Genomic DNA, 57,671 nt, shown 5'->3' with positions numbered 1-57,671 from the left:
GGCAACATATATTTCACAGGTATGAACCCAAATTCTACTATTACAAAGTTTGACGGAAAATCTTTTACCAATATTAGAGCAACGCCAAGTAATGAATGGAAACTTGAAGCGAATGATTTGTGGCTTATAAATCCTCATCAAAACAAACAAAAAGTTTACCGATTTGATGGAAATACCGTTTATGATTTGACACTTCCAAACCCACCCAAGCTTAACAATCCATTTGACGTTTATAGCATTTATAAAGACAGAAAAGGTAATATTTGGTTTGGTACAAATCCCGTTGGAGTATGTCGTTACGATGGAAAATCATTCGAATGGATAACAGAAGAAGATGTTACCGAATTTCGCAACGAAGGAGCAAATGGAGTGCGTTCAATTACAGAAGACAAAAATGGAGACTTTTGGTTTAATACCGAAAATCGTTACAGTATTTATGACAGCATAACATTAAAAAGCAATAAGTTTTATACAAGACACGAAAGCATAGGTAGTTTAGATGGCAAAAATACAAGGGGGCTGAATGAATATCTTTCAACGGTAAGAGACAACGATAATAATTTGTGGTTTGTAACTTATCGTGAAGGCGTTTGGAAATATGATGGAACAAAAATTACACACTATCAAATTCAAGCAGAATCAAAAGACATTACCGTATTCAGCATTTACAAAGATACTAATGGAGACCTTTGGCTTGGCACACACGAAAACGGTGCATATAAATTTAATGGAAAGACATTTGAACAGTTTAAACCATAAGAGCAAAAGAAAAGAACATCCGATAACATCGGTAGCTGTTGCACCACACTTCCAGACCTCTGTTAAAGCGATTTAATGGAGGTTTGTTTTTTTAATTGAGGCACTTGCAATCGAGTTATTAACGACTAGTTGTTTTAGGAGCGATGATACAAAAAATGAAATTCATGACTTATTTGCTATGACAAAACTAAAGGTTCTACACAGGATGGAAGTTTATATTTATTTATCGATATTTGAGTTGTGCCTGAGAAACACAGCCTCTCCTTTAGTGGGTCGACAACAGTGAGAGTTGAAACATTTAGGCAATTAATAAACATTGGTTCTGTTTGAAAGTTTTCGGTCTCAAATACACTCCAACTCAAAGCCCTAAATTGTCCCTAATAATTGTATGAAGACACTGCTCACATTAACAATTTTGACTTTGATGACTTGGGGTTGTGGTAGCAAACAGACAACCAAAGACAAAAAACGTCCTGTTACAAAAGCTCAAGAAAAGGAAGCCACTTTCTTTAGTCAGGTTGCGGACTTTCCAACAATACGAGATACGACCCAATTCATTGCTTACCTACGACAAAGTTTTGACCTTGAAGTTGATGAAAACACAATTCAAAAAACGAAGGAGAAAATTACGACCTTCAAAAAGGTGAAAATTTACGGTTCTGACAAAGACTACTTTTTTATTGAGTATGATTACGGTACCGGATCTATGGTTTCTTATCCCTGGAAATATCAACTGTTACTCACAACTGATGGCCAGTTAGTAAAGTTGCTGTCTAGACAACGATTTGACTTCATTAGAATTTTCCCAAATCAATCACCATTTCTTTTGACCGTTACAGCAACAGCAAAAGGAAATGGTGGACACGAAATTTTTAAAATTTCAGCAGATACAATGGAAAATGTTTATGACGGTTATTTTGACTATGCCATTAAGACTTATGATGCACACGAAGACAACAGCGTTTATGAGCCTAAAGAATTGACATTGAAAATTAATGACTACAACAATGATGGCTTTAATGACATTGCATTCATAGGTAAAATAGTTTTTATCCAAGGAAAAACAAAAAATAACGACTGGTACGACCGCGAAACTGTAAATGGAAAGCACGTAACCTACTCATTGAACAATCCATTCAAGAAAATTCCAGTAGAATTTGTGTTTCTCTACGACAAACAAACTCTACATTTTAAAGCAAGAGAAAATTATATGGTTAAATATGGGCTTGCCAATTAATGAACGAATAACAACTACTTGAAACAGGCGTTTGACTCAATGGCAGGTGAAATTGTTAAATGCACATTTTACTTCGCATAAACTTTTGTAGAATATTAATATTATATCTACTTCCTCACAATGCCACAAAACGTTCGTAATAGTCTACTTTAAAACGATATGAAAAGAACAAATTATAAATTGACTATTGACAATCCTTGTACAGAAAGCTGGACATCGATGACTATTTCCGACAAAGGACGATTTTGCTCAAATTGTTCAAAAAATGTAATTGACTTTTCGGAATTGTCAGATAATCAAATTATTCATTTGATTGAAAACTCAAACGGTAAACTTTGTGGTCGTTTAAACATAAATCAAGTTGATAGAGTTATTGAAATTCAAAATCTACAAAAATTTGACAAAACAGTTTTTCACCTTTTTGCTGGACTTTTATTGCTCTCTCCTATTGACAAATTAGTAGCTCAGACAACTATTAAAAACAATCAAACTATTTTAAAAACTGATAATTTTAACAAAGGAGTCATCGCTGATATTACGACAACAGAAGATCAGACAATAAAAGATAGTCTCAAAAATTTTATCAAAGGGAAAGTTTTTAACTCCGAAACCAAAGAACCTTTGCCTGGGGCATCAATTAGTATCAAAGGCAAAAATATTGGGACAACTACCAACATAAATGGAGTTTTTGCTTTTAATATCCCAGAAAATTTAATTGAAGATCAAATTGTATTTAATGTACTTTATGCTGGTTTTGATCCACTCGAGTTCATAATTTATAAAAAAGACTTGCCTGTGGACAAAGAACTTTATTTGTTACCGAGTACTTCAATGTTAATGGGGGAAGTTTGTGTTGTTAAAACAAAGAGAAAATGGTGGCAACGAAAAAAGAAAAGCAGCTGATAACACCTCTGGTTCAAGTCATAGACTTGAACCTTTTTTTTATTAAATTTTCAAACTTAAAGACCAACAAATATCAAAATCTTTGTTTACAGGCAGAGTTTAAAACTTTGGCAAAATGAGTCTAAGTCTGGAGACTCGAACTTGTTATGGACTTGAACTACGGTATTATTCCTTTTAACAAGGCAATTGTCTTCATCTTTGATGAAGAGGTTGACTTTGGTTAATAAAACTACGGCTTTCGTTTATATTCTATACTGGTTGTATTGATGGAATAATTATTAACTATATTTTAGCGATATAGTAGTTATAGGCAATCATAAAGAAATACACCATAAACAAACAGACTATAGAAAATGGAAAGTATTAAATTAAATGACATTTTGCGACTTGACAATTTGAGCAATGTAAAGATTCGCTTCAATTTGATGTTCGCTCAGAATTGGAATCCTATAGAGCTTTTTAAAGGCGGTGACATTTCAACAATGCTAGCTGGACAATATTGGAACTACAGCAAAAACAAATCGTTCAAGGCAGATCAAATCACGATAGGGCTCGTTAAGATAAAGCCAAATGAAGATTTTTGGTTATTATTTCATATTGGACAAGTAACCAAAGACTTGAATATATTTAATGGTGTTGGTTATGAGTATCAAGACTTGCCCGAATATGAAAAATATGTAGGACGATTAATTATAAAGTACAAGAACAAAGCTCAGACAATGATTCGGAACGCAGAATCTGTATTTGACGAGTGTTATGTTTCCCAAATTTTACCTGATACTTTTGATAACGACTTATTCCCTGGCTATGAAAAAGTGAATATCTCTTGGGAGGAAATGCAAAGAGTCTTAGAGAAAGATAATTGGAAAACGGCGCTCCAAAATCAAAAAGGCGTTTACTTGATTACTGATATATCGAATGGTAAAATGTATATTGGTTCAGCTTATGGAGAAAATATGATTTTAGGTCGTTGGAGGGCCTATATAAAGACTGGACATGGTGGCAACGTTGGACTAAAACGACTTACATTTGATTATATAAAAGCGAATTTCAGATACTCAATTCTTGATATTTATAAATCTACAACTGACGATCAAATCATTATAAATAGAGAAAGCTGGTGGAAAGACATCTTACAAAGTAGGCAATTTGGATATAATGAAAACTAATTGCCGAACAGACAACACGAGCTGTAACATAGTATCAACTTCAAGAGAATAATGAATGTAAATTGGTCGATTGTAATTATATTGCCAACCACGGAACTATTAAACTGGCGATTTTCAGATGCCAATATCAAATTAAAAGTATCTCATCTAAACATCAATATCTATGAAACAAATCACCTTATTAATCGCCATTCTACTTAGTGCTCAAATTAATGCTCAGCAAAATAAATTATTATTTAAAAGCTCTGATTTATTTGCCCAAATAAAAGACACAACAAAGATTACTTCCATCAGTACTAATCCCATTGGCAGATATATTTTGGTAAAATATGCTGATGGGTCTAAAGAAAAAATATCCAAAGACACACTTTGGGGCATTATTTCAAAAGGGAATGTCTATCGGATTTATGGAAGCGGGTTGTTTGAAGTTAGCAACTACCAATCTGCGGACGTAATTGAATATAAAGATTTGACAAATATCTACTACAAAAATAATTCGATTCCTCAATATAGATACTATTACAGTAAAACACTCAATAGCAGAATTGTAAACTCAAGAAACAAAGCATTGAAGGAAGAGTAAGAAATGTCACTTCTGGTTCAAGTCTAAGACTCGAACTAGCGATATATAACAAAAAAATGGCACAAGCTTACGCTTGCGCCATCTAGAAATTTGGGATGCAGAGAGCAAAAGTTGAATTATTGCCCACGAAGTATTCGCTCTCTTAATACTTTAGGTTTTGCTATAATTCAGAATTAATGTTTATTAAGATTTGATAATTTCGAGTGTAAAATAACGCTTATTAAAAATTACATTCAAAATTCACAACTCACAATTCAGCATTAATACTTAATAGCCGGGGTTTTGTTGTAATACAGCATCTTTGTTTAACTGAATCTCGGTAAGCGGGATAGGTAATAACAAATGTTTGTCGGCGATACCTTGAACTGGGTTTACTGCACTACTAGCATTCAAACGTTTTACACGGTCAACTAGTTTTTTGGTACGCATCAACGTCATACGACGATTTTCTTCTCCGATTAATTCACGTACTCTTTCGTCCAAGATAAAATCTAAAGTCATATCACTTGCCGAAACTTGTCCCTGTGCTGGATAGTTCGGGAATGCTCTTGCACGCAATACGTTGATGGTATTGGCTGCATCTTGCAACTTACCTTGTTGTACCTGAGCTTCAGCCAATAATAAGTATGTCTCGCCCAAACGCATCAACACATAGTCTTTAATCATCGCAAAACCAAAGGTATCGTTCGGATCAAACTGGTACCATTTTGTAGTATGTGGAGCCAAGTTGAACAAGGTATCTGTCCCTGCATAAGGTACTTGTTTACCATAAGTAGCAGTCTGTGCTGGATCATTATACACGTAGCGACGACGAATATTGTTTGATGAGTTACGAATATCGCCATCTTTGTACAAGTTGTAAATTACCCAGTTACTCAATCTCAAACGACCCAAAGCACGACCACCTGTAGAGTCTGACAAAGCCATACCTCTTACGTTGTGATACGCTGCTCCCCAAACACGTCTTTGTTGTGCACTACCTGTGTTACCACCCACTACACTACTTGGATTTTCTTGCTCCAATACCCAAAGTGCTTCTGTATTTCCTTGGCTACGACGTTGGTTACCGTACACAAACATATCTGAATAGTAATCTCCTTTTTGACTAGTTTTAATACCAAATCTGTTTTTAACCAATTTGAATTTACCGCTGTCAATAATTGCTTTCAACTGTGTTTCAGCCAATTCTGGCTTACCCATTCTCAAATATACTTCACCTAACAATTGCATGGCCATAAATTTATTGGCACGACCATACAACTTACCTTTTGTATTGCTTTTTACATCTTCAATATCGGGTAAATTTGTTGCTGCAAAAGTTAAATCCGCTACGATTTGGTTGTTCACCTCATCGATAGAAGCACGCGTAAAATCTGTTTTAGGAGCAGTTAAAGCTTGTGTCAACAAAGGCACACCTCCAAAACAAGTCGCTAAGTTATTGTAAGCATACGCTCTGAAAAACTTCGCTTCAGCACTCATTTTATTTTTACCAACCGAAGTAATATTCTTTAAATTTGGTGAATCCAATGAGTTGATAATGATATTTGATAGGTTAATCAAGATATAGTTTCTATCCCAAGTACGAGCTGCTGCACCGTCGGTAGGTGTCAACAAGTTGTAGTTATAATATGGGATTTCGATACCTTCTTGGTTAGCTGTAGCATTGGCTACGTCGGTTCCAACTTGCCAAACGCTTACCCATCCCTGACGGTCAGACCAAGTAAAAATGGTACTTGTGTGGTTATACAAACCTACCAAAGAAGCCTCTACACCGAGCGAGTCATTGAGTGTTGCTGGAGTATATGATGAAAAAGGCTTTTCTGCTAAAAAGGAATCTTTACAAGCTGCCGTACCAATTGCTAGCGCCAATAAAGCTATATTTTTTAGTTTTTTCATGGAAATCAAATTTTAATTAGGATTTAGACAAAGAGCATAAATGTTCCATTTTGTCTTCAAAAAGCTACAGGCAAACTTTACGTTTATTTCAAACTAACATTCAAGCCCAATACTAATTGACGAGTTAATGGGTAGTTGTTTGTCCAGTCGCCCGAACCTCTTTGCGATTGCGAAGATTCTGGGTCCCAACCAATCCAGTTGGTAAATGTGTAAAGGTTACGTCCACTTGCATATACCGTCAAGCCACCCAAACCTAGTTTATCCAAAATTGCTGGCGTAAACACATAACTCAAGGTTACGTCTTTGATTCTGGTGAAGCTCGCGTCAGATGCATATCCATATCCTCTTGGGTTTTTGTATGCCAATGAAGGACGTGTTTGACTCATGTTTTCAGCAGTCCAATAACCTACGTCGATTGGGGTATTTCTCTTACCTGTTTCATCGGCATACGTCAAGTCGTTGTTGTTACGAGTAATGCCTTGAACTGTTTGGATAAATACATTCAAGTGGAAGTTTTTGTAGTGGAATGTATTTGTCAAACCTCCTGTCCATTTTGGAGCAGTTTGTCCTAAAATGATACGGTCTTCAGCAGTGATTTTTCCATCGCCATTAACATCCGTAAATTTCAAATCACCCGCTACAGCACCTGGGTCTTGCTTAGAAGCATCTTCGCCTTTTTGCCAAACACCAGCCAATTTGTAGTCATAGATTACACTGATAGGCTGACCAATAAACCAACGGTTTCCTAAGTCATCTTTTTTGTCACCATACAAGTCAACAATTTTGTTTTGGTTAGACGCAAATACTACCGTTGTTTCCCATTTGAAGTCTCCTTTTGTTACATTACGAGTATTCAATGTCAATTCGATACCTGTGTTTGACGTTTCGCCAAGGTTGTCAAATACGTTGTAATACCCTGTTACAATTGGTAAACTTCTTTGCAATAAAATACCTGTAGTATTGTTTTTGTACAATTCCAAACTACCGTTGATTCTGTTGTTTAAGAAACCAAAGTCAACACCGATGTTACGGCTCAAGGTTGTTTCCCACTGAAGGTTACCATTACCAAGGTTACCAGCTACAGCACCAATTGTACTCAAACCATTAAATGGCTCACGAACAATATTGTTAGTAGTAATTGTACGATATACCGAAATAGCTTCGTTTCCTGATTTACCTACCGACAAACGCAATTTTAGGTTATTAATAGTACGGTTGTTTTTCATGAAATTTTCATTCATTACATTCCAACCTAAAGCTACTGATGGGAACAAACCGTATTTTGAAGTATTAGCACCAAATACAGATGAACCATCACGACGAGCAGTAACCGTAAACAAATAACGACTGTCGTAAGAGTAGTTTACACGCAACATTTGAGAATTCAAACCATAACGGTCAGCATACGAGGCACTTGATTGAGTAGCGCCTGCACCGATTGAGTTAAAGCCTAATTCATCATTCACAAAACCTGTCGCTCTAGCTGATGCTTCGTTATATTCTCTTTGTTGAGCAGAATAAAGCGCTGTCAAGTCCAAATGGTGTTTATCCCAGTCTTTTGTGTAAGAAAGGATATTTTCCAAAGTAAAACTGTTGGTCTGCGAATAGAAAGAGTTCGCTGTTCCTAACAAATCATTTGCTTGGCGACCCGTATATGAACCTGTATGTTTAGGAATAAAAGAATAACCTAAGTTCATACGATATTTCAACCCTTTCAATTTTCCGCCAAACTTAATTTCACCATACGCATTACCGTTCAAGTTGGTATTTCCATCTACACGGCTAGTCGTCAAACCCAACATTGGGTTAGTGTACAACTGCTCTGGGAACATTGGATAAATCGTGTAGGTACCATCAGTGTTGTAAATCTGACCGTAAGGACTCATCGCAGATGCGTTCAATAAGTTGGTGCGTCCGCCATCATAATTGTTATTATTGATAAACAATGATGTACCTACTGTCAAGAAATCCGTTACGTTAATATCTAAGTTAGAACGGAAGCTAATTCTTTGATATTGGTATCCTTTGATTACCCCTTTTTGATTCAAGTAGTCACCACCAATAAAGTATTTGATATTGGGTGTACCACCCGAAATACTCAAGTTGTGGTTTTGCATGATACCTGTTTGGCTTGCCAATCCCAACCAATCTGTTTCGATACCTTTGTTATAGTTCGTCAACTCATTGTAGTTTGGCACAGGGCTCGTTTGAGTTTGACCAGTTTGGATCAAGTAATCCTTGTATTTCTGCAAATACTCAGCACCATTACGAGGACGAAGCACGTGAGAGAAATCTTCGATACCTGTGTAGTTACTATAGCGGATAGATGGCTTACCAGTTTTACCACGTTTAGTAGTAATCAAAATAACACCATTCGCACCGTTTGTACCATAAATTGCTACAGCTGAAGCATCCTTCAAAATCTCCATCGACTCGATGTCATTCGGGTTGATGTCGTTTAATGAACCACCCGTTTTACTCAATGGAATACCATCAACCACTACAAAAGGACCTGAACTTGCATTAATGGAGTTTTGACCACGAACAATCGTTGAAGGTTCAGAACCTGGGATTGAAGAAGATTGAGAAACGTTTACCCCAGCTACCGAGCCTTGAACTGCCTGCATTACGTTGGTAACAGGTAATTGAGATAATCTGTTTTTAGGAACTGACGCAACCGAACCTGTAATGTCCGAACGCTTTTGAGTACCGTATCCTACCACTACAACCTCATCTAATGATTTGGTATCAGCTTTTAACTGGATATTCACTACCGAACGACCACCAACTGTAGTTTCTTGTGTAGTAAATCCTACATACGTCACCACAATAACAGCCTCTTTCGAGTCATCAATTTTGAGGGTAAAATTACCTTTCGAATCTGTATTAGTACCAATACTCGTACCTTTTACAGCCACACTTGCCCCTGGTAAGCCTTCGCCTTTTTCATCGGTAATCTGACCAGTAATTGTTTTTTCTTTTAGCGTATAAGCGCCGAGAGTAGACTTGGCATTAGTAGAATTTGCTACAAGGTTATTAGCCTGTAGATTTTCCATACTAAGCACTAGACTACATAATAGTAACCATTTGATTTTCATAGGCTCCTAGCGTTTGATTGGGATTTTATTGAATTAGAAGAATTTGAGGAATTACTTGCTATCTATCTAAGAATGGGTAAATCCTACATTTGAATAATACAAAACTAAGGGGTAGCAGTGGGTCAGACGGGGGCTTTTTTCGTCAAAAACGGGGGATAAAATCACAGAAACTTAATTTGTGTTATTTTTACACAATTTTGTCAGAAAATCAGTTTTTTTAATTAAAACTACAGTAGTCCTTCTGCCTCTTTTCCTTATAAAGTAGATGAAGTGTTAAGACTATTTGAAGGATTATCCAACCATTCGTTTCAGATATTGGATGTTAGATTGCAGAAGAATTACCAATTTTTTGAATCTTATATGATAAAAAATAGAAGGATCATTCCGTATTTCTGAAGTCAAAAATCTGAAATAGGTTGAAAACCTTTGTTCAGTTTTAATACTGTGTAGACGATTGAATGTTAATAGTATGAAAGTAGTAAAATTATTCCTTGTGCTTTGGCTGATGGCTTTAGCACACAAAGAGTCGTACGCTCAAACAAACTCAAACAAATTTCAGTTTGAGCACCTCACTGTAAATGAGGGCTTGCCACATAGCGATGCCATGTGTGTGGTAGAAGACAATCTGGGGTTTATTTGGATTGGCACCAACGACGGAATTGCCCGTTATGATGGCTTCGAGTTGAAGAAATATAAGCTTCCAGTAAATCCTTTAAATGGACTTACTTCGAATAGAATTCATGTTTTTCATAAACAAAACAATGGTACCTTGTGGTATGGCTCCGAACGTGCTGGACTCGGTTACTATGATGTCAACAAAGATAAGTTTGTCAACATTGCTGAAAACATTAGCTCCTCCGCCGATAAATCAACGATACAGTTGCTTCGGAAAGCGAGTATTTTGTCTATTGCTACCGACCAATCTAATCATCTTTACGCCTGCTCGCGCGACGGCGTATTTGTGCTAACGCTAAATGAAGCTCATGTTTTAGAAAAAATAAGTCGTATCGCCATTCTAGGAAATCAATTACAATATATGGCTAATGAGGTGGTCGTCGATACCAAACAACAAGTTTGGATTGGAACGGTCAACCAAGGGCTTTTTTTCCTATCATCTGCTCAACAAACATCAGCGCAAAAAGCACCCTTCCCCACCGAAACAGTTCGTGCCTTACAGTTTGACACGAAAGGTAATTTATGGCTTGGCACCGACTTCCATCTGTATTTTATCAGTCCAGCTGAACAAAGAGAGTTTAAAAATTTTACTCTTCATAAAGCCCCTACTTCCATTGAAGATATGGAATGTATTCGCATAGATTCGTTTCGTCGCTTGTGGGTGGGCACCAACTTTGGTCTTTATTGTTGGGAAGACATTAGTGAGCCTGCTCGTGTACTCGAAAGTAAGCCTCAAGTATTTTTACCCAAAGATGACAACCCTAATAGTATCAATTCTGGGCGAGTTCATCAAGTGTATGAAGACTCAAATCACATTTTATGGTTGGCAGCCTCAGCAGGTGGCTTAAATAAGGTAGATTTGAAAAGAAAGCCTTTTGAGAACCTTCAGCGCCATTTTTTTCAAAGTCCTACCCTACCGAACAATTATGTCAATGCAGTATTAAAAGACCCAAAACATAACTGGCTTTGGATAGGTACCCGAAATGGTTTTTCTAAATATGATTTTGACACCAAATCTTACACCAATTTTGCTAATCGAGAGCTAAAAGGCGACGCCACAGGTACGGACGTATCTACACTTTTTATGGATACCAACGGTACACTTTGGGTGGGTACCCGCTACAATGGCTTATATCTTTTGCAAAATGGTGTTTTGAGAAAAATTGCTTTATCTATTCCTCCAACTAGTATTGAAAGTATCGTCGAAACTTCTGGAGGTTTTATTTGGGTAGCAACATTCGAAAATGGAATCCTAAAAATGGATAAATCGGGAAAAATCCTTGATATCTATTCGACCACCAATAAAAACCTTGAAGCTCGGCAATTCACACATTTGTTGTATGACAAAACCAAGGAACAAATCTGGGCAAGTACTCGCGATATGGGTGTTTTGTTATTACAAATTCAAACCTCTGGACTGAAGCTATTACAAAAATTTAGTTTTGAAGCCACTAACCCAAATTCATTAAGTGTGAATTTTGCTTGGCAGAAAGTTCAAGACCCTTCGGGGGCTATCTGGGTAGGTACGATTGGCGGTGGGTTGAACAAAATCGAAAGCCTTAAAAATGGTAAATACCTGGTCAGACGCATCAATATTCCTGAATCGAATGTAGAAGGCATTTTGCAAGATAAACAAGGAAATATCTGGATTGGAGGCTCTGGGTTGGGAAGATATAGTCCAAAATCAGGACAATGGATACATTATGACGTAGCTGATGGTATTCAGAGTAATTCATTCAAAGTCGGTGCCGCCTATCAAGATGCAGCAGGGATACTCTATTTGGGAGGAATTAAGGGTGTTACTTTTTTCAATCCTGAAAAAATCCAACCTAGTTTACAAGCACCAACGGTTCGTTTTACCAACCTCAAAATCTTTAACCAAACGGTACAAATTGGGGAAGAAATCAACAATCGGGTGGTACTTCCTGCGCCATTTAATCAACTCGATGAGCTTGAAATTCATGCCAATGAAAATGACTTTTCAATAGAGTTTGTCGGTCTAAACTTTGCCAATCCTGCCAAAACTAGTTATGCTTACAAGCTTCAAGGCTATAATCCTCATTGGGTATATGTAGGCTCTAATGCTCGTGTAGCCAATTTTGCCAATTTACCTTCGGGCTATTATAAACTCTATGTAAAAGCGCATAACGGCGAAGGGCAATGGTCTAAAATTGAAACGGTTACCATTCATATTTTACCTCCTTGGTATCAGACTTGGTGGGCGTATATCCTATATCTAGGATTGATTATCGCAGGGTTGTATTTGTATCGTAAAATTACCTTGCGCCATCAAAAACTACAAAATGAGCTTTCTTTAGAAACCTACAAAACTGAAAAAGAAAAGGAATTAACTGACTTAAAACTTCGATTTTTCACCAATGTTTCGCATGAATTAAGAACTCCCCTAACCTTGATTTTGGGTCCGTTGGAGGAAATGATTACTACCCCAAGTCCATTTAGAAGTAAACTGCTACTAGTGCATCAGCAAAGCAAAAAATTGTATGATTTAGTAAATCAACTACTAGAATTCAGGAAAGTAGAGTCAGGGCATATCTCTGTTGCGGCAAGTAAAGACAACATTATTCCAATGTTGAGCGAAATCCTTTTGATTTTTCAGTTAAAATCCGAAGAGCAACAAATTGATTATACCATTGATTTGCCACAAGAGGAAGTTGAGCTGTTTTTTGATTCTTCAAAAATTGAAATCATTCTTACGAATTTACTTTCTAACGCATTTAAATATACTGCATCAGGTAGAAAAATTCAGGTGACAGTAAAAACAGTCGGGAATTCGGGCGAAGAAGCCCTTTTCGAAAATAAACTATTGTCAGACAATTATCTAGAAATATCCATTCAGGATAATGGCGTTGGTATGGAAGCCTCGGCGCTTTCTCAGATATTTGACCCTTATTTTCAGGCATCACATACCGAAACCATGAAATTAGTCGGAACTGGTATTGGATTATCCTTAGTAAAACAATTCATAGAAGCGCATCATGGTGAAATTTTAGTACAAAGTGAAATCGGAAACGGGACAACTTTTACCATAAAACTCCCGTGTGGTTCTGCTCATTTGAAGCCTGAAGAAATCACGCAAAATGCGCCTAAAGAGCTTACTTGGTTGCAAAATCCTCCGCAACCTATCCAAAGTATCGATATAAACCATGATGCTAGTCATGCTCAAAAAGTCTTGATTGTAGAAGATCATCCTGAAGTACGTCAATACATTCAAAAGCTTTTTGACTCTCATTATCAAACTTTTACTGCTGTGGATGGTCAGGACGGCTTAGAAAAAGCCAGCCAGTTAATGCCAGACCTTATTATTAGCGATGTCATGATGCCAAATATCGATGGTTTGGAACTTTGTCGGAAACTCAAACAAAATCCTAAAACTTCCCATATCCCTGTGGTGCTACTGACGGCTCGCTCGGCGGCAGCACATCAAATTGAAGGCTTGGAAAATGGTGCGGATGAATATTTGTCAAAACCCTTTCATCCACAATTATTACAGACCAAAGTACAAAATCTGCTACACAATCGCCTGTTGATACGGGATTATTATCAACGACAAATATTGCTACAGCCAAGTGCTGTTTCAATTCCTGATGATACCAAAACCTTCTTGGAAAAAGCCATGAAAATTGTAGAAGAAAACTTGAGTAATCAAGATTTCAATGTCCAAGAGTTGGTGAAAGCGATGGCTATGAGTCAATCAGGTTTTTATCGCCAAATAAAATCCATTACAGGTCAATCTGTGGTAGAGTTTATTCGGGATATTCGTTTAAAGCGTGCCGCTCAACTTCTAGCCAGCACCGATTTGCGGGTACAAGAGGTGGCTACCATCGTGGGGATTGAAGATGCCAAATATTTTAGAAAAATGTTCCAACAAGTATATCAATATGCGCCATCTGAATACGCTAAAATTCACAAGAACGCCAAGTAGAAATTAGATATGAGTGGACATTTTATGCGTGATAGGCTGTGTGAATAATGTCCTAAGCTTAAAGTTTTATAATTTTTCTATGGAAATAATGTAAACATTTAGCTTAATGCCAACCGCTTACTGCCTAAAGTCAATATATTAAATTTTTTAAAAAATAGCACCTTCTCGAAATCCATAATATGTCCTATTTCGTAGGTATATTATTGGATGATTCCAATAACAACCCATAAAACTTTATAAATGAAAGTATTAATTGCTGAAGATGAACCACTTCTTCGAAAACTATTGATCGACAAATTTTCTAGAAACGATTGTACTGTTATTAGTGCCGGAAATGGTTTAGACGCCATCGAAAGTTTCGACAACGTACAACCCGATGTTGTCATTACTGATTTGAATATGCCGTACGCAGGAGGACAAGAATTGATTCTTCATATCCGAGAATTTAAGCTTTCTGATACTCCTATTTTGGTATTATCAGGTACTAGTAATGAGCATACCATCAATGACGTTTTTAGATTAGGCGCCAATGATTTTGTAGAAAAACCATTCAGAATGAATGAGTTACTACTTAGAGCACAAAGACTCATTCATCTTAACTAATGAGTCATAACATTTCAAATTAAAACCGTCCTTACATATTACTGCATTAAAAAAGAACCCAAGCCCAAACCGATAGGCTTGGGTTTCGCTTTTTAGTAAAACTTCATTCTGTTACATATACGTTAAAGTTCACAATTTGAAGATTTCTTTAACAATGGTTCCATTTAAAGGGTGAATTTACTTACCCATAACGAAAATGATTAAACAGCTTCTATATTTGTAGCCATTTAAGTATAAATACAGAGCACGATTAATCCTTTATTGCAAATCAAAAGGCTATCTGCATACATACACAAGTACCCAAATTCATTCCCCTTCAACCAATTTTTTATGAAAAAAATTACGCTATTTATTCTATTCTTGTTGACAATAGGCAGTTATTCTGTTTCTGCAAAAATCACTAAAATTGAAATCCTTAAGGAAGAATCCTATCAAAATGGCCGTGTATTTGGCAATATAGGCGCCTTTGTGAGAATTACAGGATTAGCCTATGGTGAAGTAAATCCTTTTGAGGCTCACAACAAAATCATCCAAGATATTACGCTTGCGCCACGCAACAGCCATGGTATGGTTGAATATGTCACCGAGTTTGTGATGCTGAAACCTGTAGATATGAGAAAATCCAATGGTCTACTATTTTACAATGTTCCGAACCGTGGCAATGCGTATGGACCAGATACCACACTCATGAAACGTGGCTATGTGTTCCTTTGGGGAGGCTGGCAAGGTGATTTGTATGGCGATAGTAAGCTCAAAATTAAAGTGCCAGTCGCAACGCAAAATGGCAAAACTATTATGGGGAAGCTCCATACCGAGTTTATCGTAAACGAGCTTACATCAACTGTTCCTTTGAGTGGTACAACTTTCACTGGACAATTCCATACCCCTTATGAAACCGCTAGTTTGGATACCAAAACAGCACGTCTAACCCGAAAATTTAATCCATTAGATGAGCCTGTTGAAATTCCATCGACAGAGTGGTCTTTTAGTGATTGTAGTAAAGGCGACTGTGTGCCTAGTACAACTAAGCTTTCACTAAAGGGCGGTTTTGACCCGAATTATATTTATGAGTTCCAATACACAGCTCAAAATCCTTTAGTATTAGGTTTAGGGCTTGCCGCAACTAGAGATATAGTAGATTTTTGTCGTTATGATAAAAGTCCACAAAACCAGTTGGCAGGATACATCAAAAAATCTGTTGCGATAGGTGTCTCACAATGTGGTAATTTTTTGAGAACATTCCTTCATCTAGGATTTAATGCCAGCGAAAAAAATCAAATTATTTTTGATGGTCTAAACGTACACGTTGCCACACGCAAAACTTCGGTAAACATCCGTTTTGGGCGTCCAGGAGGTGCAGGATTACAGCATGAAGAAATACTGTTTGCTGGCAACGAAGCACCTTTTACATGGAACATTACTACCGACCCGCTTTCAGGCACAACGGGAGGAATTCTTGAAAACTGTGCTAAGCAAGGATTTTTACCCAAAATTATGCACACCGTAAGTTCAACGGAATATTGGCAAATGCGTATGTCACTCAGGACTACAGATGTTTATGGCAAAACAGACTTAGAAATTCCTAAAAATGTCAGAATTTATCATTTTGCCAGCACACAGCACGGACCTGCACCAAACGAGAACATCAACAAGATTACAGGTCAATCCAACAATACTAACTCTTTTAATGATTCATGGCGTGCATTGCATGTGGCACTAGAACAATGGGTGATGGAAGGCAAAAATCCACCTGCGAGCCAATATCCCAAAGTGGCAGACAAGACGCTCGCCAAAAGTACCGAGATAGGTTGGCAAACACTTCCCAATATCCCATTCAAAGGATTGGTTGATGGCTACACGGTTAGGGACTTTGGCAAGGAGTTTCAAGCGAAATGGATGACGGGCATTGTACACGAACCTGCCAAACTCATCAAAGACAAAGTTTATACGGTTTTGGTACCTACCGTCGATCAAGACAATAACGAAATTGGAGGATTACATACCCTAACAAGACGAGTTCCGCTAGGCACTTATACAGGTTGGTCGCTCAGAATCAAAGGCTATGGCGAAGGAAATTTAGCACCATTAGACGGTTATTTTCTGCCATTTGCCAAAACCAAAGCAGAAAGATTAGTAAAAAATGACCCACGTTTATCACTAGAAGAAAGATATGGCAACTCTGAACACTATGTTTCATTAGTCAAAAAAGCAGCCGAAGATATGGTAAAAGAAGGACTCATGCTTCCAGAGGATGCAGAGCGAGAAATCAAAAAAGCAGAAAAAAATAGTTTGTTTGAGTAAGCAATTACAAACCCACAACTCAGAGGACAAACTTCTGGGTTGTGGGTTTATTTATATTATTTCTATCCAAAATCCCGTCCCCTATTACTCTTTCTTAACTTCTACTTTCTCCTTCACATCTTTCAAATACAAATCCTTTAATTGGTCATAAAATGAATGTGATGAAACGAAATTCGCGATAATATTTGCCAAGAACCCGCCAATTAACAAGAAGAAAATTATTGAATGGCGATCTGTCATTTCAAAAATAATGATTGCGCTTGTAAAAGGCGCACGTGTAACTCCTGTCAAGAATGCAGTCATTCCAATCAGAATTAATAAGTTGGCGTTACCTCCTGTTAGATGTAAAACCTGCGAGACATACGCACCTACGGTGGCTCCCGTGCTTAGGGACGGTGCAAAAACGCCACCAGCGCCTCCAAATCCAAACGAGGTCATAAGCCCTACAATTCTTACGAGGGGCAGATACCATTCTACAGACTTATAGTTGGTAAATAATACTCTCTCCATGATTTCTTTACCAGAGCCCATTGCTTCAAAACCCAAAAAGTATATCGTTGTTGCTACCCATAATCCACATAAAATAATGACGAGTACTTTCCTAGGATTTGATGCTATCTTACCAAAAAACTGCATAAATTTCAAAAGTAAAACGCACATTTTACTTCCTAAATAACCTCCTATCACTCCAACTAACACGATGCCTACGATTACTTTCAATCCTTCGAAACCTGTTTTGGGAGTACCCAAATATAGGTATGAGCCTCCTAGCCCTTGAGCCGTTAAACCAGCGGTAATGACTGCAATAAAAAGAGGTGTTTTATAATATTTGATATGAAATTTTGAGAGTTCTTCTATTGCAAAAATCACGCCGCCTAAGGGAGTATTAAATGCCGAGGCAAGTCCTGAAGCAGCACCTGCAATCAACATATTTTTTTCGGAAATATTAATCCACCATTTTGGTAAAGCTCTTTTTATTTCTAGAAAAATGGAACTCCCAATTTGAATAGTTGGACCTTCCCTACCCACTATGCCTCCTCCAAGTACTTTTATGGCGCTAGAAAATATCTTTACCAAAATCACCTTAAATCCTACAAAAGAACGGATAAAAGACTTTTCTTCTGGCTTTTCTAACTCTAGGGCTGCCATTACTTGAGGAATTCCACTGCCTTTGGTGTACGGTGCAAACCGCTGTGCTATCCACCAAGACAACACAAACGAAAGCGGAGTAATCACAAAAACACTTAGCGGTGAATATTCAAATAATAAAATAGACCCATGCTCAGCCAAACTAAAAATACGGCTATACAAAAAAGCCACTGTACCCGTAATAAGTGCCCCTACAAGATATGGAATGACTTGAAAAGTCTGTTTTCTGAGCGATTGATTAGTTGATAAGGTCCGAAGATAAAGTTCTTCAAAATAATTCCAAAAGATCCTTCCAAAAGGATGATTTTTGAGCTTTACAATATTTCGTTTCCTTGAAAAATTCAATTTCTTAGCAGGTTAAATTTATTCTCTTTTTGATTGATTAGATACAAAAGTAGATTATTGGTTTGTCGCAATTTATTAGAATTTTATTAGTAATCAGATAATACAAAAATAAAGTGCTTTAATTACCCTCATTTCAAATTATGAAATCAAGAGAATTAAAGCACTGTATCGATATAAAAAAATTACAAGTCCTATCTTTTCCAAACACCGTTGGTATCTGGCTGTATTTCTTCCACTTTAATCACTGCACTCATGTTTAATTTACCATAAAGATGTGGAAAAACGCCATGGTCACCAGCAGATTCAAACTTTAATTCAGCTTCTAATAAGTCTTGGTTGATATGTAGTAAAATCAAACGAGGAACTCCTATAAAAAAGCGATTTAATGTACCTTCTACTTGCTCAGGCGTGGAAAAATGAATAAAGGTTTCTTGTGCTAAAGTTTCGGATTCGTAATGGGATAATCCTTCAAATTTAGCCCACCATTCAGGCGAAACAATATGATGAAGTAGCATAACTTGTTGTTTTAAGATTCGGTACAAAGTTAAAGCGAATAGGCGGATTTCTAAGTAACGAATTATGAGTGACGAATTAAAACTGTCTATTTCGGATATCGGATGTTGGATTTCGGAACTGTAATCTACTTTTTAAGTTATATTTCGCAAAAAGTTTAGGTATTTTACTTTATTTCCTAAATCAGAAATCCCAAATTAGGATTGTACGAAGGTTTATATTTTGTTCAAAAGAGTTCCCATTCATAGTTTTTTGAGGTGTAGCGGCAACCCTTGCGGTTGCCATTTGGAGTGTGGTAACTGCAAGAGTTACCACTACACCAATTCTATTTCAATGATAAAACTCAACCTTCGTATAATACTAATCTCAAATCTGCAATTATTGGAAATCCTTCCTACAGTTCTAATGATGAATTTTAATTTAAAGCTTTAATTCTCCATACCTTACACTTTCAACGGATTAGTTATTATTTTGAAAGAATACTTAAGTTAGTGGGCAAAAAATATATTCATGATATTGAAAAATATGTGCTTATGGCATAAAGCTTAATGCCTATTGCAGGTAAAATTTATTTTATTTTGCCCACTAACTTCAATCATTACTTCAACAAAAACTGTTTACTTATTTCATCATAGGTAGCCAAATGATGATTGGCTTTTCCGTCTTTTTCAAAAATAGCTTCCCAAGTATTGAGTGGTTCCCATATACATGTTCCTTTACCTTTTCCTTTTGGTAGATTAAAGGCTACTTGATTGACTTCGTTTTTCATTTGCGAATATTCTACCACAATAACATCTTTGTTGTAACGCTCAATCAGATTACTGAGATTGTCTCGCAAATCCTCGATAGTTCCATGCCATTTTGGATAATAGGATTCTCCAATTACATCAAAATAAACACCTCGCGCCAACATATTGTCAATAAACTGAACCGATTCATGATGTTGTCCGCCCAAAGCTACATGCAACATCATAATCGTTTGCGGAGCCACCGCCTTCACCGCCGAAGTGCCTGCGTTGATGAGTTGAGCCAATTGGTCAGTGTTTGCGAAACTACCTTCTGGCCAAACTAAGCCATGATTGATTTCATTGCCTACTTGTACCATATCAGGTAATGTCCCTTGTGACTTTAGCGCCTCCATCACTTCGTACGTGTAGTCGTACAATGATTTTTTAAGGTCTGAAAAATTCTTTCCTTCCCACGCTAAGGGCTTAAATTGTTTGCCAGGGTCAGCCCAATAATCTGAATAATGGAAATCCAACAAGACTTTCATGCCTAGCGCTTTGGCACGTTTTACCATTTCTTTGGTATGTGCCAAATCACAAAATCCTTTTGTCGGAGAATAGCCTTTTGGCTGTGCAGGATTATGGAAAATCCTCAAACGAACATAATTAAAACCATGGTCTTTCAAGATTTGGATGGCATCTTTTTCAACACCTTTATCTGAAAACTTGATATTTTTTGCTTCTAATTCTGGTAAAAAAGAAATATCTGCTCCCAGTATTTTATCGATTGGTGCTGACTTTTTGGCTTCTGACTTAAGTTGGTATGTTGGGTCGATACTTACTTGAGCTATTTTTTCAGGAGAAACGGTCAAAATATCTGTTCCACCAGAATATAAGCCTGTTGCCGATGCCTCAAACTGAATCATACTTGGATTTTCGCCCATTTGTACAATTACCTGACATTTTCCATTAAACAAATTACGTTGCCACATACTATCGGCACATTGGTCTGGTTCATGGCTACTTGGGTCTCCATTACCAACACCGATGATTTTTGCATCGCCTTTAAGTTTAAACTTAATCAAATTATCAGCGTTAGGCACTTCACGACCTTCTTTGTCTATCACTGAAATATTGATGATACTTACATCTTTTCCATCTGCAACAGCGGTAGTTTTGTACGGCGTCACTACAACTTCGTAAGGTAAACCTGTAGTCTCGACCTTTGCCGTGATTTTTCTACCTTTTTTCCAACCTATGGCTTCCAATTTTCCAGCAGTGTAATTCACAGTCCAATTCAAATGTCCATTACGTGGCATGATTTTTTTACCCAAAGATTTTTCATTCAAGAATAGCTCTACCTCATCGGCATTACTATTGACCCAAACATCGATCGGTTGTCCTTCTTTTCCTTGCCAATTCCAATGTGGCGCTATATGCAAGACATCTTTGTCGGTCCACCAACTTTGATAGTAATAATAGATATTCTTGGGAAAGCCACAAACATCCATTACCCCAAAATGCGAGCTAATATTTGGCCAACGATAAGGAGTTGGCTCCCCACGATAATCAAAACCTGTCCAGATAAAACCACCTAGCCAAAAGTCATTATTAGCTGCCAACTTCCACCATTCTTCGGCTGTACTTGCCCACCAAGGTGCTGTAATATCTTGGTCTGGCACATAACCTCTGATGGTATCTTTTTCATAAATACCTCTCGTAGTAACAGTACTGCCCATTTCTGTTCCTAAAATAGGCTGAGTTGGGTGGTCTTTATGATAGTCTTCAACAGCAAACTGACGATAGTTGAAGCCACGCACAGGTATCACTTCGTTTACGCCTGAAAAATGATTTGCCAAGTCTGCTGCATAGGTAGAAGTTCGAGTCGGGTCAAATTGTTTTTGCTTGGCTAACATAGTCAATGCAATTCTTTTCCCAAACGTATTTTTCTGAATCCATCCCTCCTCGTTGCCTATGCTCCACAAAAATACCGAAGCATGATTTCTGTCTCGCTTTATCAGTCTTTCAAACTGATTCATATATTCTGTACCACTATTCAACAATCGTTGCTCATCCAATAGTAACATTCCCAAACTATCACAGGCCTCAATCAATTCTGGAGTTGGCGCATGGTGACTCGCACGGTAGGCATTAGAACCCATATTTTTCAATAAACTGATACGGTAATATTGCAAATAATCTGGCATAGCACTACCTACTCCTGCATGATCTTGGTGATTATTAGTCCCCAAGATTTTCACATGATTTCCATTGACAAATACACCATTGGGTTTTATATCTATGGTACGAATCCCAAATCTAAATTGCTGTTGGTCAATCACTTTACCTTGCGACTTCAATTCAACTTTTACCTTGTATAAATATGGGGCTTCTAAGGACCAAAGACGAGGATTAGCGATGCTGATGGCTTGGCTTGCCATCTTCTCTTCTTGAGCCTTTAAGGTAAAAGCTTGTTCAGGAGATTTGGCAACTACTTTACCGTTTCTATCCAACAAATAACTTGTAATGGTCAGGTTGTCAGACTTATAATCTTCATTTTTAAAAGTCGTTTCTACTTTTACATTGGCTTTATTGCCTGTTATCTCAGAATAAGCAAAAATGCCATCTTCTTGAATATGAGTATTTTGATAGCGATTTAGCCATACATGGCGATAAATACCTGCACCTTCATAAAACCAGCCCTCGTATTGAGATGCGTCTACACGCACTACGACAACATTGTCTTTATGAAAATTCAAAAAATCGGTGATATCATACGAAGCTCCTAAATAACCACTCTTATTATTCCCTAGATAAAAGCCATTAATCCAAACATTGGCATCACGATAAATGCCATCAAATTGAATAGAATAGCGACTTCCCGAATCGGCAGGGGCTAAACTAAAATGTTTACGATACCAGCCGATTGATGTCTCAGGAAATTGTCCACCTACAGGTTTGAAGCCATGAGATTCAACATGAGTATCTTCGGATTTGACAAAAGGTAATGTCACAACCCAATCATGAGGCAAGTTGAGTTTTGTCCATGTAGAATCTACAAATTTTGGGTCAATCGCCGTATTGACAGCCGAGCCTGATTTGTAAAAAAGATTAGTCAAACCATAATTAAAATCCTTTTCAGGATTTGAGAAATGCCCCAAATGAAAACGCCAATCTTTATCAAAATTAGTCTTTGTTCTTGGGTTTTGGGATAACGTAGATTTCTGAATCAAAGCGACAATCGCCAAGGCAAAGGTCAGTTTGAATAGATAAGTTTTTAGTTTTTGCATAAAATAGTTTTATAAAAAATGAGAAATGCGGATGTCTAATTCATGCGCATTTTCAAATCTCCAAATTTTCAAATCTTCAAATTTGTAACCCCTTAGTCAGCAAATGAATTGAGTGCCACCGTAGGTTTTCCAGAATTATCAAAAGCCCCTAAAGTATAACCCACCCAATTATTATACGCTTGTGGTTCCCAGTACAAAACGCCCAAGCCTTTCGAACCTGAAACAGATTTCGTTTTTGTAATAATATCTTTGATAAAAGCTTGACACTCGGTAGCTTGATCCCAAGGCATACCAATTTCAACAATCATTACTTCCTTACCGTAGCGAGAAACCATATCGTTCATATTATTCAAACAGTTTTGGTTAGCCACCTGCCAAGTCGAATTGGCCCAAGTTGGATATAACGACATACCAATCACATCATACTTCGCTCCATTAGACTTTAAGCCATCAAACATCCAACGAAATAGGCTATTATCATAGCCATTCGCCAAGTGAACAATCACTTTTGCTTGTGGGAAAACTGCTTTAACAGCATCATATCCAGCATTAATCATTTGCGCAAAACCGCTCATATTCGTCGAAGCACGACCCGTTGGCCATAGCATTCCGTCGTTGGTTTCGTTGCCCACTTGCACCCATTCAGGTGTAACATTATTCTTTTTGAGTTCATTTAGCACATCTGTGGTATGATTGGCAATCGCTGTTTTTAGTCCTGCTAAATCCAAATTTGCCCATGCCGCAGGTTTTGCTTGCTTGCCAGGGTCAGCCCAGTTATCGCTATAATGAAAATCAATCATAATACGCATTCCCAAATTTTTGGCACGAATCGCCTTTGCCACCACATCGGTTTTATCATTATAGGCTGGCGATGGATTTACCCAAACTCTCAAACGAATGGTATTCATTCCCAAGGACTTCATCAAAGCCATTCCTTCCATTTGAGTACCTGAAGCGTTATAGAATTTGATTCCTTTGGCTTCCATTTCTGTAATCCAACTAATATCTGCGCCCTTGGCGAAAGTAGATGTCACTGGCGTAACAGGCGTTGGTTCGACAGGTGTTGGTGTATTATTGCTACAAGAAATGAGCAATACCGAAGCCATCAAAAAATGAAAATATCGTTTTAAGTTCATGAGAGGATATTAATTTTTAATTATGTAAAATTCAGGATAGGTAAGTATAAATGCTGAATTGTTAGTGGTGAATTGTGAATGTAATTTTAAGATTATCAGAATTTTACATCCACAACTCAGCACTTGTAATTAAAACAAAACATTGGTTAAATCAGTAGGCAGAAATCTCAATTTTATGCCTTACCAATTTTCTATTCAATCGTATAAGTATAATTCCCAGCTTTCAAATCAAGGGTAATGGTTCTTGTTCCTGTCAGGTTTGCTGGAATTTTAATGTCTGTTCCATCATACTCAAGACTTAGGTCGGCACCTGTATCGCCCAAATTGATGGTCCAACCGCTATTGGCTCTAAATTTCAAACTACCAACATTGAGTTTAGTGGTTGCTTTCCACACATTTTTGGTGGCATCAAACTGCATCGGAATATCGTTTGACCAATTTGAACCCTCGGGCGCGTCTCCAATGATAGACCATGTCGTTTTGGTGGCGCTCCATGTATTCGTGTTGGTATTTGCTTTGATTAAGAAATAACCATCTCCTGGAACAAACAAGTTTCCTCCGCTTGTATTAATCGTACCTGCTACGTCCGTACCAGTGGTTGTGCTACTCGCCCAACCGTAGGCAATACCATTCCAATCTGGTTGACTTGTTAGTTTAAATTGGCGAGTACCTCCCGAAATCCAAACGTAGCCTTCATAAATACCATTCGAATTTCTTGATGAAATTTTTGGAGCGGTCGCTGGATTCCAACCTTGATAATCGCCCGCTACCCAAAGCGACGGGTAATTGATTACGACAATATAAGGCGTAACGGAAACGGTTAATGTGTTTGAATACAAATCTGCTACCGATTCAGAAATACTCGATTTTACACGAATTTCGAGTTGTCCTACGGTACTTGGTTTTAGACCTTGTAGGATTGCCAACTGGTTAAAATCTGCCGTAGTGTATTTGAATGAAGTTGCATTTCCTAAACTAATCTCTTTAGGTGCTGCAAAGTTGGTTCCTGCTTTGGCAATTTGCAAGGTATATTTTGAGGCAGCACTAAAACCATAATCCGAACGAGCCCATGTCAAAGATACAGTACTATCATTAGCTGTATTTGCCGATAATACATAATTGGTTTGAGTTGAGGTCAATTTAGGTGCTTGTGTCTGAGCACTCATATAGGTTTTTACTTCGTCATTTTCGCAAGCCACAAGACTTTGCAAAAACAAGCCCAAAAAGAGATATTGTATGATTTTTTTCATTGAATTTCCATGTTGAAATACCGAAATTGATTTTTTGAACAGGCTATTATATTTCGGATATCGGATGTTGGATTTCGGAAGTGTAACCTACTTTTTAATATGTATCTTTTAATTCATAAAAGTATTTTCCCAAACTTCCGAAATCAATAATCCTAAATCCGCAATAGTTTAATCCTAGTATCCTTTATTCTGAACAAGATTTGGATTTGAAGAAAGGTCATTAGCAGGAATCGGGAAGATGTTGTATTTATCCTCCACCGAGCGACCGTTGACAGTACCACCCTTCCAAGCCCAGAGATATGCTCCTGTTGTAAATTTCTTAAATCGAACTAAATCGGTTCTACGTTGTGCCTCATAGTATAATTCACGACCCCTTTCGTCCAAAACAAAATCCAACGTCAACTGATTAGACACAATATTACCTGCGGTTTTTCCATTGTAGGCACGAGTACGTAATTGGTTTACCAACGACAAAGCCGTACTCAAATCGCCCCCCGTTCCACCACGTAATACAGCTTCGGCGTAAGTCAAATAGATTTCTCCCATACGGAAAAGTGGGAAATCGATATCAACAAAGTTTCCAGCTAAATCTTGATGAGGGGCTTTTGCTCCTGAACGAGTTTTATTTCTGTATTTTGAAGAAGAATAACCGTCCGTTCCTGTGTACAAATCTGTCATGTCTTTGTTTTGACCAGTCGTATAAAACTGAGCACGCACATCTGTATTGCCAGAAGGGTCAACAAATAAACTCACAAAGTTTTGCGAGTGACGCAAGCCTCCCCAGTTACCATTTGTTCCTGACAAATCTCCTGGTAAAGCCGCTTGTCCGTGGGTCAAATAGGTAGTTCCACCCCAGTTTTGGGTATTGGTACCATCGTAAGCAATCATGAAAATATTTTCCTTGGTATTCAAATGATTGTCAGCAATGGTCAATTCACGATAATTGGTATGCAAACCATAATTCGCATCTCTCAACTTATTACAATAGGTAATAGCGTCAGTGTATTTTGGCGTACCTGTGTACACTTCTGCATTAAGATACAAGCGAGAAAGTAATGCCCAAGCCGCTGATTTTTCAGCACGTGGATACTCGTTCTGTCCCGGTGCAATCAAATCATTTTCGATAGCCTTCAACTCAGATTCGATATAGTTGAATAAATCTTTACGCTGAATTTGCTTCGGAATAGTTGTCCCAATCGCATCGTTTTCTGTGGCAAAAGGCGGATTTCCATACATATCCATCAAAACCCAATATTGATAAGCTCTGATAAAACGAGCCTCAGCACGGTATTTTCTGATGTTATCGGCATCGGTTCCAGTAATACCTCTTTTACTCAAATTGGCATCGGATGACTCGCGAATAAAATCATTACAAAGCGTAATTTGAAAAAACGAGCGATAATACAAACCATTAACAATAGGGTTAATTGCCGACCAAGACATTTCTTTTAGCCCTTTAACTCCTGCATCATTTTGCCAAGTCCAAGCAGCTTCATCGGTGGTGATTTCTTGTAAGTTCCAATACAAACGCAAGAAATCGGAGTTCCCTTCATCTGCAATAATTTGAGAAGGAATATCTGGGCTACCCGTCCCACCAGTGTTACCCGTCAAAGCAAAGGCTGCATATACTTTTGCGAGACCTTGCTTGTATCCTTGAGGTGTTTTGTAAACCGTTTCAGAAGTAATATCATTCGTTGGTAGTAAATCCAAATCGCTTGTGCAGGATGTACCGATGCTTAGTAAAAAAGCGGCAAGCGTTATTTTTATATAGGAAATTTTCATGGAATTATCTTTAAAAATCAAAGTTCAAACCTAAAGAGAATGTGCGTGGACGAGGATACAAATTGCTATCGATACCCGAAGCTACTTCTGGGTCAAGTCCTGTGTATTTGGTAATCACAAATACATTTTGAACACTGGCATTGAGACGTAAATTGACATTGCTATTTTTCATAATTTTACCCAAATCATAGCTCAAATTCGCATTATCCATACGTACAAATGAGGCATTTTGGATATAATAATCGCTCAACAATTGTTGGCTATTTCCTTTGAATCCTGTTGTCAAATAGTTCGTTGAAGCATTGTACAGGACATTATTACCTAAAATTTGGTTTTGTACGCCACTTTGACTGTAGTTGTTGTTATACACATAATTACCCACCGACGAACGCATCACAACTCCCAAATTCCAACGCTTGTAATTGAGTGAGCTACTCAAGCCAAAGAATACTTTTGGTACTGAACTTTTTCCTCTATACAAATCATCTTGGTTGATTACACCATCTCCATTTTGGTCTACAAATACACCTTCCAATGGTTTTCCATTAGCATCATAAACTTGCTTGTACAAATAGAAGGTATTGCGAGAATAACCCACCGAGTTGATGAAAGCAAACTGTCCTCCAATACCGCCTGCGATTCCACCTGAAGGGAAACCAACATAGTTTTGGTCGCCTGGTACTACCGTAAGATTGGTGATTTTGTTTTCGTTGTAAGTCGCATTAAAATCTAAATTCCAAGTCAACTCTCGCTTACGAATAATTTGTGTGCTCACACTAAATTCCACCCCTCTATTTTCCATGCTTCCTACATTGGCAACGATATAAGCCGAGAAGTTAGCCCCAGCAGGTTGTGGAATATTGTTCAATAAGTCTTTGGTCTTTTTTACATAAAAATCGACGCTACCTTTTACACGTCCATCCCAAAAACCGTAATCGATAGCAAGGTTGGTCGAAGCGGTTTCTTCCCATTTACGATTTGCATAAAATCCTCCTGGTCGGTAACCTTGATAATAACTATTACCAAACTGATAAGCGGCATTTGGCGCACTTAAGGCATAATAAGAATAGTAATCATAGTTTCCGATACCATCCTGCTGACCCGTCACACCATAACTTGCACGAAGTTTTAGGGTAGATAAGGTTTCATTTTTCGCAAAAATTCCTTCTTCTTTCAAATCCCAAGCCAAGGCAATGGATGGAAAAAGACCCCAACGATTCGCTGGTGCAAATCTCGACGAACCATCACGACGAAGCGTAGCTGTCAAGAAATATCGGTTGTTAACCGAATAGTTTGCACGACCAAAAAATGAAATCAAGGTATTTTCTGGTTTGTCAAAAGGAAAAGCAGGGTCTGTATTCGGGTACTTTTCGCCACTAGCGGTGTAGCTAGCGTAATTATAATTGGTGGTTAGGTAATTATTGTAAGAATAACCCGCCATTACATCTACACGACTTTTGAGGAAGCGTAAATCTTTGACATAGTTGAGGTAAAATTCTAATAAGGTATTTTGCTTAGTTTGCTTGTAGATATTATTAGTTCCGCCTTTGCCACCTACTACATATCCAATGGCCGAACTGTCGGATACATACACGGTACCTTCGCCTTTAGACACATCATAGCCCAAGTTAAGGTTAGCTCTTAATTCAGGAAGAAAGTGGAATTTATAATCAAACTGGATATTGCCAATACTACGTTGTGGCGTACCTTCATCAAAACGTTGCTCCAACATTCCGAGAGGGTTGCGTCCTGCTAAGTTCATTAAACCTGTTGGTGAGTTACGGTCAAGCCATTCAAAATAGCCACCAAAACGTTGCGGATTTACGGTTGCATAAACGGGTTGTGTTGGGTCAAAACTTACTGCTGCACCAATCGCACCTAAATTTGCGAATCTTGATTTTTGAAGTGAGCCTTTCAAACTTAAATCTACCTTTAAATGGTTATTAAAAAAGGTAGGATTTAATGACAATGCAACAGAAGTACGTTGTAATTTATCCGTCTTCAATACCCCTGACTGTGTTTGGAATCCTAATGAAATACGATAAGGCAATTTTGCCACTTCTCCACCAATACTCAAATTATTATCAGTCATGTGGGCCGTCTGATAAATCACATCTTGCCAATTTGTATTAGCTGTACCTAATAGAGCTTTTTGTGCGGCTGTTCCTTTTTCATTAACAATCGTTCTAAACTGATCGGCACTCAAAACACTTACTTGTTTGGCAACGGTAGAAAGAGAGTTTACAGAAGAAAAATTAATGCGTAAAGCTCCGCTTTTCCCTTTTTTAGTGGTAATAATGATAACGCCATTTGAAGCACGAGTTCCATAAATGGCAGCCGCTGAAGCGTCTTTCAAAACAGTAAAAGTTTCGATGTCGTTGGGATTGATAAAACTCAATGGATTGGATGCACCCGCAATGCCTCCTTCTCCTTCTAAAGGCACACCATCAATCACAATCAATGGATTATTACTGGCACTCAACGATGATCCTCCACGAATACGAATCGTACTACCTGCACCGGGCTGTCCGCTATTAGAGATAATCGAAACGCCTGGCACTTTGCCCGAAATCAATTGCTCTGGGGTAGTAATCGCACCCGTTTGGAAATCTTTAGAGGTAATAGAGGTCACCGAGCCTGTCAAATCTTTTTTACGACTTGTCCCATAGCCCACTACAACGACCTCCTCTAAGGACGTGTTATCTGCTACCAAACTTATATTTAAGGTAGTTACGGCAGAAAACGATTTTTCAACTTTAACATAACCAACCGAACTAATTACTAATATATCTCCTATACTAGCCTTAATTTTGTATTCACCTTTGGCATCAGAGATAGTAGCAGTCTTTTTATTTTTAACTGAAATACTCACTCCGGGCAGCGCTTCGTCTGAAGCATCTGTTACACGACCTGTAATTAATTTGTCTTGCGCATAAGCAAAAATACTGCTTAGCGTACACAGTATTGTCAAGACAGAATACCATAAACTTTTTCTCATTTTTGACTTTATTTATCAATATAGTACTATAAAATATTTTCAAAGTCAAAATTATAGAGAGCTTTAGGTAATTATTTGTGCTATCGTTCCAAACTTTGATGCTATCGTTCCAAATATGCACTCTGTTAGTCATTCTAGGTAAAAATGCCTTACTTTCGAATATCTATTTTTATTCTTTGGTTCTGAAATCAATCAGTCATATATGTCAAAAAGATTCATTTTATTCATTCTTGGAAATATCCTATTATTCTGTTTGCCCAGCCAAATCACGTTTGGACAAAAATGGGATATGTCCTTCAAACATATCAATATCGAGCAAGGGCTTTCCAACAGTACCATCGAATGTATCTATCAAGACAAAAGAGGCTTCATTTGGATTGGTACAAGAGATGGTCTCAATCGTTATGACGGTAAACATATTGTGGTTTATAAAAATGAATCGAACAATCCATTTAGTTTGAGCGACAATTTTGTCACTGCTATAACGGAGGATTCTCAAGGAAATATTTGGATAGGAACGATTGATGGACTGAATCGTTTGGATGAAAAGAAAAATACTTTTGAGCGTTTTTTTTATCAAAAAGAAAACCCTAATAGTCTTGGAAACAATACGATTACCTCTCTATTAAAAGACCATAAAGGACAACTTTGGATTGGAACTCAAGGAGGTATTTTGAATCTTTGGAATAGGGAAAACTCGTTTAAAAAGTATTTCTTGAATAAATCTACACAAGGGCAAATTATGGTTACAAGTCTCTATCAAGATACTGAAAACAACTACTGGATTGGCACAGACAAAGGACTATATTTTTTTGAGCCACACAATGGACATTTTCAATATACAGAAACCATTACAGGCTCTCGCCCTACCGTAAATTGTCTTGCACAAGATGCACAAGGAAATCTGTTGATTGGAACAAATGGTCAGGGATTAATGAGTTTTAATTATCGTTTGGGGTTGAAAAAACGCTTTGTACAGCAAGATTTAAACCCGTATTCACTGGCGAATAATTTGGTAAAATCAATCTGGGTTGATCATAAAAAACAAATATGGATAGGTTGTATCAACGGGGGACTCAATCTATTCGAACCGCTTACGGGTCATTTTACAAATTATCAGCCTCGTCCCGAAAACCCCAAAAGTTTAAGTCAAAGAACCATCTCAGCTTTATTTGAAGATAACCAAGGAAATTTATGGATTGGCACCCATAGAGGAGGAATTAATTTGTATATGTCTCAAGTTCAAAAGTTTCAACTATTTCGTCAACAACCTAACGAAAATAGCTTGAGCTATAATGATGTACGCGCTTTTTGTGAAGACTCCTCTGGGGATATCTGGGTTGGGACAGACGGAGGAGGATTGAATCTTTTTCATAAAAACACTCAAACCTTTGAGCATTTCAAACATAATCCTTTTCAGGCAAATAGTATAAGTTCAAACGAAATTTTAGGTTTGACTCAAGACCATCAAAAACGTCTTTGGATTGCGACTTGGGGAGGCGGATTGAGTTTACTAGAAAATGGTTCTCGTAGTTTCAAGCGATTTTTACAGCAAGAAAATAACCCCAACTCGCTCGGCTCCAATTACGTGCAACAGGTATTCGAAGACCGTCAGCAACGTCTTTGGATTGCTACCTATTATGGCGGTTTGTATCAGTATTTACCCGATGGAAAGTTTGTAAAAATCCTTTATGGGAAAAATCGAAAATCCCAGTTATTGGGCAACAATATTATTTGTTTGAACCAAGACTTACGAGGAAGAATATGGATTGGAACAGATGATGGCGGACTCAATTGCCTTGACCCACAGACAGGCATTTTTTCGCACTATTTCCATAAAGACTCGAAAAAACCAGACATTCGAATCATTTTTGTAGACCGACAAGGGCGCATTTGGGTGGGACATCGAGGACTTTATTTATGGCATGAAAAAGAGCAACAGTTCAGGCTATTCACGACCAAAGCCCATTTGTCGGAGGATTTTATCAAAGGAATTGTTCAAGACGACGAGGATAATTTATGGATTTCTAGTTCAAATGGCATCATCAAATTGAACCCACAAAGCCTTCAAATTCAGCAATATAACTCTGCCGATGGTCTGCAAGGATTGGAATTTGAACCTAATGCGGCTCTACGTACTAAGGACGGGCAGATTTATTTTGGTGGTGTAAAAGGCTTTAATGCTTTTTATCCTCACAAAATCTCCAACAATAACTACATTCCTCCTATTTATTTGACCAGTCTACAAATTTTCAATAAGAAAGTAAGCGTTAGCAAAGATTCGCCTTTGGAAGAGGATATTAGCTATCTCAAAACGCTAGAGCTAAGTCATAAACAGAATACTTTTTCGATTGATTTCGCAGCGCTAAATTTTACAGCTTCAGAAAATAATCAGTATGCTTACAAACTAGAGGGTTGGGATAAAGATTGGATTATAGCAGGCTCCGAAAATAGAGCTTCCTATACCAATGTAAGTCCTGCGAATTATACTTTCATGGTAAAAGCCTCTAATAATGACGGTGTTTGGAATCCTGAAGTGACTATGTTAGAAGTCATTGTCCATCCTCCATTTTGGGCAACTTGGTGGTTTAGGGCTATCGCTTTTATTCTGATGCTGACGGGCATACGTACTTTTTATCAGTTTCGGAGACGTATGGCCATTCAACAATTAAAGGAACAGCAAAAAGAAGAACTTCATCAGGATCAGTTACAGTTTTTCACCAATATATCACACGAATTACGAACCCCGCTTTCTTTAATATTAGGTCCATTGGATAAGCTCAAAAAGGATTTTCCAAGTCCTTTAGCTCTTCCTTATTATGACATGATTCAGCGAAATGCCAAGCGATTATTGGCATTGACCAATGAATTAATGGATTTCCGAAAAGTAGAATCTGGCGCTTTGCAATTGCATGTTATGCAGGGGAATATCAATATTTTCCTGACGGAAATAGCGGAAGAGTTTCAAGATTTGGCAACAGAAAAAGGAATTGACTTCAGGATTCTTCCTACATCTTCTCAACAAACGCAATGGTTTGATAGACAGGTATTAGAAAAAATTGCGATAAATCTCCTTAGCAATGCCTTTAAATATACCTCCAACGGCAAAAAGATTGAAATTCAAATACTGGAAAGCTTAGATAATTTTCAACCTCAATATCAGTCTCAGTTGCGCATTACCAATGGTTTTACCAGTTCTCAAATGCTATATCTCCGTGTGGCGGATCAAGGAATTGGTATTTCTCAGGAATCCATTTCTCAGCTTTTTGAGCGATATTATCGTACCACAGAGTCACATATTGGCTCTGGCATTGGTTTGGCATTTGTCAAAAGTTTGACACAATTACACAAAGGTTCGATTTGGGTAAGTAGCGAACGTGATGCTGGTACAGAAATGTTGATTGGTATTCCTTCGGGGGAAAAAGACTATCTTGAACATGAAAAATGGCTGAGAAATAGAACTCAAATCAGACTAGAAAGTCTTTCTAATTCACTGGAAAGTCAATTTACTGAGCCTGAAATACCATCAAGTTCGTCATTACCACAAGCTTACACCTCCAAAATCTTAATCGTGGATGATAATGACGAATTGAGAACATTTTTGAAAGATGCACTACAAAACGACCATCAAATTGTAGAGGCTGAAAATGGACAAATTGGATACGAACAAGCCAAACGACACCATCCAGATGTGGTTATCAGCGATGTAATGATGCCTGTTATGAATGGGGTTGAATTTTGTAAAAAGCTCAAAACCGATCCACTTCTCAATCATATTCCATTTCTGATGCTCACTGCCAAATCTGCCTCGGATGCGCAATTAGAAGGGGTTGCTTCGGGGGCAGACTATTATTTTGCCAAGCCACTCAGTATCGATATTCTTACCCAAACGCTCAAAAATATTCTCAGTCAACGCCAGAAATTGAAAGAGAAATATGGTTTTGCGCAACTATCAGAAAAAATCCAGCAGATAGATGAAGAGAAAGATCAAGCATTTTTGAATGATTTTCTACTAATTATTCATGAAAACCTTTCTGACCCAGAAATGAATATCGAGTTGATTTGTAATAAAATCGGTATGAGTCGCACCAAACTTTACACCAAAGTAAAAGACTTGACAGGTCAGCCCATTGGTGATTTTATTAGAAGTATTCGTTTGAAAACCGCCCTTCAACTCATGACTGAGCAACAAATGCCTATTGCCGAAGTCATGTATCGTGTAGGTATTCAAACTCAATCTTATTTTACCAAAGCTTTCAAAAATGAGTTTGGTAAAACTCCCATGCAATTTTTGAAGGAGTTGAAGGGGTGAGTGGGAGGCACAAAGGAGCAAAGGCACAGAGGCACAGAGGGGTTAGGGGTGAGGGAACAGGCACAAAGTGGTTTCACTCCCTTCCCTCTTCACATCTAACCACCCTATGCCTTTGCCTCTAGACGCAAGCATTGCGTCTATACTAAAAACCTCTTCGTGCTTTAGCCATTATATGCCTAGCCACTAACCCCTCTTTGTCTGAACCCTCTCCCCTGCCCCCTAACCACTTTGTGCCTTTGTGCCTTTGCCACTAGACGCAAGCATTGCGTCTCTACTGAAAACACTTTGTGCCTTTGCTCCTCTGTGCCTCACCCCTAACCCCTCATATCAAACTATACAACCACTCAACATATCCTTCTTTCCTATTTCAAAGCAAATGCTATCTTGCCAAAATTCTCATTTTGAGTCCGTCTTTATCCTATTAATTCGTTTTTCAAAATGACTAAATCTTATTATAAAACATCTTTAACAGTATGCCATCATTCTTTAAAACACTTCTCGCATCGGCATTGGTAGTATCGAGTCTCGGTTCCATTGCCCAAACTAAATACGAGTGGAAATCGGCAAATACAGCTGGTTACAATTATAAATTTGTAACCAACGACCCGATGAAAGCACGTTTTTATCAACTTAAAAATGGTTTGACGGTCATCCTTAGTGAAAACCACAAAGAACCTCGTATCCAAGCCCTTATTCCAACACGTGCAGGCTCTAACACCGACCCCAAAGATCACACAGGTTTGGCGCACTATTTGGAACACATGCTTTTTAAAGGAACAGATAAATATGGTTCTTTAGATTGGGCAAAAGAAAAACCTTTGTTAGACAAAATCAACGACCTTTACGAACAGTATAACAAAACTACAGATGCTGCAAAACGTAAAGAAATCTACAAAGAAATCGATAAAACTTCGGGCGAAGCAGCCAAATATGCCATCGCTAACGAGTACGATAAAATGATGGCAGCCATGGGTGGACAAGGTACAAATGCCTTTACCTCTTATGAACAAACGGTTTATACTGAGGATATTCCGACAAATGCTATCGACCGTTTCTTAGCGCTACAAGCGGAACGTTTTAGAAATCCTGTATTACGTATTTTCCATACTGAACTAGAGGCAGTTTATGAAGAAAAAAACCGTAGCTTGGACAATGACCCTTGGAAAGTAGAAGAGACGAAATATGCGGCGCTTTTCCCTACGCATAACTACGGTCAGCAAACAACTATTGGTACGATTGAGCACTTGAAAAATCCGTCTTTGATTGAAATCAAAAACTACTTCAACAAGTACTATGTTCCAAACAACATGGCCATTATCATGGTGGGTGATTTTAATTCAGATGAGTTGATTAAGAAAATTGATAAGGCTTTTGCTTACATGCAAACCAAACCTGTTCAAGAATATAAGCCTGCACCAGAATTACCATTGACAGCACCAATCATTAAAGAAGTATTTGGTCCAACTCCTGACAATATCACTATTGCATGGAGATGGCCAGGCGCTGTTAGTCCAAAAGAGCATATCATCGGTACTATCGTTGACGAATTGATGTCTAACTCAAAAGCTGGTTTGATTGATATTAACCTTTCAAAAGCACAAAAAGTATTGCGTGCAAGTTCAAGTCCAGACTGGAATAAGGACTATTCTGTATGGACATTGAGTGGAACGCCAAAGAACGGACAGACTCTAGAAGAAGTACGTGATTTGTTGTTAGGTCAATTGGATTTATTGAAAAAAGGTCAATTCGATGAGTCAATTATCAAAGCTATTGCAGCCAATTATAAATTGAATGCTATCCAGAGTTTGGAAAAAAATGATGCTCGTGCCTACAAACTTTTGAATGATTTTGTGGTATCAAAAGGTATCGATTGGAATGAAACTTCTGCTATGACTGATGCATTGAGCAAGGTTACTAAGCAACAAGTCATTGATTTTGCGAACAAATACTGCGGAAATGGCTATGTAATCGTGTACAAACGTAAGGGCGAAGACAAAAATATCACTAAAGTTGACAAACCAGAAATCACACAAGTTGAAACAAACCGTGAGAAACAATCTGACTTTTTGAAAGCTGTAAACGCGATGCCAATGAAGGATATTCAACCAAAATGGTTGGATTACAATAAAGATCTTCAAAAAGGTAAAGTAGGTCCTGCTGAGGTTTTATATGTAAAAAATGCTGACAACGATTTATTCCGTTTGACATACCGTTTTGACATGGGTAGCTGGAATAGCAAAGTATTGCCGATTGCGTTGCAATACTTGAATTTCTTAGGCACACCAACGATGTCAGCTGAAGAAATCAGTAAAGAGTATTACAAATTGGCGAGCAATTTTACAGCAAACTTTACCGATCACCATATCAATTTGACAGTATCGGGTTTGAATGAAAATTTTGACCGCACTGTATCTTTATTCGAGCAACTGGTTACCTCTGCGAAGGCTGACCCAGCTACTTTCGAATTATTGAAAGGACGTTTATTAAAACAACGTAATGATGCCAAAGCCAACAAAGGTGCAATCTTACAAGGTTTGGCTCAATACGCACAGTTTGGCGCTAAAAACCCTCGCACAGCACTCAATTTCACTAACGAAGAGTTGAAGGCATTGACGGCAGACGAAGTAGTGAATTTCTTGAAAGATTTGTTCAACTTTAAGCATACTGTTGTTTATTATGGTCCAAAATCGTTGGAACAATTGAGCGCTGACCTTTCAAAAGTTCATAAATTCCCAACACAGTTTAAGGCTGATTTACCATTGGTTGCTAATTTTGATCGTATTACACCTTCAAAAACACAAGTTTTGTTTACAAACTTCGACATGGTTCAAGCCGAAATCGACTGGATTCGCCCAACGGTTAAGTTTGACCCAGCTCAAACTCCAGTAGTGGAATTGTTCAATAATTATTTTGGTGGTGGTATGTCATCTATCGTTTTCCAAACAATTCGTGAATCAAAGGCTTTGGCTTATTCAACGTATGCGTACTATTTTACGCCAAATACTAAAGATGAGAAATACTTTTTAGTTGGATACGTAGGTACACAAGCAGATAAGTTGAACGAAGCTATCCCAAGCATGAACGAGTTGTTCAATGTATTTCCAGCCTCTGAGAAGAACTTGGAAACGGCAAAAGAAAGTATGTTGAAAAATTATCAAACAGAGCGTATTACACAAGATGCCATTGCATTCAACTACTTAGCAGCACAAGAAAAAGGCTTAAATTATGACGAGAGATCTAAAATCTTTGAAGCATTAGGCAAGTTAGGATTGGAAGATTTGAAAAAATTCCAAGAAGCAAACATCGCTAATAAGCCTGTTACATACTGTATTGTAGGTTCAGAAAACAAAATCAAAGTAGATGAATTAAGCAAATATGGTGAAGTGAAAAGATTAACACTTGAAGATGTATTTGGTTATTAAAATAATATGCTATTTCATCAAACACAAGTCATCCCAAATTGAGTGATTTAGTGGTTGAGTGAATGAGTGATTCTTTTGAAAAACTAGAAATATAGTATCAAAAAGGCGGTCGAAATTAATTTTTTGATCGCCTTTTTGAGTAAATAAAAATATCTTCTTTCCAAATTAAAGTACGGTACTAAGTTCAATAGTCCAAATTTAGAATCCCGAAAATGGAAAAAGAGTACCTTTCTTAAATATACCAAAATTTGAAATAAGGTATCTTTACAATAATCACTCATTCACTCAACCACTAAATCACTCAATTAGAGATGCGTCCTAAACTTTCACCATCTTCCAGAAGTTAATCATAAAATACTATCTCAAATATCAGATGGAAACAGACAACACTATGGTATATCCTATCGCAATTGTTGGTGGAGGTTTGGCAGGTTTATGTGCAGCAATACATCTTCAAAAGGCAGGAAAACAAGTAATTTTATTCGAAAAAAAGCATTATCCTTTTCATCGCGTTTGCGGTGAATATATTTCTAATGAGACCAAAAATTACTTAACAAAAATTGGACTTAACCTAGAAAATTTAGATATACAGAAAATTAGCAAGTTTCAATTTACAGCGCCATCAGGTAAAAGTCTTGACTATCCTCTCGACCTTGGTGGCTTTGGATTGAGTCGATATACTTTGGATAATGAACTCTACAAAATAGCGCTAAACTGCGGTGTTCATTGCAAAACTAGCACAGAAGTAGAAGACATCGTTTATGAAGAAAACCAATTTAAAATTCGACTAAGCCATTCTAATCAAATCATTTATGCGAAATATGTACTAGGTGCTTATGGTAAGCGTGCTAAACTGGATCAGTATTTACAACGCCCTTTTCTTCAAGCTCGAAGCCCCTATGTTGGAGTTAAATATCATATACGATACCAGTATCCAAAAGACCTAATCAGTTTGCACAATTTTGAGAATGGATACTGCGGAATCTCCGCAATTGAAGACGAAAAATTTTGTCTATGTTATTTGACAAGTAGAGAAAATTTAAGAAAATATAAGAATGTATCTGAGATGGAAAGGAATATTCTCTGGAAAAACCCTCATCTCAAGAAAATATTTTTGGAGGCTGAATTCCTTTATGACAAACCAGAAGTAATTAATGAAATTTCATTTTCTCCCAAAAAACAAATCGAAAATCATATCATCATGATTGGAGATACAGCGGGATTAATTACACCACTTTGCGGAAACGGCATGGCAATGGCTATCCATAGCGCCAAATTAATTTCAGAAATTATACTAGAAAATTTTGATAATCGTGAAGTTGTTGAAGCCCAATATCAAAAAGCGTGGAAAAAATATTTTGGGTTTCGATTATGGACAGGTAGACAAATCCAATCATTATTTGGTCATCCCATTCTAACAGAATTTGTTCGCTATTTTTTTAAAATATGCCGTCCAGCACTAGGTATATTCATACAATCTACGCACGGAAACGAATTTTAATGAAAAAAATTTTATTTGGCAATAAAGACTTTATGCAAAATCAAATTTGTATTTTTTCAATATTACAAAACTTAATTAAGTCATAGAGACTTTCTTCAAATATTTTAATATTAAGCAAAAATACTCATATTTGTTTATATAAAATATCGGTGTTATGTTTGCATACCAAATTACACTTCAACGATAGACCTGTAAGCGTTTTCGAACTACTTACGGGTCATTTTTTTTTATAGCTATTCTCCTCCTTATTATCTAGCATAAAGCTTTTCAATAACGATTACCATCCTCAAATAAACGATATTCTATTAACGAATAACTCCACTTATAAGGGAATAACAGTAGTTGTTTTTACCTCTGACATCACAAAAGAACTACTGATATGGGCCACACTCGCTAGAGCAGAAAGTTTTCTTTGGTAAAAATCATTGTAGGCTTCCATATCTTTGGCAATCACTTTTATCAGATAGTCATAATTACCCGACACAATACAACATTCTATTACTTCAGGATACTGACGAATAGCCTCCTCAAATTCTACAAATTGATTTTTCTGTTGTTTATCTAAAGTAATACTACAATATACCATCAACGGATTCCCTAACTTCTTTCGATTCAGAATGGTTACGTACTTTTCGATGATTTCTTCCTGCTCCAATCGTTTGATTCGATCGTGGGTAGGTGTCATCGACAGATTGATTTGTCGTGCAATTTCCTTGATAGTCAATTGCGCATTTTCCTGAATTAATTGTAATATTTTTACATCTATAGCGTCTAATTGCATGGTGAAAAAGAAATTTTTATTGGTTAAGATTAGAAAAAAGATTCAAAAACAGGATTTTTTCCTCTATAAAGACAAAAATATTTTAACTATTTCTTATTTTTCTAATAACAGTAAAATATTTTTCTGTTATTACTAATTTTGTCTCACACTTCATCAACACAGATAACAAATACCTAGGAAGTCGGTTGCAAAAATTGTGATTTTATGTGTGGCGAATTGGACTAACGAGATTGAATACAAGGGATAGATAGAAAAAATTTCGAATGAGGGATGACCAGTATTGACTGGTACATAACACAATCAGCAACCGACTAACTTAGGCTTAAACCCCAACCAAAACTTATGATCATCGGCGTACCTAAAGAAATCAAAAACAACGAAAACCGTGTAGCACTTACACCTGCTGGTGTTGCTGAATTTAAGAAAAACGGTCACACAGTTTATATCCAAGCAAGCGCTGGTGTAGGAAGTGGATTCACTGATGAAGCTTACGAAAAAGCTGGTGCTACGATTCTTCCAACGATCGAGGCAGTGTATGAAATTGCTGAGATGATTGTGAAAGTAAAAGAACCAATCGCTTCTGAATACAAATTAATCAAAGAAAACCAATTGTTGTTTACGTATTTCCACTTTGCTTCGTCTGAAGAATTGACACATGCAATGCTTGAGCGTAAAGCAATTTGTTTAGCTTACGAAACCGTAGAGAAAGCAGATAGAAGTTTACCATTATTGGTTCCTATGTCTGAAGTTGCTGGTCGTATGGCGATTCAAGAAGGAGCAAAATACTTAGAGAAACCAATGGGTGGACGTGGTATTTTGTTGGGTGGTGTAGCTGGTGTAAAACCTGCCAACGTATTGGTATTAGGCGGTGGTATTGTGGGTACACAGGCAGCTAAAATGGCGGCAGGCTTAGGCGCAAACGTAACCATTATGGATATTAGTTTGCCAAGATTACGTTATTTGGAAGACGTAATGCCAGCCAACGTTGACACAGTAATGTCAAATGAATATAATGTTCGCGAAGCAATTAAATTGGCTGATTTAATTATTGGTGCGGTTTTAATCCCAGGTGCGAAAGCTCCACATTTGATTACTCGTGACATGTTGAAAGATATGAAACCAGGGACAGTACTAGTTGATGTAGCTGTAGACCAAGGTGGTTGTATCGAAACTTGTACACCAACAACACACGAAAATCCAACGTTTGTCATTGATGAAATCGTACACTACTGCGTAGCTAATATGCCAGGTGCTGTACCATATACATCAACGTTGGCACTTACAAATGCAACTTTACCTTATGCAATTCAGTTGGCAAACAAAGGTTGGGAAAAAGCATGTAAAGAAAACGAAGAATTGAAAAAAGGCTTGAATGTAGTAAATGGCAAGATCGTTTATAAAGGTGTTTCTGAAGCTTGGAAATTGCCTTATTGCCATATTTCAGAAGTTTTGGCTTAATTGATTATATATTAGGTGATTTTTAAAAGGCTATCCGATTGGATAGCCTTTTCTATTAAAATATGACTTACAAAACCTCTACCTTATTCTTCAATCCACTAATCCATATAAAATCAAATTCCTCCGACGATTCGGGTTTGATAGTCTTTCCATTTAGTTTCCAAGTAGTAAATTTTCCTTTGGGATATTGGACTTTTATTCTCCAAGATGATTTCGTTTGATTAAAATCAACCTTCAATACAGAGGATACTTTTTGATAGCTCATACTCAAGCTATTATCTCCTATCTGTACATTTTCAATTTTGGCATTGTTCCAAGTACTTGGCATTTGGGGCTGAATAACGATTAATTTTGAACCTGCTTGAGGTTGAACTCCAAAAAACTGCTTGATAATCGGGGTAGCATAGCTATACAAATTCCAAGCTTGACACATCATTCCATAATCAGGAGAAACTTCATAAATCGCTCCTGGCAACACATAGCTAAAGGTTTTAGTCATTTTATTCAAATACCACAAAGCCCCATCAGGATTACCATAATTATTCTCTCCAATAGCTGTTACTCCCGTTGGCAAAGTCATCACTGCACCCGTGTAAGTAAAAGATTTACGTACAAAAGTTGCTGGTGCCTCCTCCGAATTAGAGCTTTCATCTCGGTCAATACCTGTCACAAAAGCACCAAATGGATTGGTGTATTTACGTGCATTTACAAGTGCCAGTTTGGCTTTTTCAGGATCCGCTATACCCATTTCCATAGGCGTATTTACTACCCAATTATGGTGTAACGCAAAGCCTTTTTTTATACCTACAGGCAAAACCTCTACGTTAGACTTTAATTGTTTTAATTCTGCCACTGCCCAGGGTTTTTGTAGGGTATCAGCTCTTACTATTGCATCGTCTATCAAGTGTAAGGTCTGTTCTCTAGTGCCTATAAAGTCAGCAAAAGATTGACTTTCTGGCACCCAAAAATCAGTATTAATTTGGTGTTTGATTTGACTAGCATTACGCTCATATTGTAAAGCCTGTTCGCTATCTCCTACGAGTTTTGCTATTTGAGCGGCGTCAGCAAAGGCTTTTTGGGTATAAACAGCAACGTCAATCATCTCGCTATTGAGTCCATGGATTTCCATCATACCAAAGCCATCAGGAAGCAAGTTTCTATCTTTATCATTTTCCTTTAAAAGCCAATCTAACCCTTTTTTAATGGTCGGATAATACTTTTGCAAAAATGATTTATCGCCTGTCCATTGATAAATCTCCCAAATCATACTGGCAAATTGTGGTGTTTCATTGACATTGCCAGGATTGAAAACAACACCATTTGAAGACACCTCGTGAACAATACGCCCATTACCATTTTCTTTTTCTGAAAGTTTATTCAAAACTTCGACTGCATCATATACTAAATCCTTTTTCCCTGTTGCCACTAAGCCTTTCAGGGTATATTCGGCGTCTGTTCCAAACCACCAAGGATAATCAGGCATCCCTGCCGACATACCACGCCCAACCGCTGGAACGTCACGTACCAACCAATCCGTATTATATTTCACCCAACGAAATGCCTGTTCCAATTTTTTATCTGGAACCGTTAGCGCTGATTGCTTGGCAATTGACTCATAGCGTTTGATTTTTTGTTGGAGTAAAACAGAAGCATTTTTTTGAATATTTCCAAACGTCTTAGTCACAGCTTCTTCTGATTGGTATGAACCAGCAATCACAATTGGCAAAATAAATTTTGATTTAGGAGCAATTACAATATTGTATATCAAACTAGCTTTTGTTCCTAAACCTTGAGATTTAAACTGACAATCTGATGTATTTTGATGATATGATTTGGCAGAAATATTCGCACCGAACTGTACATACCAAGGGTTTTTCTGGTCTTTTATGACCCAAGATTGACTTGTGTTTTGCCAAGTAGCTTTGTCCTCCGCATCAATCATATTATTTCGCTCACCTAGCCAAACTGGTCGTAAATCGCTATGTCCTGTAAATTCAAACTCTAATGTTTGAGGACTTGTCCCATGATTCTCAAAAGTGTATTCCACTACAACTGCTTCTGTTTTATCTGGAACAAACTGAAATCTTTGAATAGAAAGGTTTGGCAATATGTCCTGATAAATATGTTTATTGCCATAAGGAAAATTCACAAAAGAGGTAGCTTGGTCTAGACAACGAGCCGTACCATTGGCTTGTATTTTGGCAGAAAAACCATCCATCAATTTAATAGGATGATCCCAAATCCCTCCCATTTCGCCAGTGACGTGCCAGCCTAAATCGGGAAATTGCCCATTTTGATGCCCTACCATATAAAGACGGTCGCCTGCAGTTACATAAGGTGTATTCAGATACGATTTTTTCCCAGTAATGCTTTCACTATTTTTGGTCAAATCAAGTAAAGAGGCTTTTTGAGCCTTTGCTTGTATAGAAGCTACAACAAGGCTTCCAAGCATAAGGGTTTTGAGGATTGATTTCATATTTGTTTATAAAAATGGATTTATTCTACATCAAATTTAATGATTTCTGGAGATTTTGTTATCGGGGTTTATTTTTTACAAAAAATCCGTAGTACTCAATGAGTACTACGGATGCAGAATTACGCGGTTTAATAAAATTTTTGAAGAGTTCGGTTTGAAAAACTCGGATTGAAAAACTCAGTTGGTTAATTCAAGTTTTTTTAGTCCATTTTTCACTTCAGGACAAGACATAAACAAATTCCATAACAGTCCAGAACGATGGTTTTCTATCATGACAATAATTGGTCCTTGGTCGATTGCCAAAAAGCTGTCTGCATACCAGAATTTATTGAGATTGAAAGCATCTACAAAGCCATATTCTTTCCAGATTTTATCACCTAATTTGTAATAGAAAAACTGTAGAGCTTGCATCGATTCTGTAGGCGTATAAGGAAAAGAAGCTAGTGCTGCCGTTGGAGAAATCACGCCCAAATCATTGTCAGGTGCGTGAGCGGAATACCCATTTTCGTTGTCGCTGGCAGTAAGCCCCCAACAATTTTCGCCATAGAATGCATATTGTTTAGGATTTGCTTTGCAATAGAGATAATTGATTTGAGCATGTGCTTTATTTTGGTCAAAATAATTAGTGTATTGGTCGGTCATTAATTTAGGATTGAGTCCTAAAAATGAATAGTGGGTAAAAAACAAAGGTCCTCCCATATTTCCGCCCAAGGGAAGTTTCACACCAAAGTAGCTATTGCCATTTTTGAAAGCACCATTACGAGTCCAGCCATTTTGATAAACGTCTTTGGAAATCGCATACTTTTCAGATGATGCCCCTAATACATAAGTAATCAAAGCCTCATTCCAACCTGAGATTTTCATATTCATTGTCCAAGCGTCAGTAGGTGACCAATGCCAATACAAACCATTAGAAGTATTTTGGGTAAACCAACTCCATTCGACTCCATTCCAAAGGGTATTAATTTTTTGACGAAGTGTAATTTCTGCTTGAGTATTTCCATCAAAATATTGTCTTGCTGTGAGCAGGCCTTGCATCAAGAACGAGGTTTCGACTAAATCAGCGCCATTGTCTTTCGCACTAAAAGGAACGGTTTTACCCGTAGCGCCATTGAGCCAGTGCGGAAATGCACCATGAAACTTTTCAGCCTGATTCGTCAAAAAATCGACTATTGTGGTGAGTCGTTGAAGCCCTTGTTCACGTGTAATAAACTTACGCTCGATACCAACCACCATGGCCATAATGCCAAAGCCCGAACCACCAGAGGTGACTATATCTCCAGAGGTATTTCGTTCACGAGCCAGCCCCGAAACAGGATGTCCAAAATCCCAGAAATAGCGGAAGGTTTGTTGCTGAACCTTAGTCAGCAATTCATCATTGCTAATTCTTGGAAATTTGTCTCTGGCATCAATTTGCGTCGTCAGATTGACGCCAAATTCTGTTCTGAGGGAACCTCCTGCTTTTGACTTTAGGTTGTTGTTTACTGATAAAGTGTATTTGTTAAGATAATCCAAATCAAGTGCGGGTTTGATTACAATTGCACTGTCATTTTGAGTTAAAAAAGTTTGTACAGCAAAGGAATTGCCAGCAGTATTTTTTAACAAAATCGCTGATGCTAGCGAACTAGCATCTAGCGCTGTATTGAAAGTAAGGATTATTTCAGGTTTTGTCGTAACATCTTTATAATCAAAGCCATTGTAGTCACCATTTACTCTTAAAGTATTGAGACTAAACGAGCTTGGCGTGGGCGTTGGCTTTACGTCCTCTGTTGCTTTTTTGGAACAAGCACAAAGAAGAATCAGCAACACACAAACAATTTGATAAGGTAAGACTTTCATAAATTTTGGATGTTATGAAAGGGTGAATAAATTCACCCTCTAAATGGAATCTTGGGTCAAAACTATTCATATTGTAAAACTTCAACCCGAGCATCATTTTTCCTAAAAATAAAATCAACGACCCACCCGAAGATAGGTCGTTTGACACAAAAGGCTTTAGGCAATAAGCTTTATGCCATAGGCAAAAGTCTAAATGAGTTTCTTATGAAAAAAAATGAAAACATTTTGCCTAATACCTATGGCTTACAGCTTAAACAATCTTATTCTGTAAAATAACTAAATCAATTCGGGATAGATAGATGTAAGTGATAAGCTGAGAATGAAGATTTATAATTAAAAAACTCAGCACTCCAAACTCCCAACTCAGCACTTAAAAGATTATTTTCCTCTACCTTCAAGCTTCACCAAGGCATTTACCTCATTTTCGGCAAGGGCTTTGTTGTAGATGCGTACTTCGTCGAGTTGACCATTCAAGAAACTAGCCCATGATTGTTTGTCACCACCATTTAGACTAGGACTTGTTTGGAATTGAACCGTACCAAATACCATCTTAGAAGCATTCTGGAATTTAATTCCTCCGTAACCTGCTACCACTTGAGTCGCAATTTTATTACCGTTATAATACACCTTAAAAGTCGATGAGGTAGCATCATAAGTAACGGCAATATTTGCCCAAGTATTCCAAAGGTTGTTCAAATCATAGTTACCTAACCACGCATCTTTTCCTGCATTGTTCACGTGTACTTTTAACAAACCTTTCGCATCTGTAGCGCCGTTTTCTAAGAAAATCGTAAGATTTCCCCAGAATGATCCAGAATTGGCAATATCCACCAAACCAACAATTCCTGCATCATTTTTCTTCATGTTAACCCACGTAGTTACCGTGAAGCTAGAGAGATTTTGGATGGCAGAAGGCACATTGCTTACCACATATTTGTCGATACCACCGACCATTGCTTGTCCCTTCACTCCGCCTGCAAAGCTGGTACCTGTAGCCTCGCCTGCAGTTTTGGATACAGCATCAATATAGCTATTGTCGAACGACCAATAACCGACCAAGTTGCTTGGGGCAATTTCAGAAGTACTTGTATATCCTCCGATAGACACCGCTGGAGCATAAGTAGAAGCATCAAACTTCTCGTAGCAAGAACTCAACAGCATAGATGAGCCAAGCAAACCAGCTAATAATGATTTATTTTTGAAAATATTCATAGTTACGAACTCAAATTAAATGTTAGACATTGGCAACAATTAGTATCCAGGGTTTTGCTTAAGTACGCCAGCGCTTAAGTCAATTTCGTTTTGAGGAATTGGGAAAACCTCATGAACACCTGTTTTGAAGCCTTTTTTACCCAAAACTTCAGCACCTCTACCTTGACGAACCACATCGAAGAAACGGTCAAATTCCATTGCCATTTCTACACGTCTTTCATGATAAATTGCTTTACGTAATTGAGCTTGGTCGGTGGTAGTTACTTTTGGTAAAATTGCAGCATTACCTTGGCGAGCACGTGCACGAACCATTTCTAACGAGGCTAAAGCATCAGCAGTATTGCCTAATTCCATATTTGCCTCGGCATTCATCAACAAAACTTCTGCATAACGCATCACTCTAACATTCTGCTCTGCACCTTCGTTGTAACCAGATACAAACAACGAGAATGGCACATAAGACTTCTGGTTGTACATTGGGTTATCGCCAGTAGCTGGAATTGCATCACCTTGAGGGGTAGTTTCGCCACGGAAAATAATCGTTGCATCCAAACGAGGGTCGCCAGCTTCAAATTCATTCACCAAATCTTGTGTTGGAACATTAAAGCCCCATCCGCCACCTTGCGCACCACGAACCCCTTGTACTTGTGAGTATTGTGAGCTAGATGCAGATGCATTTCCTAAGATTAGTTTACATTGAATCTCAAAAATCGACTCTTTAGAGTTTTCATTCGGAATACGGAATACTGAATCGTAATTTGGAAGTAAGCCATATCCCATACCCATCACTTGTTTGGTAAGACTAACTACATCACTCCATTTTTTCTGATACAAAGCTACTTTCGCATTCAATCCCAAAGCTGCTCCTTTTGTAGCACGACCAATATCAGCAGCACCGTAAGTTTGTGGTAATACAGTAGCAGCATCTTGCAAATCTTTTTCGATAGCTGCCCAAACTTGTGCTTTAGGTGTACGAGCCAAATTATATTGAGAAGCATCAGTTGCCAATGACAAACGCAAAGGCACGTCACCAAAAGCACGCACTAATCTAAAGTAGCAATAAGCACGGACAAATTTTGCTTCAGCGATATAACGAGCCTTTAAGCCTTCGTCCATGCTGATAGCAGGGATATTCGTAATTACTTGATTGGCATAGTTAATAGATTGATATTGACCTGTCCAAAAATCAGCAATTTGCCCTTCTGTAGATGTATGCGTAAACGTATCAAACTTGTTGAAGAAAGTTGCATCGCTTGGGCTACTTCCTTTTTCAGCATCATCTGAAGGTACACTTTCGACAGCGATTGGAGCAAAAGCTGTATTGTTCCATGAACGAAGGTTGGCATACATGGCATTTACGGCCTTGGTAGCGTCTGCTTCATTTTTCCAGAATTGTTCAGATGGTTGTTGTCCTTGTGGCGGAACTTCCAAAAAGCTATCACTACAGCTAGATAGAGTCAACACTAAGGCAACTGGTAAATATTTCCCTACTTTAAGGGCTGTTGAAATAATGCTATATTTTTTCATAATTCTTTCTCTTTTCAGTTTCTAAAAATTCTATTATAAGTTGGAATGATTAGAAAGTAACATTTAAACCAAAGTTGTAGGTCGCATACATCGGATACACGTTGTTATCAATACCTGCATTGATTGTTGCGCTTGTACCACTTGTAGCTGCACCACTGCTGTTGTAAGCACCTGTAACTTCAGGCGTAAAACCTCTATATTTAAAGAAGTTCAAAGCATTCTGTGCATTGGCAAATACACGCAATTTTTTGATGTGCAATTTGTCTGTAATAGTGCTTGGCAAAGAGTAGCCCAACTGAATATTACGAACACGGAAGTAAGCACCACTTTCCACAAAGAAAGAGTTTGGACGATAGTTATCACCACCACCGATATTTACTGAAGGATAGGTATTAGAAGTACCTTCACCATGCCAACGGTTGTTGTAGAAATCTTTGGTAAAGTTTTCGTTACCGTAACGCAAGCCAAGGTTGGCATTGTAAATATCTACTCCTGCAACACCTTGGAAATCTAACATCAAGTCAAATTGTTTGTAGTTCCAGTTGGTGTTAATACCATAACTAAATTTAGGGTTTGGATTACCTAGTGGAGCACGGTCTAAGTCTGAAATAACACCATCAGGCTTTCCATCTGGACCGCTAATATCACGATATTTGAAATCGCCTGGTTTAGCATTTTTCTGAGCAGAAGCAGCTACTTCAGCCGTATTTTGGAAAATACCATCTACGATATAACCAAAGAATTGACCAATAGGCTGTCCTTCGATTGTACGTGTTGCCAAAGCACCACCTGTTGACGCTGCACCACCTGAGTAGATAGGGTTAGCACCTGTTACTACACGCAAAACTTTGTTATCGTTGATACCAATGTTACCACCAATTGAGAAAGAAAGGTCTTTTGAAATCGTATTTCTGTAGTTCAACACAAACTCATATCCTCTGTTTTGAATATCAGCTTGGTTACCTGTAATTGTGCTAGAGCCAGTACCAATAGAAGAAGGAATTGGAATATCAAAAATCGCCATTTCTGTTTTTCTATTGTAATAATCAGCCTCAAAAGTCAATTTGTTTTTCAAGAAAGCCATTTCTACACCAATATCAGTACCCACGCTTCTCTCCCAATATGTTGTTGGAGGCACTACTGAGTTAATGCTTGCACCTGTGTAGATTTGGTCACCAAAGATCGCTGTTAAGTTTGCCGCCTGATTTACACGCAATACTGATACGTTGGCAGGAACAGAAGCGTTTCCTACTTTACCCCAGCTTGCTCTGAATTTCAAATTATCAAAGATTTTTTGGTCTTTCATGAAATCTTCTTCAGAAACTACCCAACCTAAACCTACTGAAGGGAAATATCCCCAACGGTTATTACCAGCAAATTTCGAAGAACCATCGGCACGCAAGGAAGCATTCACCATATAACGGTTTTTGAAAGCATAGTTCACACGACCAAAATAGGAAGCAATCGTACTCAAATCACCATAATCACTAATCTGACGACCGTCAACATTTCCTAGCGTTAAATACATGTCACCTTCAGAAGTATTAGGAACATTTTGCGCAGAAGCATTGATACCATAAGAACGGTAGCTTTGTGCCGACTGACCTACCAAAACTCTAACATTATGGTCTTTGTTGAAGGTATTATCATAACTCAAAGTATTTTCCAAAATCCAGTTACGGTTTTCAGCTCTACCTAAGTTCAAGGTACTTACTGTTGTACGTTGTCTCAAAGTTGCTACAAATACTGGTGTGTAGTTACGTACTTCTGTTTGTCTAAATTCACCCCCAATACTTGTATGGAAAGTAAAGTGCTTAGCAAAATTCAAATCGGCAAACACGTTACCTGTCAAGCGATAGTTAGTCGTTTTTTGGTTATAATAATTCAACGTCGCTTGTGGGTTGTAGTTTGCACCATCACCTAAGTTATAATCACTTGGATCGCCATAAGTACCGTCAGCATAATAAACTGGTACTACTGGAGCTGCTGAGTATAATTGTCTGAAGATTGCTGGAGGAGCATCTTTTGAAGTACTTGCTGCACCTGTTACCGAGTAACCAACTTTCAAGTGTTTGAACAATTGATAATCGTTCTGTAAGCGAGCAGTGTAACGGTCAAAGTTATTGCCTTCCACCAAACCTGCTTGATTCAAATAACCCAATGAGAAATTATAAGTTGACTTCTCCGAACCACCAGCTAATGAAATTTGGTGATTAGTTACAGGAGCGCTTCTTAAACCAACACGATACCAGTCTGTACCTTTGCTAAATTTAGAAGGATCAAGCACTTGGCTACCACCATTGATAATCGACAATTCGTTTACCATGGTTGCAAACTCATTGGCATTCGCCATTTCTAATTGGTTGCTCACACGTTGAACACCATAGGAAGCATTATAAGTAATAGTTGTTTGTTCAGCTTTTCCTTTTTTAGTGGTAATCAAAATCACACCATTCGCCGCACGAATACCGTAGATAGATTGCGCAGAGGCATCTTTCAACACGTTCATCGACTCAATATCTGCTGGGTTTAAGAAAGAAATATCATCAAACCAAACACCATCCACAACATACAAAGGGTTAGGGTTACCATAAACCGTACCCAAACCACGAATACGAATTTGTGGAGAAGCACCAGGAGCCCCAGAGTTACTGATTTGTACACCAGCCACTTTACCTTGTAAAGAACTCACTGCATTTACTGAAGCTTGTTTTGAAATTTCTTCACCTTTTACCGAAACTACAGCGCCAGTCACATCCATTTTGCGCTGAGTACCATAACCTACAAATACTACCTCGTCCAACTCTTTTGAAGAATTTTGAAGTGTAATATTGATACTACTTCTGCCGTTTACCGGCACTTCCTGAGTTTCGTATCCAACAGATGAAATCACTAAAACTGCATTATCAGCTGTAGATAGGGAGAAATTACCATTTACGTCGGTATTTGCTCCTTTGTTGGTTCCTTTTACGCGAACCGCCACTCCAGGAATTGGCTCGCCTTTGGCATCGGTTACTTTACCAGTCACTTTGGTATCTGCCACTGACTGCACATATCTTGGCAACACTTTCGCTTCCGAAAATATTGGCCCTGCGACCATCGTCGCCAAGCAAGCATATCTAAAAATTTGGGTAATTGGTTGTACATACCCCTTTTTAGATAAAAAAGTAAATGGTTTTTGTTTCATACGTTTTGCTAATTAGAAATGTAAGCACTAAGCATTGAGGTAAGGCAACAGGTGATTTAATAATGGTTCTTGATTTTACCCAAACTTACCCTACGCTCGGTTTTATAAATTGCATAGAGGGTCAGAAATGTGTGTCTTTCCCTCCATACGGGAATTAAGTATTAATGCTGAATTGTGAGTGACGAATTGTGAATGCAAATTTTTAAATACCTATATTTTGCATCCACAACTGATTACAGATAACTTTTACACAATTACTTATTTCAAATGGATTTGCACTGAAACTTCTTTCTGCCCTTGCAAAATACTTGCTTTGTAAGAGCCATATTTTGCTTTGAAATGTACTTGTTGCATACCTTTCAGCGCCGTTGTAGATGCGACCAAAACTTGTTTATTGCCATTTTTGTCAGTAATAAACACTTCAAAAGGTTCTGAACCTTTCACCGCAAAATCCAAAACAAAGTCATCAGAATCTGGATGTTTGGTCAGGTTAACATCTTTGGTTTCAGGATCTGGTTGATACATGTAGAAACCAGTCGGGTATTCAGGTTTATTAATGCCCATTTTCTTCAAACCTGTTTGGAGTTCTTTGATATTCTCTCCAAGCTTCCAAAGCAGACCCGAACGATAGTTTTCAATCATCACCACCATTGGTCCTTGATCAATCGCCAAATACTGGTTAGAATACCAGTTTTTGGTGGCATTGAAGGCATCATAAAACCCATATTTTCCAAAAAGAGTTGCCCCTTTTTTCAAGTACATGTAACGCATAGCTTGATATGACTCGAACGGAGTATATGGAAAAGATGAAATCGCTGCCGTTGGACTTATGGTTCCATTGTCGTTGGTTGGCGAGTGAGCATCATAAAAATTATAATCATCACTTGCTGTCAAACCCCAGTTGTCTGTCGAATAACCAAACTCTTTGGGTGCTTCTTTCACACAATGCTTATAATTGATGAGTGTTTGAGCTTGATTATGTTGCCAGTAGTTTGTTTTCTCATCTTGCATCAAACGTGGGTCAAGACTTAGGTATGAATAATGGGCAAAAAATAATGAGCCTCCGTACGGAAAACCAACAGTTAGTTTATATCCTAAATAGTCTTTACCATTTTCATAAAAATCACTTTTCTTCCAAGTGTTTTGATATACCTCTGGTTTGATACCATGTGTTGGAGAACCCAATGCCAACACGTAAGTAATCAAACACTCATTGTATCCTCTGATCGGCATATTCATGTCCCAGTTATATTGTGGTGACCAGTGCCAATACAAATGCCCATCGCCTCTTGAAGCATACCAATCCCATTCTACACTTTCCCATAATTTGGTAATGGTATCTCTTAAGTTTTTCTCAGCTGGTGTTCCTGCGTCAAAGTACTCTCTAGCTACCAAAAGTCCATTGACCAAATAGGCAGTCTCTACCAAATCGCCACCATTATCTTTTTCGCCAAAGGGTACCATTTTGCCTGTACGACCATCTAACCAGTGCGACCAAGCACCATGAAATCTATCCGTTTTACCTAAGAAATTCGTCATCTTCTGAAGATGCTTTACGGCGTCCTCTCTCGAAATCCAACCTCTATGAACAGCGGCCACAATGCTCATAATACCAAAGCCTGTACCACCTGAAGTAACAATATTGGGAGTTGCTGTACGCTCGGGCGCCATACCAGAAATAGGATGTGCAAAATCCCAGAAATATTGAAATGTAGCTTTTTGAACCGTTTCTATATACTCATATTTCTCATTGAGCTTTACCAGTTTAGCAGGTGTTTCAATCTTTTGTTGTGCCCACCCAGACTGCATCATTCCCAGTGCAAGTCCCAAAGCCATAGTCGCTTTTTTCATTTTAATCAGTCGATTTGGGATAGTTTTTTCTAGTAGTTTTATCGTTACTCAAAATCTTTTATGATAATACTATTAGAAAGAATTGTTATTTTTTTTATAAAAACTTTAAATTTGACATGGCAAATGTAGATTTAAAAACAACCTCATTCCTAATTTTGGGGTACATCATTACTACATCAAAACCCTTTTTTTTCACTGTTTAGGCATATTTTAACTACGTCATACACAATTTTAGGATGATTGGAGCGACTTTGGAATTGACAAACTTGTTTTGTAGAAAAACTCTTCTTGCTTTTTTTACTTTTCTTCTGACTGGTAGCACACTTATCCGGAGTCAGACTTTTGTAGGCAATAGTATCAGTAATATTGGTACACCAGAAATTATCAATTTCAATAAACAACAATATGGTGCCCACTACCAAAACTGGGATGCCACCCAAGACCCACTTACGGGCTTTATGTATTTTGCCAATTCTAAAGGTATGTTGGAATATGATGGTAGTAACTGGAAAACATTTGAGCTTCCCCGAAAACAAATTGTAAGGTCTGTTGCTGCGGATGGCTCAGGTAAAATATATACAGGAGGTATGGCAAGTTTTGGTTATTGGGAAGCCAACGAGCATGGCGTTTTAGCCTATCATTCTCTAACACACTTGATACATGACAAGGAATTTTCTCGCGAAGAAATCTGGCACATCATTCCTTATCAAGAAGGGGTATTGTTTCAATCGTTTGCCTTTTTATATTTCTACAAAAATGGAAAAGTAACAAAGCTTAAAAACCCCGGAACCATCTTATTTGTGCATGAGGTACATCATCGATTATTTGTAGATGTGATCAATAAAGGTTTGTTCGAAATCGTAAATAATCAATTTAAGTTATTACCTGATGGAGAAAAATTAAGTCATGAAGCCATCGATGTGATTTTACCTTTTGAAGGAAATTCCTTATTGGTCTGTACCAATAATGGTTTGTTTGTACACAATGGCACATCTGTTAAGCCTCTGAATACTCAAACCAATGAGTTTTTTCAACTCTATCGCCTAAACCGTGCTATCAAACTCCATAATGGTCAATACTTATTTGGTACACTTTTGAATGGCATCGTTTTGACTGATGCTAATGGTAAAATTCTCCGCCATATCAACCAACGACAAGGCTTGCAAAATAACACAGTGCTTTCGCTGTATGAAGACAAAGTTCACAATGTCTGGGTTGGACTCGATAAAGGTATCGATTTGCTGATGCTAAGCTCACCCTTGAGCTATTTTAGAGATTTGGATGGGTATTTGGGAACCGTTTATGACATTGAATCATTAAATGGTTGGCTTTATGTAGGCACCAACCAAGGGGTATATTGTAAACCTATTAATTCCAGTACTCCTTTTAAACTAGTGCCTAAAACTCAAGGACAAGTATGGGATTTGGCGGTGATAGACCAACAGCTTTTTTGTGGGCATAATAATGGAACATTGCTAATTGAAAAAAATCAAGCACGACTCATTTCGGATATTACAGGAGGATGGACCATCAAAAAACTTAAAAGTAACCCCAATTGGTTGGTTCAAGGAACTTATACGAGACTATGCTTTTACAAAAAACAAGCAAATGGCTCATGGATATTTGACCACACACTCGAAAATCTTGGAGGCTCGTTTACGCAGGTAGAAGAAGATAATAATGGCTATTTGTGGGTGTATCGTCCATCAACAGGCATCAATCGAATTAAATTGGATCCAAGCTTCAAGAAAATTATGTCCAATCAATCTTTCGAAGGAGAAGAGTTTAGAAACAGTACTATTAATCTTCGTTCTTTCCAAAATAAGATACTCATCACTAGCCCCAAAGGAATCAAGTCATATCAGAACGATACCAGACAATTTCAGTTAGATGAGGACTTACAAAAGTGGCTTTTTGGAGAAGTTATCCATAAGATTTTTCCCATTTCAGCAAATGAATTATACGTACTTCGTAAAGATGGCTCGTTGAGCTATGCCAAAGTAGGGCAAAAACCCATCGATGTTCCCATCCCTAATAACCGTTGGGTGGATATATACGAGAATGTAGTAAAAATCAATTCTGGTGAAGTATTAGTCTGTACTGAAGATGGGTTTGTGATATTGCCCCCGTCTCAAATTCTAGATAAACAGACTTCTGCCAACATCAAACCTTTTATTAGAAGTGTATCGGTTGTAGACGATAGCACGGCGTATTTATATAGATTTCCTCCTCAAAATCAAGAAATTACGCTCGATTATAATGAAAACAGTTTAAGTATTATTTTTAGTACAACGAGTATTAGTCCGAAAACAAAATATAGTTATTGGTTGGAAAATGGTATGAAATCATGGTCGCCTTACCAACTAATATCCATGAAAGAGTTTAGTAATCTCCAACCTGGCTCCTACATATTTCACCTAAAATCGAATCAGAATGCTGAGGAAAACACTATTAGTATTACGATTTTGCCCCCATGGTATTGGAACGCTTGGAGTAAAGGCTTGTACACCGCCATTTTTATAGGCATAAATCTTTTATTCTATCGTTATCAGGACCGAAAATTTCGCTTAAAACAACTGAAAGAGCGCCGTAAATTAGAGCGTCGCCTTCGCAGACAAGCAGAATTAAGCGAGCAGGAAATCATTCGTTTGCGAAACGAGCAATTGGAACAAGATGTAATTAGAAAATCAGAAGAACTCGCCAACTCGACGATGACTTTGATTAAGAAAAATGAATTGCTGTTGGAGATAAAACAAGAGGTCGACAATCTCAAAAAAGAATCGGGGCGCAATGTTGGCAATCAAGCATATAGACAAATTATGAATTTGATTGACAGTAATATTTCGTCAGAACAAGATTGGCAAGTATTTGAGTCAAATTTTAATAAAGTCCATGAAGAGTTTTTGAAAAAACTGATTGAGCTTTATCCAAATCTCACGCCAAGTGATTTGAAATTGGCGGCCTATCTACGCATGAATCTTTCGAGTAAAGAAATTGCTCAATTGTTTAATATCACCAACCGAAGCGTGGAGCTAAAACGCTATCGTTTGCGTAAAAAAATGGAACTCGACACCGAGATCAATCTTGGTGAATTTATGATGAAAATCTAATAGTAAATGCCCAAAAACACATAGCGCCGTTGCATGCAACGGCTCCGAACAAAATTCTATAAAATCAACTCATTTCGATAGCAAACATTTAGCCATTCGCACTTCAAAGGATTTATTCCAATGTATATGGTAAAAATTCATCCACATTGGTTCCATAACGATGTAAATCTCGAATAATGGTCGAACTGATGGGTGCCAGATGTGGAGACGTTATCAAGAATACCGTTTCAAGCCCTTTTACCAGATATCTATTCACCTGCGAAATAGAGTTTTCATATTCAAAATCTGTCGTATTTCTTAATCCTCTCAGCAGAAAATTAGCATTCATTTCTTGAGCAACTGTAGCCGTCAGGTTATTATAAGCTACAACCTTTACAGGCTTTCCTACGAAAGTTTGCTCAATCCAAACAGTCATTTTTTCGATAGAGAAATAGCGATTTTTATTTGTATTGTGTCCAATACCGATAATTACCTCATCAAAAATCTCCAAAGCTCGTAGCACAATATCTTCATGCCCTTTGGTGAATGGATCAAATGACCCTGGGAAGAACGCAATTTTTTTATTCACTTTTTCTCAAGTTTTATTCACAGTTAAATGACTTAATTATACCTGCAATAAGCGGTCTCATTTCGTAAGCTA

30 protein-coding genes (1 of these 30 running past the window's edge) are annotated in these 57,671 nt (G+C 37.7%); 13 read left to right on the top strand and 17 right to left on the bottom strand.

The annotated features are described in order from the left end of the window. The 5 genes from QM481_RS11305 to QM481_RS11285 form a co-directional block, all read left to right on the top strand. On the top strand, positions 1–759 hold the 3' portion of the coding sequence (locus tag QM481_RS11305; protein ID WP_283381860.1) for a ligand-binding sensor domain-containing protein. Its footprint begins 297 nt before the window's first position; the window shows 759 of its 1,056 coding nt (coding positions 298–1,056); the start codon falls outside the window, past its left edge; it ends in the stop codon at positions 757–759. A 388-nt stretch (positions 760–1,147) separates the two neighbouring features. Then, complete coding sequence (locus QM481_RS11300) at positions 1,148–1,996, top strand: hypothetical protein (protein ID WP_283381859.1); 849 nt, start codon at positions 1,148–1,150, stop codon at positions 1,994–1,996. A gap of 159 nt (positions 1,997–2,155) precedes the next feature. After that, positions 2,156–2,899 carry a carboxypeptidase-like regulatory domain-containing protein gene (locus QM481_RS11295; RefSeq protein ID WP_283381858.1) on the top strand — a complete coding sequence of 248 codons (744 nt, stop codon included), beginning with the start codon at positions 2,156–2,158 and terminating at the stop codon, positions 2,897–2,899. 353 nt (positions 2,900–3,252) lie between these two features. Then, positions 3,253–4,068, top strand: coding sequence for a GIY-YIG nuclease family protein (locus tag QM481_RS11290; RefSeq protein ID WP_283381857.1), 816 nt, complete (start codon positions 3,253–3,255; stop codon positions 4,066–4,068). Positions 4,069–4,231: 163 nt separating this feature from the next. After that, positions 4,232–4,651: a hypothetical protein gene (locus QM481_RS11285; RefSeq protein ID WP_283381856.1), complete on the top strand. Its 420-nt coding sequence runs from the start codon at positions 4,232–4,234 to the stop codon at positions 4,649–4,651. A gap of 267 nt (positions 4,652–4,918) precedes the next feature. On the opposite strand, the gene QM481_RS11280 is transcribed toward QM481_RS11285, so the two are convergent. Further along, positions 4,919–6,547: a RagB/SusD family nutrient uptake outer membrane protein gene (locus tag QM481_RS11280; protein WP_283381855.1), complete on the bottom strand. Its 1,629-nt coding sequence runs from the start codon at positions 6,545–6,547 to the stop codon at positions 4,919–4,921. An 83-nt stretch (positions 6,548–6,630) separates the two neighbouring features. Then, a complete protein-coding gene (locus QM481_RS11275) occupies positions 6,631–9,603 on the bottom strand; it encodes a SusC/RagA family TonB-linked outer membrane protein (protein WP_283381854.1) in 2,973 nt (990 codons plus the stop codon). A gap of 511 nt (positions 9,604–10,114) precedes the next feature. On the opposite strand from QM481_RS11275, the gene QM481_RS11270 reads away from it, so the two are divergent. From QM481_RS11270 to QM481_RS11260, 3 genes are all read left to right on the top strand, one after another. After that, a complete protein-coding gene (locus tag QM481_RS11270; RefSeq protein ID WP_283381853.1) occupies positions 10,115–14,263 on the top strand; it encodes a two-component regulator propeller domain-containing protein in 4,149 nt (1,382 codons plus the stop codon). Positions 14,264–14,503: 240 nt separating this feature from the next. Further along, positions 14,504–14,866, top strand: a complete 363-nt coding sequence (locus QM481_RS11265) for a response regulator (protein WP_283381852.1) — start codon at positions 14,504–14,506, stop codon at positions 14,864–14,866. 330 nt (positions 14,867–15,196) lie between these two features. Next, positions 15,197–17,167: an alpha/beta hydrolase domain-containing protein gene (locus QM481_RS11260; RefSeq protein ID WP_283381851.1), complete on the top strand. Its 1,971-nt coding sequence runs from the start codon at positions 15,197–15,199 to the stop codon at positions 17,165–17,167. 84 nt (positions 17,168–17,251) lie between these two features. Here QM481_RS11260 and QM481_RS11255 read toward each other — a convergent pair whose 3' ends face one another. The 7 genes from QM481_RS11255 to QM481_RS11225 all read right to left on the bottom strand — a co-directional run bounded on the left by QM481_RS11255 (position 17,252) and on the right by QM481_RS11225 (position 30,355). Next, positions 17,252–18,661: a chloride channel protein gene (locus QM481_RS11255; protein WP_283381850.1), complete on the bottom strand. Its 1,410-nt coding sequence runs from the start codon at positions 18,659–18,661 to the stop codon at positions 17,252–17,254. Between the two features lie 191 nt (positions 18,662–18,852). Then, positions 18,853–19,176, bottom strand: a complete 324-nt coding sequence (locus QM481_RS11250) for a DUF952 domain-containing protein (RefSeq protein ID WP_283381849.1) — start codon at positions 19,174–19,176, stop codon at positions 18,853–18,855. 596 nt (positions 19,177–19,772) lie between these two features. Next, on the bottom strand, positions 19,773–23,189 hold the full coding sequence (gene galA / locus QM481_RS11245; protein ID WP_283381848.1) for a beta-galactosidase GalA: 3,417 nt from the start codon (positions 23,187–23,189) through the stop codon (positions 19,773–19,775). 92 nt (positions 23,190–23,281) lie between these two features. Beyond that, positions 23,282–24,325 (bottom strand): glycoside hydrolase family 53 protein, encoded by a 1,044-nt coding sequence (locus QM481_RS11240; RefSeq protein ID WP_283381847.1) that lies wholly within the window; start codon positions 24,323–24,325, stop codon positions 23,282–23,284. A 191-nt stretch (positions 24,326–24,516) separates the two neighbouring features. Next, positions 24,517–25,575 (bottom strand): SusE domain-containing protein, encoded by a 1,059-nt coding sequence (locus QM481_RS11235; protein ID WP_283381846.1) that lies wholly within the window; start codon positions 25,573–25,575, stop codon positions 24,517–24,519. A 174-nt stretch (positions 25,576–25,749) separates the two neighbouring features. Next, complete coding sequence (locus QM481_RS11230) at positions 25,750–27,357, bottom strand: RagB/SusD family nutrient uptake outer membrane protein (protein ID WP_283381845.1); 1,608 nt, start codon at positions 27,355–27,357, stop codon at positions 25,750–25,752. A gap of 10 nt (positions 27,358–27,367) precedes the next feature. Then, the gene (locus tag QM481_RS11225) at positions 27,368–30,355 is read right to left on the bottom strand and encodes a SusC/RagA family TonB-linked outer membrane protein (RefSeq protein ID WP_283381844.1); all 2,988 of its coding nucleotides are present in this window, start codon (positions 30,353–30,355) and stop codon (positions 27,368–27,370) included. A gap of 202 nt (positions 30,356–30,557) precedes the next feature. Between QM481_RS11225 and QM481_RS11220 the strand changes: the two genes are divergently transcribed. The 3 genes from QM481_RS11220 to QM481_RS11210 all read left to right on the top strand — a co-directional run bounded on the left by QM481_RS11220 (position 30,558) and on the right by QM481_RS11210 (position 39,590). Further along, positions 30,558–34,667 (top strand): hybrid sensor histidine kinase/response regulator transcription factor, encoded by a 4,110-nt coding sequence (locus QM481_RS11220; RefSeq protein ID WP_283381843.1) that lies wholly within the window; start codon positions 30,558–30,560, stop codon positions 34,665–34,667. 473 nt (positions 34,668–35,140) lie between these two features. Next, positions 35,141–38,089 (top strand): M16 family metallopeptidase, encoded by a 2,949-nt coding sequence (locus QM481_RS11215; protein ID WP_283381842.1) that lies wholly within the window; start codon positions 35,141–35,143, stop codon positions 38,087–38,089. Positions 38,090–38,462: 373 nt separating this feature from the next. Next, positions 38,463–39,590: an NAD(P)/FAD-dependent oxidoreductase gene (locus QM481_RS11210; RefSeq protein WP_283381841.1), complete on the top strand. Its 1,128-nt coding sequence runs from the start codon at positions 38,463–38,465 to the stop codon at positions 39,588–39,590. Positions 39,591–39,912: 322 nt separating this feature from the next. Here QM481_RS11210 and QM481_RS11205 read toward each other — a convergent pair whose 3' ends face one another. After that, complete coding sequence (locus tag QM481_RS11205) at positions 39,913–40,371, bottom strand: Lrp/AsnC family transcriptional regulator (RefSeq protein ID WP_283343304.1); 459 nt, start codon at positions 40,369–40,371, stop codon at positions 39,913–39,915. A 342-nt stretch (positions 40,372–40,713) separates the two neighbouring features. On the opposite strand from QM481_RS11205, the gene ald reads away from it, so the two are divergent. Continuing rightward, entirely contained in the window at positions 40,714–41,829 is a 1,116-nt protein-coding gene (ald, locus tag QM481_RS11200) for an alanine dehydrogenase (RefSeq protein ID WP_166553146.1), read from the top strand. A gap of 67 nt (positions 41,830–41,896) precedes the next feature. Here ald and QM481_RS11195 read toward each other — a convergent pair whose 3' ends face one another. From QM481_RS11195 to QM481_RS11170, 6 genes are all read right to left on the bottom strand, one after another. Further along, positions 41,897–44,305, bottom strand: coding sequence for an alpha-L-rhamnosidase-related protein (locus QM481_RS11195; RefSeq protein WP_283381840.1), 2,409 nt, complete (start codon positions 44,303–44,305; stop codon positions 41,897–41,899). A gap of 177 nt (positions 44,306–44,482) precedes the next feature. Next, positions 44,483–46,144 (bottom strand): glucoamylase family protein, encoded by a 1,662-nt coding sequence (locus tag QM481_RS11190; RefSeq protein ID WP_283381839.1) that lies wholly within the window; start codon positions 46,142–46,144, stop codon positions 44,483–44,485. A gap of 378 nt (positions 46,145–46,522) precedes the next feature. Next, positions 46,523–47,356, bottom strand: coding sequence for a LamG domain-containing protein (locus tag QM481_RS11185; RefSeq protein WP_283381838.1), 834 nt, complete (start codon positions 47,354–47,356; stop codon positions 46,523–46,525). Between the two features lie 39 nt (positions 47,357–47,395). Next, on the bottom strand, positions 47,396–48,883 hold the full coding sequence (locus QM481_RS11180) for a RagB/SusD family nutrient uptake outer membrane protein (protein WP_283381837.1): 1,488 nt from the start codon (positions 48,881–48,883) through the stop codon (positions 47,396–47,398). Between the two features lie 49 nt (positions 48,884–48,932). After that, a complete protein-coding gene (locus QM481_RS11175; RefSeq protein WP_283381836.1) occupies positions 48,933–52,070 on the bottom strand; it encodes a SusC/RagA family TonB-linked outer membrane protein in 3,138 nt (1,045 codons plus the stop codon). Between the two features lie 258 nt (positions 52,071–52,328). After that, entirely contained in the window at positions 52,329–53,921 is a 1,593-nt protein-coding gene (locus QM481_RS11170; RefSeq protein WP_283381835.1) for a glucoamylase family protein, read from the bottom strand. Between the two features lie 236 nt (positions 53,922–54,157). Here QM481_RS11170 and QM481_RS11165 point away from each other — a divergent pair, with 236 nt between their 5' ends. Next, a complete protein-coding gene (locus QM481_RS11165) occupies positions 54,158–57,031 on the top strand; it encodes a two-component regulator propeller domain-containing protein (RefSeq protein WP_283381834.1) in 2,874 nt (957 codons plus the stop codon). A gap of 112 nt (positions 57,032–57,143) precedes the next feature. Here QM481_RS11165 and coaD read toward each other — a convergent pair whose 3' ends face one another. Continuing rightward, the gene (coaD, locus tag QM481_RS11160) at positions 57,144–57,599 is read right to left on the bottom strand and encodes a pantetheine-phosphate adenylyltransferase (protein WP_283381833.1); all 456 of its coding nucleotides are present in this window, start codon (positions 57,597–57,599) and stop codon (positions 57,144–57,146) included. Positions 57,600–57,671 lie beyond the last annotated feature (72 nt).

This window comes from Flectobacillus rivi (genome assembly GCF_030056655.1).
GTDB classification, from domain to species: domain Bacteria; phylum Bacteroidota; class Bacteroidia; order Cytophagales; family Spirosomataceae; genus Flectobacillus; species Flectobacillus rivi.
The sequence above is the reverse complement of the archived record's forward strand: the minus strand, read 5'-3'. Positions and strand labels throughout refer to the sequence as shown.

Excerpts from the sequence above, each read along its gene's own strand:
- QM481_RS11260 (WP_283381851.1), top strand. The coding sequence starts at position 15,197 with ATGAAAAAAATTACGCTATTTATTCTATTCTTGTTGACAATAGGCAGT.
- QM481_RS11250 (WP_283381849.1), bottom strand. The coding sequence starts at position 19,176 with ATGCTACTTCATCATATTGTTTCGCCTGAATGGTGGGCTAAATTTGAA.
- QM481_RS11265 (WP_283381852.1), top strand. The coding sequence starts at position 14,504 with ATGAAAGTATTAATTGCTGAAGATGAACCACTTCTTCGAAAACTATTG.
- QM481_RS11215 (WP_283381842.1), top strand. The coding sequence starts at position 35,141 with ATGCCATCATTCTTTAAAACACTTCTCGCATCGGCATTGGTAGTATCG.
- QM481_RS11220 (WP_283381843.1), top strand. The coding sequence starts at position 30,558 with ATGTCAAAAAGATTCATTTTATTCATTCTTGGAAATATCCTATTATTC.
- QM481_RS11235 (WP_283381846.1), bottom strand. The coding sequence starts at position 25,575 with ATGAAAAAAATCATACAATATCTCTTTTTGGGCTTGTTTTTGCAAAGT.
- QM481_RS11165 (WP_283381834.1), top strand. The coding sequence starts at position 54,158 with ATGATTGGAGCGACTTTGGAATTGACAAACTTGTTTTGTAGAAAAACT.
- QM481_RS11285 (WP_283381856.1), top strand. The coding sequence starts at position 4,232 with ATGAAACAAATCACCTTATTAATCGCCATTCTACTTAGTGCTCAAATT.
- QM481_RS11230 (WP_283381845.1), bottom strand. The coding sequence starts at position 27,357 with ATGAAAATTTCCTATATAAAAATAACGCTTGCCGCTTTTTTACTAAGC.
- QM481_RS11195 (WP_283381840.1), bottom strand. The coding sequence starts at position 44,305 with ATGAAATCAATCCTCAAAACCCTTATGCTTGGAAGCCTTGTTGTAGCT.
- QM481_RS11180 (WP_283381837.1), bottom strand. The coding sequence starts at position 48,883 with ATGAAAAAATATAGCATTATTTCAACAGCCCTTAAAGTAGGGAAATAT.
- QM481_RS11290 (WP_283381857.1), top strand. The coding sequence starts at position 3,253 with ATGGAAAGTATTAAATTAAATGACATTTTGCGACTTGACAATTTGAGC.
- ald (WP_166553146.1), top strand. The coding sequence starts at position 40,714 with ATGATCATCGGCGTACCTAAAGAAATCAAAAACAACGAAAACCGTGTA.
- QM481_RS11300 (WP_283381859.1), top strand. The coding sequence starts at position 1,148 with ATGAAGACACTGCTCACATTAACAATTTTGACTTTGATGACTTGGGGT.
- QM481_RS11170 (WP_283381835.1), bottom strand. The coding sequence starts at position 53,921 with ATGAAAAAAGCGACTATGGCTTTGGGACTTGCACTGGGAATGATGCAG.
- QM481_RS11225 (WP_283381844.1), bottom strand. The coding sequence starts at position 30,355 with ATGAGAAAAAGTTTATGGTATTCTGTCTTGACAATACTGTGTACGCTA.
- QM481_RS11270 (WP_283381853.1), top strand. The coding sequence starts at position 10,115 with ATGAAAGTAGTAAAATTATTCCTTGTGCTTTGGCTGATGGCTTTAGCA.
- QM481_RS11275 (WP_283381854.1), bottom strand. The coding sequence starts at position 9,603 with ATGGAAAATCTACAGGCTAATAACCTTGTAGCAAATTCTACTAATGCC.
- QM481_RS11205 (WP_283343304.1), bottom strand. The coding sequence starts at position 40,371 with ATGCAATTAGACGCTATAGATGTAAAAATATTACAATTAATTCAGGAA.
- QM481_RS11280 (WP_283381855.1), bottom strand. The coding sequence starts at position 6,547 with ATGAAAAAACTAAAAAATATAGCTTTATTGGCGCTAGCAATTGGTACG.
- QM481_RS11240 (WP_283381847.1), bottom strand. The coding sequence starts at position 24,325 with ATGAACTTAAAACGATATTTTCATTTTTTGATGGCTTCGGTATTGCTC.
- QM481_RS11210 (WP_283381841.1), top strand. The coding sequence starts at position 38,463 with ATGGAAACAGACAACACTATGGTATATCCTATCGCAATTGTTGGTGGA.
- QM481_RS11175 (WP_283381836.1), bottom strand. The coding sequence starts at position 52,070 with ATGAAACAAAAACCATTTACTTTTTTATCTAAAAAGGGGTATGTACAA.
- QM481_RS11190 (WP_283381839.1), bottom strand. The coding sequence starts at position 46,144 with ATGAAAGTCTTACCTTATCAAATTGTTTGTGTGTTGCTGATTCTTCTT.
- QM481_RS11185 (WP_283381838.1), bottom strand. The coding sequence starts at position 47,356 with ATGAATATTTTCAAAAATAAATCATTATTAGCTGGTTTGCTTGGCTCA.
- QM481_RS11295 (WP_283381858.1), top strand. The coding sequence starts at position 2,156 with ATGAAAAGAACAAATTATAAATTGACTATTGACAATCCTTGTACAGAA.
- galA (WP_283381848.1), bottom strand. The coding sequence starts at position 23,189 with ATGCAAAAACTAAAAACTTATCTATTCAAACTGACCTTTGCCTTGGCG.